Source organism: Cobetia sp. BMC6, assembly GCF_029991385.1.
Taxonomy (GTDB): Bacteria; Pseudomonadota; Gammaproteobacteria; order Pseudomonadales; family Halomonadaceae; genus Cobetia.
The window spans coordinates 57672-111340 of the sequence record NZ_JAKUMF010000010.1 but is presented as its reverse complement, the minus strand read 5'-3'; the positions used below and the strand labels follow the sequence as shown (position 1 = coordinate 111340).

56 protein-coding genes and 4 tRNA genes (1 of these 60 only partly in view) are annotated in these 53669 nt (G+C 60.5%); 53 read left to right on the top strand and 7 right to left on the bottom strand.

Translation table 11 applies throughout. The annotated features are described in order from the left end of the window. The first annotated feature begins 367 nt into the window (after nucleotides 1-367). The 47 genes from MKZ40_RS15135 to rplQ all read left to right on the top strand — a co-directional run bounded on the left by MKZ40_RS15135 (nucleotide 368) and on the right by rplQ (nucleotide 36186). A complete protein-coding gene (locus MKZ40_RS15135; RefSeq protein WP_348994702.1) occupies nucleotides 368-3247 on the top strand; it encodes a DUF2339 domain-containing protein in 2880 nt (959 codons plus the stop codon). Between the two features lie 91 nt (nucleotides 3248-3338). Next, a complete protein-coding gene (locus MKZ40_RS15130; protein WP_043334904.1) occupies nucleotides 3339-4319 on the top strand; it encodes a biotin--[acetyl-CoA-carboxylase] ligase in 981 nt (326 codons plus the stop codon). After that, nucleotides 4316-5155 (top strand): type III pantothenate kinase, encoded by an 840-nt coding sequence (locus MKZ40_RS15125; protein ID WP_175090305.1) that lies wholly within the window; start codon nucleotides 4316-4318, stop codon nucleotides 5153-5155. The genes MKZ40_RS15130 and MKZ40_RS15125 overlap by 4 nt, the downstream gene beginning before the upstream one ends. A gap of 109 nt (nucleotides 5156-5264) precedes the next feature. Next, a tRNA-Tyr gene (locus MKZ40_RS15120) sits at nucleotides 5265-5348 on the top strand. 47 nt (nucleotides 5349-5395) lie between these two features. After that, nucleotides 5396-5469: transfer RNA gene (locus tag MKZ40_RS15115), tRNA-Gly, on the top strand. Nucleotides 5470-5504: 35 nt separating this feature from the next. After that, a tRNA-Thr gene (locus tag MKZ40_RS15110) sits at nucleotides 5505-5579 on the top strand. Nucleotides 5580-5742: 163 nt separating this feature from the next. Continuing rightward, nucleotides 5743-5818, top strand: a tRNA-Trp gene (locus tag MKZ40_RS15105). A gap of 77 nt (nucleotides 5819-5895) precedes the next feature. Continuing rightward, a complete protein-coding gene (secE, locus tag MKZ40_RS15100) occupies nucleotides 5896-6264 on the top strand; it encodes a preprotein translocase subunit SecE (RefSeq protein WP_043334897.1) in 369 nt (122 codons plus the stop codon). A gap of 10 nt (nucleotides 6265-6274) precedes the next feature. Continuing rightward, a complete protein-coding gene (gene nusG, locus MKZ40_RS15095; protein ID WP_175090306.1) occupies nucleotides 6275-6808 on the top strand; it encodes a transcription termination/antitermination protein NusG in 534 nt (177 codons plus the stop codon). Nucleotides 6809-6928: 120 nt separating this feature from the next. After that, a complete protein-coding gene (rplK, locus tag MKZ40_RS15090) occupies nucleotides 6929-7360 on the top strand; it encodes a 50S ribosomal protein L11 (RefSeq protein ID WP_043334893.1) in 432 nt (143 codons plus the stop codon). A 2-nt stretch (nucleotides 7361-7362) separates the two neighbouring features. Beyond that, complete coding sequence (rplA, locus tag MKZ40_RS15085; protein WP_175090307.1) at nucleotides 7363-8055, top strand: 50S ribosomal protein L1; 693 nt, start codon at nucleotides 7363-7365, stop codon at nucleotides 8053-8055. Between the two features lie 261 nt (nucleotides 8056-8316). Then, the gene (rplJ, locus tag MKZ40_RS15080) at nucleotides 8317-8823 is read left to right on the top strand and encodes a 50S ribosomal protein L10 (protein ID WP_043334888.1); all 507 of its coding nucleotides are present in this window, start codon (nucleotides 8317-8319) and stop codon (nucleotides 8821-8823) included. A gap of 92 nt (nucleotides 8824-8915) precedes the next feature. Then, a complete protein-coding gene (gene rplL, locus MKZ40_RS15075) occupies nucleotides 8916-9284 on the top strand; it encodes a 50S ribosomal protein L7/L12 (RefSeq protein WP_043334886.1) in 369 nt (122 codons plus the stop codon). Between the two features lie 206 nt (nucleotides 9285-9490). Next, nucleotides 9491-13567: a DNA-directed RNA polymerase subunit beta gene (rpoB, locus tag MKZ40_RS15070; protein WP_043334884.1), complete on the top strand. Its 4077-nt coding sequence runs from the start codon at nucleotides 9491-9493 to the stop codon at nucleotides 13565-13567. Between the two features lie 88 nt (nucleotides 13568-13655). After that, entirely contained in the window at nucleotides 13656-17897 is a 4242-nt protein-coding gene (gene rpoC / locus MKZ40_RS15065) for a DNA-directed RNA polymerase subunit beta' (protein WP_175090308.1), read from the top strand. Nucleotides 17898-18034: 137 nt separating this feature from the next. Continuing rightward, nucleotides 18035-18409 carry a 30S ribosomal protein S12 gene (gene rpsL / locus MKZ40_RS15060; RefSeq protein ID WP_043334880.1) on the top strand — a complete coding sequence of 125 codons (375 nt, stop codon included), beginning with the start codon at nucleotides 18035-18037 and terminating at the stop codon, nucleotides 18407-18409. Between the two features lie 101 nt (nucleotides 18410-18510). Continuing rightward, nucleotides 18511-18981 (top strand): 30S ribosomal protein S7, encoded by a 471-nt coding sequence (gene rpsG / locus MKZ40_RS15055; RefSeq protein WP_043334878.1) that lies wholly within the window; start codon nucleotides 18511-18513, stop codon nucleotides 18979-18981. An 18-nt stretch (nucleotides 18982-18999) separates the two neighbouring features. Continuing rightward, on the top strand, nucleotides 19000-21117 hold the full coding sequence (gene fusA / locus MKZ40_RS15050) for an elongation factor G (RefSeq protein WP_175090309.1): 2118 nt from the start codon (nucleotides 19000-19002) through the stop codon (nucleotides 21115-21117). Between the two features lie 29 nt (nucleotides 21118-21146). Continuing rightward, nucleotides 21147-22340: an elongation factor Tu gene (tuf, locus tag MKZ40_RS15045; RefSeq protein WP_065392570.1), complete on the top strand. Its 1194-nt coding sequence runs from the start codon at nucleotides 21147-21149 to the stop codon at nucleotides 22338-22340. A 147-nt stretch (nucleotides 22341-22487) separates the two neighbouring features. Then, complete coding sequence (gene rpsJ / locus MKZ40_RS15040; RefSeq protein WP_024950650.1) at nucleotides 22488-22799, top strand: 30S ribosomal protein S10; 312 nt, start codon at nucleotides 22488-22490, stop codon at nucleotides 22797-22799. 146 nt (nucleotides 22800-22945) lie between these two features. Next, nucleotides 22946-23584: a 50S ribosomal protein L3 gene (rplC, locus tag MKZ40_RS15035; protein WP_024950651.1), complete on the top strand. Its 639-nt coding sequence runs from the start codon at nucleotides 22946-22948 to the stop codon at nucleotides 23582-23584. Between the two features lie 13 nt (nucleotides 23585-23597). Beyond that, a complete protein-coding gene (gene rplD / locus MKZ40_RS15030; protein ID WP_054556901.1) occupies nucleotides 23598-24203 on the top strand; it encodes a 50S ribosomal protein L4 in 606 nt (201 codons plus the stop codon). Further along, entirely contained in the window at nucleotides 24200-24496 is a 297-nt protein-coding gene (rplW, locus tag MKZ40_RS15025; RefSeq protein ID WP_043334865.1) for a 50S ribosomal protein L23, read from the top strand. The genes rplD and rplW overlap by 4 nt, the downstream gene beginning before the upstream one ends. A 16-nt stretch (nucleotides 24497-24512) precedes the next feature. Next, on the top strand, nucleotides 24513-25340 hold the full coding sequence (gene rplB, locus MKZ40_RS15020; protein ID WP_043334862.1) for a 50S ribosomal protein L2: 828 nt from the start codon (nucleotides 24513-24515) through the stop codon (nucleotides 25338-25340). A 22-nt stretch (nucleotides 25341-25362) separates the two neighbouring features. Continuing rightward, nucleotides 25363-25638 carry a 30S ribosomal protein S19 gene (rpsS, locus tag MKZ40_RS15015; protein WP_024950655.1) on the top strand — a complete coding sequence of 92 codons (276 nt, stop codon included), beginning with the start codon at nucleotides 25363-25365 and terminating at the stop codon, nucleotides 25636-25638. A 19-nt stretch (nucleotides 25639-25657) separates the two neighbouring features. Beyond that, on the top strand, nucleotides 25658-25990 hold the full coding sequence (gene rplV, locus MKZ40_RS15010) for a 50S ribosomal protein L22 (RefSeq protein WP_043334859.1): 333 nt from the start codon (nucleotides 25658-25660) through the stop codon (nucleotides 25988-25990). Between the two features lie 10 nt (nucleotides 25991-26000). Continuing rightward, nucleotides 26001-26693, top strand: coding sequence for a 30S ribosomal protein S3 (rpsC, locus tag MKZ40_RS15005; protein WP_043334856.1), 693 nt, complete (start codon nucleotides 26001-26003; stop codon nucleotides 26691-26693). Nucleotides 26694-26704: 11 nt separating this feature from the next. After that, nucleotides 26705-27118: a 50S ribosomal protein L16 gene (gene rplP, locus MKZ40_RS15000; protein ID WP_043334854.1), complete on the top strand. Its 414-nt coding sequence runs from the start codon at nucleotides 26705-26707 to the stop codon at nucleotides 27116-27118. Further along, on the top strand, nucleotides 27118-27309 hold the full coding sequence (gene rpmC / locus MKZ40_RS14995) for a 50S ribosomal protein L29 (RefSeq protein ID WP_024950659.1): 192 nt from the start codon (nucleotides 27118-27120) through the stop codon (nucleotides 27307-27309). The genes rplP and rpmC overlap by 1 nt, the downstream gene beginning before the upstream one ends. A 1-nt stretch (nucleotide 27310) precedes the next feature. Continuing rightward, a complete protein-coding gene (gene rpsQ, locus MKZ40_RS14990) occupies nucleotides 27311-27571 on the top strand; it encodes a 30S ribosomal protein S17 (RefSeq protein ID WP_043334852.1) in 261 nt (86 codons plus the stop codon). A 50-nt stretch (nucleotides 27572-27621) separates the two neighbouring features. Continuing rightward, the gene (rplN, locus tag MKZ40_RS14985; RefSeq protein ID WP_043334850.1) at nucleotides 27622-27993 is read left to right on the top strand and encodes a 50S ribosomal protein L14; all 372 of its coding nucleotides are present in this window, start codon (nucleotides 27622-27624) and stop codon (nucleotides 27991-27993) included. Between the two features lie 15 nt (nucleotides 27994-28008). After that, the gene (gene rplX, locus MKZ40_RS14980; protein WP_043334846.1) at nucleotides 28009-28326 is read left to right on the top strand and encodes a 50S ribosomal protein L24; all 318 of its coding nucleotides are present in this window, start codon (nucleotides 28009-28011) and stop codon (nucleotides 28324-28326) included. 17 nt (nucleotides 28327-28343) lie between these two features. After that, nucleotides 28344-28883 carry a 50S ribosomal protein L5 gene (gene rplE / locus MKZ40_RS14975; protein WP_043334844.1) on the top strand — a complete coding sequence of 180 codons (540 nt, stop codon included), beginning with the start codon at nucleotides 28344-28346 and terminating at the stop codon, nucleotides 28881-28883. A 9-nt stretch (nucleotides 28884-28892) separates the two neighbouring features. Beyond that, complete coding sequence (rpsN, locus tag MKZ40_RS14970; RefSeq protein WP_043334842.1) at nucleotides 28893-29198, top strand: 30S ribosomal protein S14; 306 nt, start codon at nucleotides 28893-28895, stop codon at nucleotides 29196-29198. 32 nt (nucleotides 29199-29230) lie between these two features. Continuing rightward, nucleotides 29231-29623: a 30S ribosomal protein S8 gene (gene rpsH, locus MKZ40_RS14965; RefSeq protein WP_043334840.1), complete on the top strand. Its 393-nt coding sequence runs from the start codon at nucleotides 29231-29233 to the stop codon at nucleotides 29621-29623. Nucleotides 29624-29632: 9 nt separating this feature from the next. After that, nucleotides 29633-30163: a 50S ribosomal protein L6 gene (gene rplF / locus MKZ40_RS14960; RefSeq protein ID WP_166020051.1), complete on the top strand. Its 531-nt coding sequence runs from the start codon at nucleotides 29633-29635 to the stop codon at nucleotides 30161-30163. 9 nt (nucleotides 30164-30172) lie between these two features. Beyond that, nucleotides 30173-30523: a 50S ribosomal protein L18 gene (gene rplR, locus MKZ40_RS14955; RefSeq protein WP_024950667.1), complete on the top strand. Its 351-nt coding sequence runs from the start codon at nucleotides 30173-30175 to the stop codon at nucleotides 30521-30523. Between the two features lie 11 nt (nucleotides 30524-30534). After that, entirely contained in the window at nucleotides 30535-31035 is a 501-nt protein-coding gene (rpsE, locus tag MKZ40_RS14950) for a 30S ribosomal protein S5 (protein ID WP_054556902.1), read from the top strand. A 6-nt stretch (nucleotides 31036-31041) separates the two neighbouring features. Then, on the top strand, nucleotides 31042-31224 hold the full coding sequence (gene rpmD / locus MKZ40_RS14945) for a 50S ribosomal protein L30 (protein ID WP_024950669.1): 183 nt from the start codon (nucleotides 31042-31044) through the stop codon (nucleotides 31222-31224). 3 nt (nucleotides 31225-31227) lie between these two features. After that, nucleotides 31228-31662 carry a 50S ribosomal protein L15 gene (gene rplO, locus MKZ40_RS14940; protein WP_043334834.1) on the top strand — a complete coding sequence of 145 codons (435 nt, stop codon included), beginning with the start codon at nucleotides 31228-31230 and terminating at the stop codon, nucleotides 31660-31662. Next, a complete protein-coding gene (secY, locus tag MKZ40_RS14935; RefSeq protein ID WP_043334831.1) occupies nucleotides 31663-32997 on the top strand; it encodes a preprotein translocase subunit SecY in 1335 nt (444 codons plus the stop codon). A 34-nt stretch (nucleotides 32998-33031) separates the two neighbouring features. After that, complete coding sequence (rpmJ, locus tag MKZ40_RS14930) at nucleotides 33032-33145, top strand: 50S ribosomal protein L36 (RefSeq protein ID WP_077373351.1); 114 nt, start codon at nucleotides 33032-33034, stop codon at nucleotides 33143-33145. A gap of 131 nt (nucleotides 33146-33276) precedes the next feature. Then, nucleotides 33277-33633: a 30S ribosomal protein S13 gene (gene rpsM / locus MKZ40_RS14925; protein WP_024950672.1), complete on the top strand. Its 357-nt coding sequence runs from the start codon at nucleotides 33277-33279 to the stop codon at nucleotides 33631-33633. Between the two features lie 30 nt (nucleotides 33634-33663). Then, nucleotides 33664-34047: a 30S ribosomal protein S11 gene (rpsK, locus tag MKZ40_RS14920; RefSeq protein WP_043334827.1), complete on the top strand. Its 384-nt coding sequence runs from the start codon at nucleotides 33664-33666 to the stop codon at nucleotides 34045-34047. A 12-nt stretch (nucleotides 34048-34059) separates the two neighbouring features. Beyond that, nucleotides 34060-34680 carry a 30S ribosomal protein S4 gene (gene rpsD / locus MKZ40_RS14915; protein WP_043334824.1) on the top strand — a complete coding sequence of 207 codons (621 nt, stop codon included), beginning with the start codon at nucleotides 34060-34062 and terminating at the stop codon, nucleotides 34678-34680. A gap of 74 nt (nucleotides 34681-34754) precedes the next feature. After that, the gene (gene rpoA, locus MKZ40_RS14910) at nucleotides 34755-35753 is read left to right on the top strand and encodes a DNA-directed RNA polymerase subunit alpha (RefSeq protein WP_043334822.1); all 999 of its coding nucleotides are present in this window, start codon (nucleotides 34755-34757) and stop codon (nucleotides 35751-35753) included. A gap of 46 nt (nucleotides 35754-35799) precedes the next feature. Beyond that, nucleotides 35800-36186 (top strand): 50S ribosomal protein L17, encoded by a 387-nt coding sequence (gene rplQ / locus MKZ40_RS14905; protein WP_043334820.1) that lies wholly within the window; start codon nucleotides 35800-35802, stop codon nucleotides 36184-36186. Nucleotides 36187-36369: 183 nt separating this feature from the next. Here rplQ and uvrA read toward each other — a convergent pair whose 3' ends face one another. Then, complete coding sequence (uvrA, locus tag MKZ40_RS14900; protein ID WP_175090310.1) at nucleotides 36370-39249, bottom strand: excinuclease ABC subunit UvrA; 2880 nt, start codon at nucleotides 39247-39249, stop codon at nucleotides 36370-36372. A gap of 207 nt (nucleotides 39250-39456) precedes the next feature. On the opposite strand from uvrA, the gene MKZ40_RS14895 reads away from it, so the two are divergent. The 5 genes from MKZ40_RS14895 to MKZ40_RS14875 all read left to right on the top strand — a co-directional run bounded on the left by MKZ40_RS14895 (nucleotide 39457) and on the right by MKZ40_RS14875 (nucleotide 46294). Further along, nucleotides 39457-40872 carry an MFS transporter gene (locus tag MKZ40_RS14895; RefSeq protein ID WP_175090311.1) on the top strand — a complete coding sequence of 472 codons (1416 nt, stop codon included), beginning with the start codon at nucleotides 39457-39459 and terminating at the stop codon, nucleotides 40870-40872. Nucleotides 40873-40959: 87 nt separating this feature from the next. Beyond that, complete coding sequence (ssb, locus tag MKZ40_RS14890; protein WP_131432841.1) at nucleotides 40960-41616, top strand: single-stranded DNA-binding protein; 657 nt, start codon at nucleotides 40960-40962, stop codon at nucleotides 41614-41616. A gap of 443 nt (nucleotides 41617-42059) precedes the next feature. Next, nucleotides 42060-44567 (top strand): bifunctional diguanylate cyclase/phosphodiesterase, encoded by a 2508-nt coding sequence (locus tag MKZ40_RS14885; protein WP_175090312.1) that lies wholly within the window; start codon nucleotides 42060-42062, stop codon nucleotides 44565-44567. 62 nt (nucleotides 44568-44629) lie between these two features. Next, nucleotides 44630-45514, top strand: a complete 885-nt coding sequence (locus MKZ40_RS14880; RefSeq protein WP_175090313.1) for a sugar nucleotide-binding protein — start codon at nucleotides 44630-44632, stop codon at nucleotides 45512-45514. 60 nt (nucleotides 45515-45574) lie between these two features. Further along, complete coding sequence (locus MKZ40_RS14875; RefSeq protein ID WP_175090314.1) at nucleotides 45575-46294, top strand: lysophospholipid acyltransferase family protein; 720 nt, start codon at nucleotides 45575-45577, stop codon at nucleotides 46292-46294. Between the two features lie 152 nt (nucleotides 46295-46446). Here MKZ40_RS14875 and fabB read toward each other — a convergent pair whose 3' ends face one another. Together fabB and fabA are read right to left on the bottom strand one after the other, a co-directional pair. After that, entirely contained in the window at nucleotides 46447-47664 is a 1218-nt protein-coding gene (fabB, locus tag MKZ40_RS14870) for a beta-ketoacyl-ACP synthase I (protein WP_043334810.1), read from the bottom strand. A gap of 13 nt (nucleotides 47665-47677) precedes the next feature. Further along, the gene (gene fabA / locus MKZ40_RS14865) at nucleotides 47678-48193 is read right to left on the bottom strand and encodes a 3-hydroxyacyl-[acyl-carrier-protein] dehydratase FabA (RefSeq protein ID WP_043334808.1); all 516 of its coding nucleotides are present in this window, start codon (nucleotides 48191-48193) and stop codon (nucleotides 47678-47680) included. A 297-nt stretch (nucleotides 48194-48490) separates the two neighbouring features. Between fabA and MKZ40_RS14860 the strand changes: the two genes are divergently transcribed. After that, nucleotides 48491-50329, top strand: coding sequence for a GGDEF domain-containing phosphodiesterase (locus tag MKZ40_RS14860; RefSeq protein ID WP_175090315.1), 1839 nt, complete (start codon nucleotides 48491-48493; stop codon nucleotides 50327-50329). Nucleotides 50330-50334: 5 nt separating this feature from the next. Here MKZ40_RS14860 and MKZ40_RS14855 read toward each other — a convergent pair whose 3' ends face one another. The 4 genes in view from MKZ40_RS14855 to MKZ40_RS14840 are tightly spaced (at most 10 nt apart) and all read right to left on the bottom strand, a layout consistent with a single transcriptional unit that may run on beyond the window. Continuing rightward, nucleotides 50335-50859, bottom strand: a complete 525-nt coding sequence (locus tag MKZ40_RS14855; RefSeq protein WP_175090316.1) for a DUF2878 domain-containing protein — start codon at nucleotides 50857-50859, stop codon at nucleotides 50335-50337. A 2-nt stretch (nucleotides 50860-50861) separates the two neighbouring features. Then, nucleotides 50862-52145 carry a cyclopropane-fatty-acyl-phospholipid synthase family protein gene (locus MKZ40_RS14850; protein ID WP_175090317.1) on the bottom strand — a complete coding sequence of 428 codons (1284 nt, stop codon included), beginning with the start codon at nucleotides 52143-52145 and terminating at the stop codon, nucleotides 50862-50864. A 10-nt stretch (nucleotides 52146-52155) separates the two neighbouring features. Beyond that, nucleotides 52156-52974 (bottom strand): DUF1365 domain-containing protein, encoded by an 819-nt coding sequence (locus MKZ40_RS14845; RefSeq protein ID WP_254627167.1) that lies wholly within the window; start codon nucleotides 52972-52974, stop codon nucleotides 52156-52158. Next, on the bottom strand, nucleotides 52971-53669 hold the 3' portion of the coding sequence (locus MKZ40_RS14840) for an FAD-dependent oxidoreductase (RefSeq protein WP_175090319.1). Its footprint extends 648 nt past the window's final position; only the last 699 of its 1347 coding nucleotides appear in the window; its start codon lies off the right edge, out of view; its stop codon occupies nucleotides 52971-52973. The genes MKZ40_RS14845 and MKZ40_RS14840 overlap by 4 nt, the downstream gene beginning before the upstream one ends.

Sequence of the window (53669 nt, the reverse complement as noted above, 5' to 3'; positions counted from 1 at the left end):
ACCGCTTAGCGCCGATGGTAGTGTGGAGTTTCTCCATGTGAGAGTAGGTCATCGTCAGGCACTTATACTGAACCGCCCCTGTAGCCTTGCTGCAGGGGCGGTTCTCTTTGTGCGCAGGAAAAGTGGTACGCAGGAAGAGTCGTGTGCGAGACAGAAGCTGCGCTGAGCAAAGAATGCTGAGCAGAGTGAGCTTGCGCTGAGAGCAGTGCTCTAAGAGCGCCCAGGATCAATTGAGAAAGCCCGGCTCCCTCAGGAGTCGGGCTTTTTGCGTTCAATGTGCAAATACGGCATTGAGAGATAGACAGCATGAGGTGCCAGGCAAAATGCCGTAGTCTTTGAGCACGACTCTTCGGTGACGGACTGGGCAATGGATGAGCTGATGTTGGTGGGCGTCATGATGGCGTTGCTGGTACTGGGTGGTTCCTTGATGGGGTGGCTCAGCATGCTGCGCATCAAGGCGCTGGAGCAGCGACTGCGCGACATGGAGGTCAGGCTTGCTCGCGAGCTCCCTGTTCATGGAGCTCCGGTTATGCACACCCCCTTGCGAGAAGGGGGTGTGGACAAATCGTCTGGCGAAGTGCCACCCCTGGAGGGGCTGGCAGCATTCGGTGCAACACCTCCGATCAGCGACTCGCGAGTCGCTGGATCATCCAGTGGCGGCCGCTCTCTGTCCTACCGGCTGCTTCAGCGCTTGTTGCATGGCGCTGCCTCCAGTCGTTCAGGCGAGGTGGGGCAGGGCGCAGACCCCGCAAGCAAGACATCAGAAGTGCTGCCGGGGGGGATGTCACGTCTGCTGACGCTGCTCCAGGAACACTGGATGATTCTTGTGGGTGCCTTGTCTCTGGTGATGGCAGGCATCCTGCTCGTTGGGTACTCCCTTGAGCAGGGCTTGCTGGGGCCGGGGGTACGGCTGGCGTTGGGACTCGGGTTCGGCCTGAGCATGACGGTATTGGCTGAGTGGATGAGGTTGCGTACATCCCAGTCATCGAGTTTGACAGGCGCCGTCAGTGGCGCCGGCAGTCTGGTGCTCGCGGCGAGTCTGTTGGCTGGTCACTTTCTGCTTTCGCTGGTGTCCATGCCGGTTACCTTCGCACTGTTGGCAGCCTTGAGTCTATGGATGCTGGAGCGTGCGCGGCATCACGGGCCGTGGCTGGCAGCATTGGGCATGCTGGGCGGATACGCCCTGCCTTTGGCACTGCCCCTTCACCAGCAGTGGCAGGAGGCCTCAACCTTGCTGTTGCTGGGGCATGTGGGTGTGATCGCGGCGGCATGTCGGGTGCTGTATCGGCAGGTTGCGGTGAGCTGGCTGTATTGGGGCGGTCTGGTGGGGGCGCTCACCTGGTGGTTGCTGTTGATGCCCTTCGGCATCTCCTCTGGCACGACATTGCTGGTGGGGCTGTTGTCTTGGGGGAGTGGTGCCTGGCTGGCCTTGCTGGCGCTGGGTTATCTGTGGGAGCGGGATCCATTCACGGGCGCCGCAGAAAAGAATGGGCGACAAGCGAAGGCCTCACTTGCGGTCTGGTTGCCTTGGCGTGCATCTATTGAGCTGCGTCGGCACTGGCTCGCCGGGGGCCTTGTCTCGGCGAGCGTCGTGCTGGGGCTCTGGCTGCCCTGGCTGGGGGGGCTCGAGCATGGTGTGTCCATTGACGCTTTGGTGGAGCCTTCCGGTATGGGCGGCTCCGGTGTGAGCCAGTGGCATCGGGGGTGGCTGGCTAGCCTCATGCCGATGCTGGTGATTGCCTGGTCTAGTCGGCGCCATGCAGTGCTGTGGTCGATGGTCGTTGCCGGCAACGGGCTCTGGCTGCTGGTGTGGGGGCTTGCTTTGACGGCATCGCATTCGAGCAGCGTGATGTTCAGCCCGTTGATATTGAGTGTCGGTCTGTTGTCGCTGGCGCGTTGGCGGCCGCATCATGATGCGGGTGAGGGAGCAGAGAGGCCGCTTGCAGCCTGTTGGTGGGCATTGGCGACCATGGTGCCGCTGCTGGCGTGGGCTCTGGCACTCTGGCAGGACGTCATGCCATGGTCGACCGAGGCGAGCGATGCAGAGAGGCTGATCAACACAGGGTTGCCGCCATTGATCTGGGGGCTGGTGTGCTGGGCAGGTGCCATGCGTTTTCAGGCGCGTGAAGGTGCTCAGCTTGCCGCTGGGCTGTGGCTGCCCGCGCAGGCCGGGATATTCCTTGCCCTGGTGGCAGTGCTGGAGGGGCCATCGCTGACCCTGGCGCTGGCGCTGCAACTATTGGGTTTGACCGTTTGTGAATGGCGCTGGTATCGCGAGGGTCATATCGCAGGGCGTTCCGTGTTTGCTGAGCTGTCACGCTTGCTGGCGTGGGGCGTCGTGGTTCGCTTGATGTGTGGCGTGGCAAATGACAGCTATGCCGATATCGCGCACTGGCCACTGCAGATATTCCTGCCGGTGCTGGCATGTGTCGCTCTCAACAGTTATGGCATGCGCCATCGCATGCATGTCCAGCGCTGGTTGGAAGGGGTCGTGATACAGCTGGCGCTTGCCACGACCGTGCTGGAGGTTCGCTACCTGCTGACGGATGGTCAGCCTTTCACGGGGCACCTTTCATTCCCGGAGCTGTCCGTGCAGGTGCTGGCACTTGGTGGTGTGGCGGCGGGCTATGCCTGGCGTGCCAGCGGCTCGGTCCAGAATGTCGCCTTGTATCGCACATTGGCCTATGTCGTTGGAGGGCTGGCAGCAGTCATCTGGCTTGCGGGTGTCGTATTGGCGTACAACCCGCTATGGCAGGGGGCTGATGTGGGCCGCTGGCCGCTGGTGAACTGGCTGCTGCCTGCCTATGGTATGCCAGCATTGGGGGCTGTTCTGGTCTGGCACCTTGCGGGGGCCGGCACGCGACTGCGTCATCTCTGCGAGGTGGCGGGGCTGCTGGCTCTTGGTTTATGGATCGGGATGAGTCTGCGACATGTCTGGCATGGATACGCGCTGGAGTTCTGGCACGGGGTCGAGCAGGCTGAACTCTATGCCTACAGCATTTCACTGCTGGCCGTTTCAGCCGTTCTCGTGATCAGTGGTGCGCGGATGGGGCAGTCACATTGGCAGCGGGTGGGGCAGGGGGTGCTGGTGATGACGGTTCTCAAGGTCGTAATCTGGGATACCGCGACGCTGGAGGGGCTGTGGCGTGTAGGGTCATGGTTGGGGCTGGGCAGTGTCCTGATGCTGCTTTCCGCCTTGTTCAACCGCCTGGCGGGGGCGGGAGTGCGTGCCGGGGAGCGGGATTGACGAAAAGAGCGTTATCTTTGGTCGTTGTTCTTGGCTCGCAAGCCCATGAATCCGATAGAATGTGCGCTTTTGCACAGGGGCAGGCCTCCGCATGACCATCCGTGATCTCATTCGTCTACTTGGAGATGGTGGCTACCACTCCGGAGAGGCCCTGGGCGAAGAGCTCGGGGTGTCGCGTACGGCGGTCTGGAAGCAGCTCAAGAAACTTGAGGCGCTCGACATTCCGCTGGAAGCCATCAAGGGGCTTGGCTATCGACTGGCCAACCCCATCGAGTTGCTCGATGGTCAACAGATCATCGAGGCGTTGCCGCGCGAGACTCGCAAACACCTGACGCGCCTGTTCGTCGAGGAGTCGGTGGACTCGACCAATACCTTCATTCGCGAGCGCTTTCGTCAGGGGGCTGGCCATGCCGAGGTCTGTCTGGCTGAGGTGCAATCGGCTGGGCGTGGCCGTCGTGGGCGCGAGTGGGAGACTCCCTGGGGGCGCAGCCTGGTCTTCTCGCTTGGCTGGCGTTTTGAATCAGGTGCTGCATCGCTTGAGGGCCTGAGTCTGGCGATCGGTGTGGCAGTCGCGGAAGTGCTCGAGGCCGATGGGCTGCCCGCGCGCCTCAAGTGGCCCAACGATGTCCTGCTGCAGATCCAGAAGGATCAACCCAAGATAGCCGGCATTCTGGTCGAGGTGACGGGAGATGTATCCGGCCCCTGTGATGTCGTCATCGGTATCGGCATGAATATCGAGTTGCCGGCGTCCCGGCGCGAGGCGATCACTCAACCGGTGGCTGCGGTACGTGACATCATTCCCGGTGCTTCGCGCAATCGCTATGCCGCGCGTCTGATGGAGTCGTTGCTGGCGCTGTTGCCTGAGTTCGAGTCGCAGGGCTTTGCCGGATGGCAGGCGCGCTGGAATGAGCGCAATGCCTTCAAGGGGCGTGATGTGGTCATTCTGCGTGGAGACAGACGAGAAGAAGCCGTGGCAGAAGGTGTCGATATCAATGGAAATCTCGAGGTGCGCATGAATGGCGAAACCATCACTCTCGCCGGTGGCGAGATCAGTCTGCGCGCCGTCTCATGATTCTGGATCTTGATATCGGTAATACCTTGTCAAAGTGGCGTCTCAAGGACACCGTTTCCAGCGAGATCCGCTCACGCGGCGCCGTCTGGACGCGAGAGGAGTGGCGGCCGGGCGAGGACATTCCTGACCTGGATGTCGTCACGGCCGTGCGTATCTCCAGCGTGGCGCGCAAGCAGGTGCTGGATGAGACGGTGGAATTGCTGCGCAAGCAGGTCGGCGTCGTGCATGTCGCGCACTCGACGCGGGAGGCGCTGGGCGTCACCTGCGGCTATGAAGAACCGCAACGCCTGGGCGTCGATCGCTGGTTGGGCGCGCTCGCCGGCCATCATCTTACCGGGGGTTGTTGCAGCGTCGATTGCGGTAGTGCGATCACGGTGGATTTCGTGCTGCCGGGAGGCAAGCATCTTGGAGGCTATATTCTCCCGGGTCTGCGCTTGATGAAGGAAAGCCTCAAGCTGGGCACACGCAATGTGGCCATCGACCCGGATACCGAAGTGGATACGCTGCTGGCGCCGGGGCGCAATACCGTGGAGGCCGTGAATCATGGCATCTACATGGCGGCCGTCAGCGCGGTCAATCGTCTCTATGCCGAGGTCTGCGATCGTGAAGGGGTGGCCTTGCCGCTGCTGCTGACCGGCGGTGACGCGCGGGTAGTGGCGCGCGGTCTGCGGGTGCCGCATGCGCTGTGGCCGGACATGGTGTACGCCGGTCTGGAGGCGCTGTATCCATTGACCGCTGCCGAGCGGGCAGGGCGTCTGTCAGGTGCGCCCGACCAGCCGCGAGTGCCTGATCTAGAAAAACTTCGCTCAGGGCTTGCGCTCACCCAGATGCTTTGACATACTACGTCCCGTTCTGAGGCGATACATTCCCTCAAGCGCTTGAAGTAGAATGAAATCAAGCACTTGACAGCGTATCCCAAGCGACGTAAGATTCGTCGTCACAGATGGTGGGGTTCCCGAGTGGCCAAAGGGAGCAGACTGTAAATCTGCCGCGAAAGCTTCGAAGGTTCGAATCCTTCCCCCACCACCAGATTCGCTTATGATGCCGCGCGCATCAGGGGCAGCAAGAGTTGGAAAGCGGGCATAGTTTAATGGTAGAACCTCAGCCTTCCAAGCTGATGACGCGGGTTCGATTCCCGCTGCCCGCTCCAGTTCATCTCGCCAGTCGAGATTGCGCAAAGGTTTTGCTCGTGTAGCTCAGGGGTAGAGCACACCCTTGGTAAGGGTGAGGTCGGCGGTTCAAATCCGCCCACGAGCTCCATACAACGGAAAGGCGAGTCGTGGTTTGGCTCGTCTTTTTCGTTTCCGACGACCTCCCAGGTCGCGGTCAAAGATAAGGCTTGTCAGTTTGGGTTGTCTCAGCTATGATGGCGCCCGCTGTTCATTCAGCCTTGTTTTTAGTCTCTGGAACACGCAAGTGTTACAGGCCAGTAGCTCAATTGGCAGAGCAGCGGTCTCCAAAACCGCAGGTTGGGGGTTCGATTCCCTCCTGGCCTGCCATCCTTCCCCAGGATGGTATTCGACTTCTTACCGATTCTCGATTCTAGCGATCGCTGCACCCTTGAGGAGTCTCTTTGATGAAACAGAACGCCGAGGTGCAGGAAGCGCGCCACGACGGGTTCAAGTGGTCGGTCGTTGTCATTCTTCTTGTGCTGGCTGTTGCTGGCAACGCCTATTTTGCTGACCAAGCGCTGCTTTATCGCGTGCTTGGCGTCGTCGTGCTTGGTGTTGCAGCGGCTGCTCTGGCGATCACGACCAACAAAGGCCGTGATGTTGTCGAGCTGGCAAGTAGTGCGCGCCGCGAGATCCAGCGCGTCGTTTGGCCGACCCGACAGGAAACTGTCCAGACAACTGCCATCGTGCTGGGTGCCGTGCTTATCGTGGGCCTGTTGCTATGGCTCATCGATACCACCCTCGGCTGGCTGATGTCCGGCATCGTCAGTTAACGGAGTTTCCATGTCCAAGCGTTGGTATGTCATACACGCCTATTCCGGTTTCGAAAAGCAGGTCATGCGTTCGCTCAACGAGCGTGTGAAGCTTTACGCCATGGAAGATCACTTCGGTGAGATTCTCGTGCCGGTCGAAGAAATCGTCGAAATGCGTGACGGCAAGCGCCGCAAGAGCGAGCGCAAGTTCTACCCGGGCTACGTGCTGGTCGAGATGGACATGAATGATCAGTCCTGGCACCTGGTGAATGAAACCCCGCGCGTCATGGGTTTCATTGGCGGAACCCCGGAGAAGCCGGCAGCGATTACCCAGAAAGAAGCCGACGCCATGCTGCGTCGCGTTCAGGATGGCACCGACAAGCCGCGTCCGAAGACTCTCTTCGAGCCGGGAGAGACGGTGCGTGTCATTGATGGCCCGTTTGCCGACTTCAATGGCGTAGTCGAAGAAGTGAATTACGAAAAGAGCCGTCTGCAGGTCAGCGTGCTGATCTTCGGGCGTGCCACGCCGGTGGAGCTCGAGTTCTCCCAGGTCGAGAAGGACTGATCCCAGGATCATCATCTCACCTGTTTGAATACGAGCGTCACGGCAACACGACGGGTCGCCTGAGGCGGCCCGGTTTTACGGGGAGCCGCAAGGCGCTACCACCCATACTGGAGTCCTATCATGGCCAAGAAAGTACAGGCTTACATCAAGCTGCAGGTTGCAGCCGGTAAAGCTAACCCGAGCCCGCCCGTGGGCCCTGCCCTCGGTCAGCACGGTGTCAACATCATGGAGTTCTGTAAAGCGTTCAACGCCGCTACCCAGAACGTCGAGCCGGGTCTCCCGACTCCTGTGGTCATCACTGTCTATTCCGACCGTAGCTTCACTTTCGTCACCAAGACGCCGCCTGCGGCCGTCCTGCTGCTGAAAGCCGCTGGTCTGAAGTCCGGTTCTGGCGAGCCGAACAAGAAGAAGGTCGGTACCGTGACTCGCGCTCAGCTCGAAGAGATCGCGACCACCAAGGAGCCGGATCTGACAGCTTCCAATCTGGACGCTGCTGTTCGCACCATCGCCGGTACTGCCCGTAGCATGGGCCTGAACGTGGAGGGTCTTTGATCATGGCCAAGATTTCAAAGCGCGCCCAGGCGATCAACGCGAAAGTTGAATCCGGCAAGGTCTACAGCGTCGAAGAAGCTGTCGCACTGCTGTCCGAGCTGTCCACCGTCAAGTTCAAGGAGACCATCGAAGTCTCTCTGAACCTGGGTGTTGACCCGCGTAAATCCGATCAGGTCGTTCGCGGCGCTACCGTAATGCCGAATGGCACCGGTAACGAAGTGCGCGTCGCTGTCTTCACCCAGGGTGCCAACGCTGAAGCAGCGAAGGAAGCCGGTGCAGACGTGGTCGGCATGGACGACCTGGCAGAACAGGTCAAGAAAGGCGTGATGGACTTCGACGTCGTCATCGCTTCTCCGGATGCCATGCGCGTTGTCGGTCAGCTGGGCCAGATCCTCGGTCCGCGCGGCCTGATGCCGAACCCGAAGGTCGGCACCGTGACGCCTGACGTCGCGACTGCCGTGAAGAATGCCAAGGCTGGTCAGGTACGTTTCCGTACTGACAAGAACGGCATCATTCACGCCGGTATCGGCAAGATCGACTTCAGTGCAGACTCCATTCAGGGTAACATTGACGCCCTGGTGGCCGAAGTCAAGAAGCTGAAGCCGAGCACTTCCAAGGGTGTCTACCTGAAGAAGATCACCCTGTCCAGCACCATGGGTCCGGGCCTGACTGTCGATCACGCCAAGTACGCGTAAGGCAGTCTCAGAATGTTTCACTTTGCGGTCCCCGTGCTCAGCCGCGGGGCGCCGTCAAAGACCGCAGGCGCTGGCCTTGTCATCTCGGTGACGGGGCCGGCTTAATCGCGCCGCGATGCTTGCATTGCGCGTAGCCTGCGCAGATGGTGTCCCAGCCTTGCTGGTGGCAGCCATCCTCCAAGACTCTCCCGCGCAGTTCTGGTGAGAGAGATGGTAAACCACTGGGGAATTCGTTCCCCGGCACGAAATGGAGTCAACACCGTGGCTTTAGGTCTCGAAGACAAGAAGGCAATTGTTGCTGAGGTCAGCGAAACCGCCAAGGGTGCTCTCTCCGTAGTCGCTGCCGACTCTCGTGGTGTGACTGTTGGTGCAATGACCGAATTGCGCAAACAGTGCCGCGAAGCGGGCGTCCAGCTGCGTGTTGTTCGCAACACTCTGGCTCGTCGCGCGCTGTCCGGTACCTCTTACGAGGTGCTGAACGAGTCCTTCGTCGGCCCGACTCTGCTTGCATTCTCCATGGAACACCCGGGCGCTGGCGCTCGTCTGTTCAAGGAATTTGCCAAGAAGGTCGAGGCGTTCGAAGTCAAGGCATTGGCCTACGAAGGCGAGTTCATCCCGGCGGCGAATATCGACCGTCTGGCATCTCTGCCGACCCGCGATGAAGCACTGTCCAAGCTGCTGTCTGTCATGAAGGAAGCTTCTGCAGGCAAGCTGGTCCGTACTATCGCAGCACTGCGCGATCAGAAGGAAGCCGAAGCTGCCGCGTAAGCAGCGCTTTGACCTCCTGGCTGTCTCGTGCAGCCTGATTCGATTTCCGTTTGACCGAGCATCTTTGCTCCGCAAAGTTTAGGATTGCTAAAATGGCACTGACCAAAGAAGACATCATCAACGCCGTCGCTGACATGACCGTCATGGAAGTGGCTGAGCTGATCGAAGCAATGGAAGAGAAGTTCGGCGTTTCCGCCGCTGCCGCCGTCGTCGCTGGCCCGGCCGCTGCTGGTGAAGCCGCTGAAGAACAGACCGAGTTCGACATCGTTCTGACTGCTGCTGGTGACAAGAAAGTCAACGTCATCAAGGCTGTGCGTGAACTGACTGGCCTGGGTCTGAAAGAAGCCAAGGCAGCTGTCGACGGCGCTCCGGCCACCCTGAAAGAAGGTGTGAGCAAGGAAGACGCTGAAGAAGCGAAGAAGAAGCTGGAAGAAGCTGGCGCGTCCGTGGAACTCAAGTAACTCGTGTTCCAGGCTGCGCACGCTGCGTAAGCTTCCTGGCTGGTGGCGGACTCCGCCACCAGCCTTTTTCTGTTGCAAGACGAATTATGACGGCGAGCCAGCCCGCAAGGGAGGCTTGCCGTCCGCGCCTGATGGACATCGCCGCGCCATCAGGTATGAGCCGACCACGCATCGGTCACCCAAGGTGAACAAGCTGGGGAATACAGATGGCTTACTCATACACTGAGAAAAAACGCATCCGCAAGGATTTTGGCAAACTGCCCCAAGTGATGGATGTGCCTTACCTGCTGGCCATCCAGCTTGATTCCTACCACGACTTTCTCCAGCAGGACAGGGCGCCAGAACAGCGCCTGGAAGTCGGCCTTCACGCTGCCTTCAAGTCCGTGTTCCCGATTGCCAGCTTCTCTGGCAACGCAGCGCTCGAGTATGTCAGCTACCGCTTCGGTACGCCGGCGTTCGACGTCAAGGAATGTCAGCTGCGCGGAGTCACTTACTCTGCACCGCTGCGCGTGAAAGTGCGCCTGATGATCTATGACAAGGAATCGTCGAACAAGGCGATCAAGGACATCAAGGAGCAGGAAGTCTACATGGGGGAAATCCCCCTGATGACAGAGAACGGTACCTTCGTCATCAATGGTACCGAGCGTGTCATCGTGTCACAGCTGCACCGCTCGCCGGGTGTGTTCTTCGACCACGACAAGGGCAAGAGCCACTCGTCCGGCAAGCTGCTGTACTCCGCACGTGTGATTCCTTACCGCGGTTCCTGGCTGGACTTCGAGTTTGATCCGAAGGACAACGTCTACGTCCGTATCGACCGTCGTCGCAAGCTGCCGGCTTCCGTTCTGCTGCGTGCCATGGGCATGACCAGCGAAGAGATTCTCGGTACGTTCTTCGACACCACGATGTACCACATCGAGCGCAGCGGCTTCTCCGTTGAGCTGGTGCCGGCACGTCTGCGTGGCGAGACCGCCGCCTTCGACATCAAGGATGCCGACGGTAGCGTGATCGTGGAGGAAGGTCGTCGTATTACACAGAAGCACGTCCGTCAGATGGAAGCCTCCGGCCTCGAGCGTCTCGAAGTGCCGATGGACTACCTGTATGGCAAGGTGCTGGCCAAGGATCAGATCGATCCGGCCACTGGTGAGCTGGTCTGTGAAAGCAACAGCGAGATCACTCCGGAACTGCTGGAGAAGATGGCTCAGGCCAAGATCACCCAGTTCGAAGTCATCTACACCAACGACCTGGATTGCGGTCCCTTCGTGTCCGATACCCTGAAACTGGATACCACGCGTAACCAGCTCGAGGCATTGGTCGAGATCTACCGCATGATGCGTCCGGGCGAGCCGCCGACCAAGGACGCAGCCGAGTCACTGTTCCAGAACCTGTTCTTCAGCGAAGACCGCTACGACCTGTCGGGCGTGGGCCGCATGAAGTTCAACCGTCGCCTGCGTCGCGAAAGCGATACCGGCAGCGGTGTGCTCGATCAGGACGATATCCTGACCGTCATGAAGGAGCTGATCAGCATCCGTAACGGCAATGGCGATGTCGATGACATCGACCACCTGGGGAACCGTCGTATTCGCTCTGTGGGCGAAATGGCGGAAAACCAGTTCCGTGTCGGTCTGGTCCGCGTCGAGCGTGCGGTCAAGGAGCGTCTGTCCATGGCCGAGAGCGAAGGCCTGATGCCGCAGGATCTCATCAACGCCAAGCCGGTCGCGGCGGCGGTGAAGGAATTCTTCGGTTCCAGCCAGCTCTCCCAGTTCATGGATCAGAACAACCCGCTGTCCGAAGTGACGCACAAGCGCCGTGTCTCCGCGCTTGGCCCGGGTGGTCTGACCCGTGAGCGCGCCGGTTTCGAAGTTCGTGACGTTCACGCCACGCACTACGGTCGTCTGTGCCCGATCGAAACGCCGGAAGGCCCGAACATCGGTCTGATCAACTCGCTGGCGACCTACTCCAAGACCAACAGCTATGGCTTCCTCGAGACGCCGTACCGCAAGGTCGTGGATTGTCAGGTCACCGACGATGTCGTCGATCTGTCCGCGATCGAGGAAGGCGATTTCATCATCGCCCAGGCCTCCGCGACCGTCGACGAGAACGGCCGTCTGGTCGACGACCTCGTCCAGGTTCGTCACCGTGGCGAGACCACCTTCATGGCGCCGGAAAAGGTCACCATGATGGACGTGTCTCCGCGTCAGGTCGTCTCTGTCGCTGCGGCACTGATCCCGTTCCTCGAGCACGATGATGCCAACCGCGCCTTGATGGGTGCGAACATGCAGCGTCAGGCCGTTCCGACTCTGAAGGCTGACAAGCCGCTGGTCGGTACCGGTATGGAGCGCTTCGTGGCGCGTGACTCCGGCGTCTGCGCCGTGGCACGTCGTGGCGGCGTCATCGATTCCGTCGATGCCAAGCGCATCGTCGTACGTGTGCGGGAAGAAGAGATCATCGGCGGTGAGGCCGGCGTTGATATCTACAACCTGACCAAGTACGTGCGCTCGAACCAGAATACCTGTCAGAACCAGCGCCCGATCGTGCGTCCTGGCGACGAAGTCGCCATCGGCGACATCCTGGCCGACGGCCCGTCCGTCGACATGGGGGATCTGGCCCTGGGTCAGAACATGCGCCTGGCGTTCATGCCCTGGAATGGCTTCAACTTCGAGGATTCCATCCTGTTCTCGGAGCGTGTGGTGCAGGAAGATCGCTTCACCACCATCCACATCCAGGAACTGACCTGTGTCGCGCGTGACACCAAGCTCGGGCCGGAAGAAATCACTTCCGATATCCCGAATGTCGGCGAATCCGCACTCTCCAAGCTGGATGAGTCCGGTGTCGTCTACATCGGTGCCGAGCTGAACCCGGGCGACATCCTGGTCGGCAAGGTCACGCCGAAGGGCGAGACCCAGCTGACGCCGGAAGAGAAGCTGTTGCGTGCCATCTTCGGCGAGAAGGCGTCCGACGTTAAGGACACCTCTCTGCGTGCCCCGACCGGCATGAAGGCCACCGTCATCGACGTTCAGGTCTTCACCCGTGACGGCGTCGAGAAGGATCAGCGTGCGCTCTCCATCGAGCAGATGCAGCTGGCCGAGGTCCGCAAGGACCTGCAGGAAACCTACCGCATCGCGGAAGAGGCGACCTTCGAGCGTATGCAGCGCAACCTGGTCGGTCAGGCCGTCAACGGTGGTCCGAAGCTCAAGAAGGGCGACGTGCTGACCGATGACTACCTGGAAGCACTGCCGCGCCAGGAGTGGTTCAAGCTGCGTCTGCAGGACGAGTCTCTCAACGAACTGCTGGCTCAGGCCGATGAGCAGCTCGAGATCCGTCGTCGCGAGATGGACGAGCGCTTCGAAGACAAGAAGCGCAAGCTCACCCAGGGGGATGATCTGGCACCGGGCGTGCTCAAGATCGTCAAGGTGTACGTCGCCGTGAAGCGTCGTATCCAGCCGGGTGACAAGATGGCCGGTCGTCACGGTAACAAGGGTGTCATCTCCGCGATCATGCCGGTCGAAGACATGCCGTTCGATGGCAATGGCGAGTCGGTTGACGTCGTGCTGAACCCGCTGGGTGTACCGTCGCGCATGAACGTCGGTCAGATCCTCGAGACCCACCTCGGCATGGCCGCGCGTGGTCTGGGTGTGAAGATCGAGCACATGCTGCGTGAAGAGCGTGCCGAGCAGGTCAAGCAGATCCGCGAATTCCTCGACAAGGTGTACAACACCGTCGGTGGTCGCCAGGAAGACCTCTCCGTGCTCAGCGATGATGAAATCATCACCATGGCGCACAACCTGAAGAAGGGCGTGCCGATGGCTACGCCGGTCTTCGATGGCGCCAAGGAACACGAGATCAAGCAGTTGCTCACGCTGGCCGGTATCCCTGATTCCGGACAGATGGACCTCTACGATGGCCGCACCGGCGAGAAGTTCGATCGCAAGGTGACCGTCGGTTACATGTACATGCTCAAGCTCAACCACCTGGTGGATGACAAGATGCATGCGCGTTCGACCGGCTCCTACTCCCTCGTCACGCAGCAGCCGCTGGGTGGTAAGGCGCAGTTCGGTGGTCAGCGCTTCGGTGAGATGGAGGTCTGGGCCCTCGAGGCGTACGGCGCTGCCTACACCCTCCAGGAGATGCTCACGGTCAAGTCCGATGACGTGGAAGGCCGTACCAAGATGTACAAGAGCATCGTAGATGGCGATCACACCATGCAGGCGGGCATGCCCGAATCCTTCAACGTGCTGGTGAAGGAAATCCGCTCGCTGGGTATCGACATGGAGCTGGAAGGCTGACGCCGAAAAGCCACAAGTATTGACGGTCCGCAAAGCCTGGTGTCAGCAGCCAGGCTTTGCCCATGACAACTCCGCAACGGAGCGACCCATGAAAGATTTGGTGAAAGTTCTCAAATCGCAGGCGCAGTCCGAAGAATTCGACGCCATCAAGATTACCCTGGCGTCTCCGGACATGATTCGCTCGTGGTCTTTTGGTGAAGTGAAGAAGCCTGAAACCATCAACTACCGGACATTCAAGCCGGAACGTGATGGTCTTTTCTGTGCCAAGATCTTTGGCCCGGTGAAGGACTACGAGTGCCTGTGTGGCAAGTACAAGCGGATGAAGCATCGCGGCATCATCTGTGAGAAGTGTGGCGTTGAAGTGACCAAGGCGGCAGTGCGTCGTGAGCGTATGGCTCACATCGAACTGGCGAGCCCGGTCGCGCATATCTGGTTCCTGAAGTCTCTGCCGTCCCGTATCGGCATGCTGCTCGACATGACTCTGCGTGATATCGAGCGCGTGCTGTACTTCGAAAGCTTCGTGGTCATCGACCCGGGCATGACGACCCTCGAGAAGGGGCATCTGCTCAACGATGAGCAGTACTTCGAAGCGCTGGAAGAATTCGGTGATGATTTCGACGCCCGCATGGGTGCCGAGGCCATCAAGGCGCTGCTCGAGGACATCGAGCTGGAAGAAGAGGTCGAGCGCCTGCGTGAAGAGATTCCGCAGACCAACTCCGAGACCAAGATCAAGAAGCTGTCCAAGCGCCTCAAGCTGCTGGAAGCCTTCTATTATTCCGGCAACAAGCCGGGCTGGATGATCATGGAAGTGCTGCCAGTGCTGCCGCCGGACCTGCGTCCGCTGGTACCGCTGGACGGCGGCCGCTTCGCGACCTCGGATCTGAACGATCTGTATCGTCGTGTGATCAACCGCAACAATCGCCTCAAGCGTCTGCTCGACCTCAATGCGCCGGACATCATCGTGCGCAACGAGAAGCGCATGCTGCAGGAATCCGTGGATGCACTGCTCGACAACGGTCGTCGCGGTCGCGCCATCACCGGTTCCAACAAGCGTCCGCTGAAGTCGCTGGCCGACATGATCAAGGGCAAGCAGGGTCGTTTCCGTCAGAACCTGCTGGGCAAGCGTGTCGACTACTCCGGTCGTTCCGTCATCACCGTCGGCCCGACCCTGCGTCTGCACCAGTGTGGTCTGCCGAAGAAGATGGCGCTTGAGCTGTTCAAGCCGTTCATCTACGCCAAGCTGCAGGCCTCCGGTCACGCCAGCACCATCAAGGCCGCCAAGAAGATGGTCGAGCGCGAAGCCCCGGAAGTCTGGGATTTCCTCGCCGACGTCATCCGCGAGCATCCGGTGCTGTTGAACCGTGCCCCGACTCTGCACCGTCTGGGTATCCAGGCGTTCGAGCCGCTGCTGATCGAAGGCAAGGCCATCCAGCTGCACCCGCTGGTCTGCGCTGCGTACAACGCCGACTTTGACGGTGATCAGATGGCTGTCCATGTACCGCTGACGCTGGAAGCCCAGCTGGAAGCGCGTGCGTTGATGATGTCGACCAACAACGTGCTGTCGCCGGCCAACGGCGAGCCGATCATCGTGCCGTCCCAGGACGTCGTGCTGGGTCTGTACTACATGACCCGCGAGAAGATCGGTGCCAAGGGTGAGGGCATGGCCTTCGCGAATCTGGGTGAAGTCGAGCGTGCCTTCGGCACGCACAGCGCTCACCTGCACGCGATGGTCAAGGTCCGTCTGACCGAGACACTCAAGGATGAAGAGTCCGGCGAGCTGTACGAGAAGACGTCCCTGCACGACACTACCATCGGTCGCGCACTGCTGTTCCGCATTCTGCCGAAGGGCATGCCGTTCGAGCTGATCAACCAGGTGATGAAGAAGAAAGCCATCTCCGGTCTGATCAACGAGGCGTACCGTCGTGTCGGTCTGAAGGACACCGTCATCTTCGCTGACCAACTGATGTATACCGGCTTCCGTCTCGCGACCTGGTCCGGCGCCTCCATCGGCGTCAACGACTTCGTCATTCCGGACGCGAAGAAGGTCATCATCGACGCGGCTGAAGACGAAGTGAAAGAGATCGAAGACCAGTTCTCCTCCGGTCTCGTGACCGCGGGTGAGAAGTACAACAAGGTCATCGATATCTGGGCGCGTGCCAACGACCGTGTCGCCAAGGAGATGATGGCAGGTATCTCGAAAGAGACCGTCGTCAACTGGAAAGGCGAAGTGGTCAATGACGAAGACGGCAAGCCGATGGAGCAGGACTCCTTCAACAGCGTCTTCATCATGGCCGACTCCGGTGCGCGTGGTTCCGCCGCACAGATTCGTCAGCTGGCTGGTATGCGTGGCCTGATGGCCAAGCCGGATGGCTCGATCATCGAGACGCCGATCACCGCCAACTTCCGTGAAGGTCTGAACGTACTCCAGTACTTCATCTCTACCCACGGTGCCCGTAAGGGTCTGGCGGATACGGCACTGAAAACCGCCAACTCCGGTTACCTGACCCGTCGTCTGGTCGATGTTGCCCAGGATCTGGTCATCACCGAAGCGGATTGCGGTACTCAGGAAGGGCTGATCCTGCACCCGGTCATCGAGGGTGGCGACATCATCGTCCCGCTATCCCAGCGTGTGCTGGGTCGTGTCGTGGCGCAGGACGTGGTGGATCCGGTCTCTGATGAGGTCCTGATCGCACGCGGCACGCTGCTCGACGAAGCCTGGTGTGCACAGCTTGATACCATGGGTGTCGATGAGATCGTCGTGCGTACCACCATCGCCTGTGAAACCGTGCACGGTGTCTGCTCGGCCTGTTATGGCCGTGATCTGGCACGTGGTCATCAGGTGAACGTCGGTGAGGCCATCGGTGTCATCGCGGCACAGTCCATCGGTGAGCCGGGTACCCAGCTGACCATGCGTACCTTCCACATCGGTGGTGCCGCCTCGCGTGCCTCTGCCGTGGACAGTGTTCAGGTCAAGCATGGCGGCAGTGTGCGTCTGCACAACATCAAGTCGGTCGAGCGTGCCGATGGCAAGCTGATCGTCGTCTCGCGTTCCAGTGCGCTGGCTGTCGCGGATGATCATGGCCGTGAGCGCGAGTTCTACAAGCTGCCTTACGGTGCCGAGCTGTCCGTGCGTGATGGTGACAAGGTCGAGTCCGGTCAGGCCGTCGCCAAGTGGGACCCGCACACTCACCCGATCGTTGCCGAAGTGGCGGGTCAGGTGCAGTTCACTGACATGGAAGATGGTCAGACCATCAACCGTACCACCGACGAGATGACAGGCCTGTCCTCCATCGAAGTCATCGAGAGCGCCTCGCGTCCGTCCGCGGCACGTGACAAGCGTCCGATGATCATGCTGGTGGATTCCAGTGGCAAGCATGTGACACTGCCGGGCTCCAACACGCCGGTCCAGTACCTGCTGCCGGGCAATGCCGTGGTATCCGCCGAGAATGGCGCGGCCGTCGGCGTGGGTGACGTCATCGCACGTATCCCGATGGAGGCGTCCGGTAACAAGGACATCACCGGTGGTCTGCCGCGTGTTGCTGACCTGTTCGAGGCGCGTCGCCCGAAAGAGCCGGCCATCCTGGCCGAGATCTCCGGTACCGTGACCTTCGGCAAGGAAACCAAAGGCAAGCGTCGTCTGACCATCACACCGGTGGAAGGTGATCCGTTCGAGCTGTTGATCCCGAAGTGGCGCCAGATCAGCGTCTTCGAAGGTGAAACGGTCGAGAAGGGTGAAGTCATCTCCGATGGCCCGAGCAACCCGCACGATATCCTGCGTCTGCTCGGTGTTGCGGAAATGACCAAGTACATCACCACCGAAGTCCAGGAGGTCTATCGCCTCCAGGGTGTCGGCATCAACGACAAGCACATCGAAGTCATCGTGCGTCAGATGCTGCGCAAGGTCGAAATCACCGATTCCGGCGATTCCACCTTCATCACAGGCGACCAGGTGGAATACGCCCGCGTCGTCGAAGAAAACATGCGTCTCGAGGCCGACGGCAAGTTCCCGGCCAAGTTCGATCGCATCCTGCTCGGTATCACCAAGGCGAGCCTGGCAACTGAATCGTTCATCTCCGCGGCGTCCTTCCAGGAAACCACGCGAGTTCTGACCGAGGCATCTGTCACCGGCAAGCGCGATTATCTCCGTGGTCTGAAGGAGAATGTCGTTGTCGGTCGCCTGATTCCGGCGGGTACTGGCCTGGCCTATCATGACGAGCGTCGTCGCCGTCGCGATGGCCTGCCGCTCGCACCGGCCCCGTCGGCACAGGACGTCGAGCAGGAATTGGGCGCACAGCTCACTGCCCTCGACGCGGACGACGACGACCTCTGAGGTCTTGCGCCCCGCCGTCTCTGACGGCGGGGTTGACGCCCTTGTGGCCCAAGCCCTAGAATATGCAGCCTTTAACAGTAGGGCAGGTGCATCCTGCCCTGTTGTTGGAAGGCAGTACAACCCATTGGAGCAAGCAAATGGCAACCGTTAACCAGCTCGTGCGCAAGCCGCGCAAGCGTCAGGCGTCCAAGAGCGACGTCCCTGCGCTGCAGGCATGTCCGCAGAAGCGTGGCGTGTGTACCCGTGTATACACTACTACCCCGAAGAAGCCGAACTCCGCACTCCGTAAGGTTTGCCGTGTTCGCCTGACCAACGGCTTCGAAGTCACTTCATACATCGGCGGTGAAGGTCACAACCTTCAGGAGCACTCTGTTGTTCTGATCCGTGGCGGTCGTGTGAAGGATTTGCCGGGTGTCCGTTACCACACCGTTCGTGGTGCACTGGATACCTCTGGCGTGCAGAACCGTAAGCAGGGCCGTTCCAAGTACGGCGCCAAGCGTCCGAAGGCGTAATTCAAAGTTTAACATCGGTCTGATAAGAGTAAGGTCGGGCGTCGCGTCCAACGCGAGGCGTCCCGGGTTTACCTGAAGGACCCTTCTACTGAGGGCTTATCATGCCTAGAAGACGTGTAGCAGCTAAGCGCGAAATCCTGCCGGATCCGAAGTTCGGAAGCGAGCGCCTGGCCAAGTTCATGAACCATCTGATGATCAGCGGCAAGAAGTCTGCAGCTGAGCGCATCGTTTACGGTGCTCTCGATCGTGTTGCCGAACGCTCCAATGACGAGCCGCTGGACCTCTTCGACAAGGCGCTGGAAGCCATCCAGCCGATGGTCGAAGTGAAGTCCCGTCGTGTTGGTGGTGCAACCTACCAGGTGCCGGTTGAAGTTCGTCCTTCCCGTCGTCAGGCACTGGCCATGCGTTGGCTGGTGGACGCTGCGCGCAAGCGTGGCGAAAAGACCATGGTGCAGCGCCTCTCTGGCGAGATCCTGGATGCCGCTGAAGGCAAGGGTTCTGCTGTGAAGAAGCGTGAAGACGTGCACCGCATGGCAGAAGCCAACAAGGCCTTCTCCCACTACCGCTTCTAAACAACGGGGATACTCACCGTGGCACGCAAGACTCCACTTAAGCGTTACCGCAACATCGGTATCTGTGCCCACGTCGACGCCGGTAAGACTACCACTACCGAGCGCGTCCTGTTCTATACCGGCCTGTCTCACAAGGTCGGCGAAGTCCACGATGGTGCTGCCACCATGGACTGGATGGAGCAGGAACAGGAACGTGGCATCACGATCACCTCTGCGGCGACCACCTGCTTCTGGCAGGGCATGAACAAGCAGTTCGACGAGCACCGTATCAACATCATCGATACTCCGGGGCACGTTGACTTCACTGTTGAAGTCGAGCGTTCACTGCGTGTTCTCGATGGCGCGGTCGTGGTGCTGTGTGGTTCTTCCGGTGTCCAGCCGCAGACAGAGACTGTCTGGCGTCAGGCCAACCGTTACGAAGTTCCGCGCATGATCTTCGTCAACAAGATGGACCGCGCTGGCGCGGACTTCTTCATGGTCGTCGATCAGGTGCGCAAGCGCCTGGGCGCGAACGCCGTCCCGATCCAGATCAACTGGGGTGCGGAAGACGAGTTCAAGGGCGTCATCGATCTGATCAAGATGAAGGCCATTGTCTGGGACGAAGACAACCACGGCATGAACTACGAGCTGATCGACATTCCGGCCGAGCTGCAAGAGACAGCTGCCGAGTGGCGTGAACACATGCTCGAGTCTGCTGCTGAATCGTCCGAAGAACTGATGGACAAGTACCTTGAAGAAGGCGAGCTGTCCGAGGAAGAAGTCAAGGCTGCGCTGCGTCAGCGTACCCTGGCCAACGAAATCTGCCTCGTGACCTGTGGTTCTGCCTTCAAGAACAAGGGTGTCCAGGCGGTTCTGGATGCGGTCATCGAATACATGCCGTCTCCGCTTGAAGTCAAGGCCATCGAGGGTGAGCTTGACGACAAGGACGGTACCATCGAGACCCGCGAAGCTGACGACAAGGCTCCGTTCGCGGCGCTGGCGTTCAAGATCGCGACCGATCCGTTCGTTGGTACCCTGACCTTCATTCGCGTCTACTCAGGCGTGCTGAAGTCGGGTGATGGCGTCTTCAACTCCGTCAAGAGCAAGAAGGAGCGTGTCGGTCGTATCGTCCAGATGCACTCCAACTCTCGTGAGGAGATCAAGGAAGTCTATGCTGGCGATATCGCCGCATGTATCGGTCTGAAAGACGTGACCACCGGTGACACCCTGTGTGACCCGGACCACAAGATCGTGCTTGAGCGCATGGAATTCCCTGAGCCGGTCATCTCCGTTGCCGTCGAGCCGAAGTCCAAGGCCGACCAGGAAAAGATGGGTGTTGCACTGGGCAAGCTGGCCCAGGAAGATCCGTCCTTCCGCGTCGAGACCGACGAAGAGTCCGGTCAGACCATCATCTCCGGTATGGGTGAGCTTCACCTGGACATCCTCGTCGACCGCATGCGTCGCGAGTTCAATGTCGAGGCGAACATCGGCAAGCCGCAGGTGGCTTACCGTGAGACCATCCGTACCAAGGTCGAGCAGGAAGGCAAGTTCGTTCGTCAGTCCGGCGGTCGTGGTCAGTTCGGTCACGTCTGGCTTCGCATTGAGCCTCTCACTGCAGAGGACAAGGGCGACGACGAAGAAATGACCTTCAAGTTCGAGTCCGAGATCGTCGGTGGTGCGGTTCCGAAGGAATACGTGCCGGCCGTCGAGAAGGGCGCCGCTGAGCAGCTCAAGAATGGTGTCATCGCCGGTTATCCGATGATCGACGTCAAGGTCACGCTGTTCGATGGTTCCTACCACGACGTCGACTCCAACGAGACTGCGTTCAAGGTCGCCTCTTCCATGGCGATCAAGGCCGGTGCCCCGAAAGCGGGTGCAGTGCTGCTTGAGCCGCTCATGAAAGTCGAAGTCGTCACGCCTGAAGATTTCATGGGTGACGTCATGGGCGACCTGAACCGTCGTCGTGGCCTCGTTCAGGGCATGGATGATTCTTCCACTGGCAAGATCATCAATGCACTGGTGCCGCTGGGTGAGATGTTCGGTTATGCGACCGACCTGCGCTCACAGACCCAGGGCCGCGCAAGCTACTCCATGGAGTTTGCGAAATACGACGAAGCACCGAACAGCATCGTCGAAGCCGTCATCAATCAGAAGTAACCGATTAGCTAACGAAAGAGGTTATAGCAGTGGCTAAGGAAAAATTTGAGCGTTCGAAGCCGCACGTCAACGTCGGCACCATTGGTCACGTCGATCACGGCAAGACCACTCTGACTGCGGCTCTGACTCGCGTCTCTGCAGAAGTCTTCGGTGGTGACGCGCGTGCGTTTGACTCCATCGATAATGCCCCGGAAGAGCGCGAGCGTGGTATCACCATCTCCACCGCTCACGTGGAATACCAGTCCGAAGTGCGTCACTACGCGCACGTCGACTGCCCGGGTCACGCCGACTACGTCAAGAACATGATCACCGGTGCTGCCCAGATGGACGGCGCTATCCTGGTCTGCTCCGCTGCTGACGGCCCCATGCCGCAGACTCGCGAGCACATCCTGCTGTCCCGTCAGGTCGGCGTTCCGTTCATCGTTGTCTTCCTGAACAAGGCTGACATGGTCGATGACGAAGAACTGCTCGAGCTGGTCGAGATGGAAGTTCGTGAACTCCTGAGCGAGTACGACTTCCCGGGCGACGACACTCCGATCGTCATCGGTTCCGCCCTGATGGCTCTGGAAGGCAAGGACGACAACGGCATGGGTACTACCGCCGTTGCCAACCTGATCAAGGCCCTGGATGCGTACATCCCGGAGCCGGAGCGTGCTATCGACCAGCCGTTCCTGATGCCGATCGAAGACGTCTTCTCCATCTCTGGCCGCGGTACCGTCGTCACTGGCCGTATCGAGCGTGGTCTGGTCAAGACTGGCGAAGAGATCGAGATCATCGGCGTGCGTGACACCACCAAGACTACCGTTACCGGTGTCGAGATGTTCCGCAAGCTGCTGGACGAAGGTCGTGCTGGCGAAAACGTCGGCGCCCTGCTGCGCGGCACCAAGCGTGATGATGTCGAGCGTGGCCAGGTTCTGGCCAAGCCGGGCTCCATCAAGCCGCACACCAAGTTCGAAGCCGAAGTCTACGTCCTGTCCAAGGAAGAAGGCGGTCGTCACACTCCGTTCTTCAAAGGCTATCGTCCGCAGTTCTACTTCCGTACCACTGACATCACTGGTACCTGTGAGCTGCCGGAAGGCGTCGAGATGGTCATGCCGGGCGACAACGTCCAGATGGTCGTGTCTCTGATCGCTCCGATCGCCATGGAAGATGGTCTGCGTTTCGCTATCCGTGAAGGCGGTCGTACCGTCGGCGCTGGCGTCGTGGCCAAAATCGTCGAGTAAGGTTCTCCTTACCTGACACAGAAGGGGGCCCTGATGGGCCCCCTTTTCTCGCATGTTTGACACCTGATGTCAGTCTGCCTATAATGCGCATCCTTTGAATGCGTGGGTGACGGCCTACGCCGTCGACATCCATTGGAGTTTTGGGCAATGCAAAACCAGAAGATTCGCATCCGGTTGAAAGCATTCGACCACCGTCTGATCGACCAGTCCTCTGCAGAGATCGTTGAAACTGCAAAGCGTACCGGTGCTCAGGTTCGTGGCCCGATCCCGCTGCCGACCCGTCGCGAGCGTTACACCATCCTGGTCTCTCCGCACGTCAACAAGGACGCGCGTGACCAGTATGAGATTCGTACCCACAAGCGCGTTCTCGATATCGTCGAGCCGACAGAGAAGACTGTCGACGCGCTGATGAAGCTTGACCTGGCTGCCGGTGTGGACGTCCAGATCAAGGTTGACTGATACCTCACTAGTCACTGCGGCCCAGCGCTCTCACTGATAGAGCAGCAGCCGCCACGCCGGGATGGCGTCATACAATGTGCTAGTGGAATGCTCTGGAAAGGGCAGCCATAGCGGGTGACAGCCCCGTACACTAAAGGAGACTGAACATGTCTATCGGTTTAGTCGGTAAGAAGGCCGGGATGACCCGTGTCTTCACCGAAGCTGGCGCCTCTGTGCCGGTTACCGTGATTGAAGTTGAGCCGAACCGCATCGTGACCATCAAGTCTCTCGAGACTGACGGCTACAATGCTATTCAGGTGACAACTGGCTCTCGTAAAGCCAAGCACCTCACCAAGGCAACTGCTGGTCAGTATGCCAAGGCGGGTGTAGAGGCTGGCCGTACCCTGATGGAATTCCGCCTGAACGAAGGCGACGAAGCTCCTGCAGTGGGCGGCGAACTCACCGTATCCCTCTTTGAAGCTGGTCAAAAGATTGATGTGACCGGCACCTCCAAGGGTAAAGGTTTCCAGGGCGCAGTTAAGCGCTGGAACTTCCGCACCCAAGACGCTACCCACGGTAACTCACTGTCGCACCGCGCGCCGGGTTCCATCGGTAACTGTCAGACCCCGGGCCGCGTCTTCAAAGGTAAGAAGATGGCTGGCCAGATGGGCAACGTCCGTTCCACCGTCCAGAGCCTGGAAGTGGTCCGCGTCGACGCTGAACGCAATCTTCTGCTGGTCAAGGGTGCCGTTCCAGGTGCTCCGGGCGGCGAAGTGATCGTGCGTTCCGCTGTGAAAGCTCGCTGAGGGGAATTAACCGATGAATCTTAATCTTGCAGGTGCAGGCGGCGCAGTAGACGTCTCCGATGCCACCTTTGGTAAGGACTTCAACGAGGCTCTGGTTCACCAGGTCGTCACCGCCTATCTGGCTGGTGCACGTCAAGGTACCGTGGCTCAGAAGACCCGTTCTGACGTGTCCGGCGGTGGCAAGAAGCCGTGGCGTCAGAAAGGTACTGGTCGTGCACGTGCCGGTACCATCCGTTCCCCGCTGTGGCGTTCTGGCGGTGTGACCTTTGCAGCGCGTCCTCAGGACCATTCGCACAAGGTCAACCGCAAGATGTATCGCGCTGCCATGCGTTCCATCCTGTCCGAGCTGGTCCGTCAGGATCGCCTGGTCGCGGTCGACGCTATCAGCGTCGAAGCTCCGAAGACCAAGCTGCTGATCGCCAAGCTCCAGGAACTGGGCCTTGAGAAAGCGCTGATCGTCACTGAAGAGCAGGACGTCAACCTGTACCTGGCCGCGCGCAACATCCCGTATGTTGACGTCGTCAATGTCGCTGGCGCTGACCCGGTCAGCCTCGTCGGTTACGACAAGGTGCTGATGACTGTCGCTGCCCTGCGCAAGTTCGAGGAGAACCTGGGATGAATCAGGAACGCGTATTCAAGGTCCTGCTTGGTCCTCACATGACCGAGAAGGCCGCGGTCGCTGCCGAGAACAACCAGTACGTGTTCAAGGTTGCCAGCGACGCGACAAAGCCCGAAATCAAGAAAGCCGTCGAAGCGCTGTTTGGCAAGAAAGTCGATCGTGTCCAGGTTCTGAACATGAAAGGCAAGACCAAGCGCACCGCTCGCGGTGTTGGTCGTCGCGCTGGTTATCGCAAGGCCTATGTAACTCTGGCCGCCGGCGAGACCATCGAAGACTTCTCTGGCGCCGAGTAAGGCAGGAGTACGGAACATGGCAATTGTTAAGACAAAACCTACCTCCGCCGGTCGCCGCCACCTGGTAAAGGTCGTCAATGACGAACTTTTCAAAGGTCGCGCGTACGCTCCGCTGCTTGAAAAGCAGTCAAAGTCCGGTGGTCGTAACAATAATGGTCGCATCACTACTCGCCACATCGGCGGTGGTCATCGTCACCATTACCGTCTGGTTGATTTCAAGCGCAACAAGGATGGCATTCCGGCCATCGTTGAGCGTCTGGAGTACGATCCGAACCGTAGCGCGAACATCGCGCTGGTGAAGTACCTTGACGGCGAACGTCGCTACATCATTGCACCGAAAGGTGTCTCTGCTGGCGATCGTCTCGAGTCTGGTGTTAACGCACCGATCAAGAAAGGCAACGCTCTGCCGCTGCGCAATGTCCCGGTGGGTTCCACCGTTCACTGTGTAGAGCTGAAGCCAGGCAAGGGCGCCCAGATCGCTCGTAGTGCAGGTACCAGTGCCCAGGTCGTGGCACGTGACGGTAACTACACCACGCTGCGTCTGCGCTCTGGCGAGATGCGTAAGGTGCTGTCCGAATGCCGTGCAACTCTCGGCGAAGTGGGCAACTCCGAGCACAGCCTCCGTCAACTGGGCAAGGCCGGTGCTAAGCGTTGGAGAGGCGTGCGCCCGACTGTTCGCGGTGTCGCGATGAACCCGGTCGATCACCCGCATGGTGGTGGTGAAGGTCGTACCTCTGGTGGCCGTCACCCGGTCAGCCCGTGGGGCGTCCCGACCAAGGGTCACAAGACTCGCAAGAACAAGCGCACCGATAAGCTTATCGTCCGTCGCCGCAAGGCCAAGTAACAGATATTGAGGGGTAACGGCTGTGCCACGTTCACTGAAGAAAGGTCCTTTTATTGACCTTCATCTGCTGAAGAAGGTTGAGACAGCAGTGGAAAAGAACGACCGCAAACCGATCAAGACCTGGTCGCGTCGTTCCATGATCCTGCCGAACATGGTCGGGCTCACCATTGCCGTCCATAACGGTCGCCAGCATGTCCCGGTTCTCGTTTCTGAGGAAATGGTCGGTCACAAGCTCGGCGAGTTTGCTGCCACCCGCACATACCGCGGGCACGCTGCAGATAAAAAAGCCAAACGGTAAGCCAGAGAGGATTTAAGAGATGGAAGTAGCTGCTAAGCTGCGCGGCGCTCGTTTATCCGCCCAGAAGGCCCGTTTGGTGGCTGACCAGGTGCGCGGTAAGCCGGTCGCCGAGGCGCTGAATCTGCTCGCTTTCTCACCGAAGAAGGCCGCGAAGATTGTTCGCAAGGTTCTGCAGTCCGCGATCGCGAATGCGGAAGAAAACAACGGCATGGACATTGACGAGCTTCGCGTCTCGACTATCTGTGTCGACGAGGGCATGACGCTCAAGCGCATCCAGCCACGTGCCAAAGGCCGTGCGGATCGTATCTTGAAGCGCACTTGTCATATCACCGTCAAGGTAGCCGAGAAGTAGGAGACGACCAATGGGTCAGAAAGTTAATCCGACAGGTTTCCGACTGGGTATTGTCAAGGATCATACCTCTGTCTGGTACGCCGAAGGCGCTACCTATGCCGACAAACTGAACAACGATCTGCAGGTGCGTGGATTCCTGGAAGAGCGTCTGAAAAGCGCTTCCGTGAGCCGCATCAGCATCGAGCGTCCGGCAAACAACGCCCGTATTACCATTCACACCGCCCGTCCGGGTATCGTGATCGGTAAGAAGGGTGAAGATGTCGATCGCCTTCGTCGTGAAGTTTCCGAGATGATGGGCGTTCCCGTCCACATCAACATCGAGGAGATTCGCAAGCCGGAACTCGATGCCAAGCTGGTTGCTGCCAATGTGGCAGGTCAGCTCGAGCGTCGTGTCATGTTCCGTCGTGCGATGAAGCGTGCTGTGCAGAACGCAATGCGTCTGGGCGCCAAGGGCATCAAGATTCAGCTCTCTGGTCGTCTCGGCGGTGCCGAAATCGCCCGTACCGAATGGTACCGCGAAGGCCGCGTTCCGCTTCACACCCTGCGTGCTGACATTGATTACTCCACCTTCGAAGCTCACACCACCTACGGCATCATTGGTGTCAAGGTCTGGATCTTCAAAGGCGAGATCCTCGGTGGCATCGAAGAGGTGCGAGCCAAGGCGAAGCAGCCCGCGTCCGCACCCAAGAAGAAAGGCAAGTAAGGGGGTAATCGATGTTACAGCCCAAGCGTATGAAATTCCGCAAGATGCAGAAAGGTCGCAACCGTGGCCTGGCGCATCGCGGAAGCAAGGTAAGCTTTGGTGAGTTTGGCCTGAAAGCCACCGGCCGTGGTCGTATCACCGCTCGTCAGATCGAAGCTGGCCGTCGTGCCATTACCCGTCACGTCAAGCGTGGCGGCAAGATCTGGATCCGTGTCTTCCCAGACAAGCCGATCTCCAACAAGCCGTTGGAAGTTCGTATGGGTAAAGGTAAGGGTTCTGTCGAGTACTGGGTCGCTCAGATCCAGCCCGGCAAGGTCCTCTACGAGATCGAAGGTGTATCCGAAGAGCTGGCCCGTGAAGCATTTAGCCTGGCCGCTATGAAGATGCCGATCTCCACCACCTTTGTTAAGCGGACGGTGATGTGATGAAAGCCCAAGAACTCCGTGAAAAGTCAGTCGAGGCGCTCCAGGAGCAGTTGTTCGAACTGCTGCGTGAGCAATTCAATCTGCGCATGCAGAAGGCAACAGGCCAGCTGAGCCAGGTTCACCTGCTCAAGCAGACTCGTCGCCAAATTGCTCAGGTTAAGACTGTGCTCAACCAGAAGTCAGGTGAGTAAAATGGCCGAAGAAACTAAAGCACGCACACTCACTGGCAAGGTGGTGAGTGACAAGATGGAAAAATCCATCGTTGTCATGGTCGAGCGCCGTGAGCGTCACCCGATCTATGGCAAGTACCTGAGACGCTCCACCAAGCTGCACGCCCATGATGAGGCGAATCAGGCTCGGATCGGTGACACCGTCTCTATCGCCGAGACTCGTCCGCTGTCCAAGAAGAAAGCCTGGACCCTGGTCGAGGTGGTTGAACAGGCCAAGGGTTAATCCCTAGGCCAGTTCCCACCAGGCAGTCAGATTAGGTTTGGAGAAAACCGATGATTCAGACTCAGACAATGCTGGATGTCGCCGACAACAGTGGCGCGCGCCGGGTGCAATGCATCAAGGTGCTGGGTGGTTCACACCGCCGTTACGCTCGTGTTGGAGACATCATCAAGGTCACCGTCAAAGAAGCTATCCCGCGTGGCAAGGTCAAGAAAGGCCAGGTCATGAAGGCAGTGGTCGTTCGTACCAAAGCCGGTGTCCGTCGTAATGACGGTTCCGTGATCCGCTTCGACGGTAATGCGGCCGTTCTGTTGAACAACACCAACGAACAGCCGATCGGTACCCGTATCTTCGGCCCGGTTACCCGTGAACTTCGCAGTGAGAAGTTCATGAAGATCATTTCCCTGGCGCCCGAAGTGCTGTAAGGAGCGGAAGCGGATATGCAAAAGATCAAACGTGACGATGAAGTCATCGTCATCGCCGGGAAGGACAAGGGCAAGCGCGGTACCATCAGCAAGGTGCTGAAAGGTGAGCGTCTGCTCGTGTCCGGTGTGAATATGATCAAGCGTCACACCAAGCCCAACCCGATGCTGGGCACCCAGGGGGGTATCGTCGAGCGCGAGGCTCCGATTCACGCGTCCAACGTGGCCATCTTCAACCAGGAGACCGGCAAGGCGGATCGTGTCGGAATCCAGGTACAGGAAGACGGTACTAAGGTACGCATCTTTAAGTCGACTCAGAAGCTGATCGACGCCTAACGCGAGTCGGGTACAACATGGCGAACTTGAAAGAACGTTATCAGAACGAAGTGGCCGCCCAGCTCAAAGAGCAGTTCGGCTACGCCAATGTGATGCAGGTTCCCCGCATCACCAAGGTGACCCTGAACATGGGTATCGGTGAAGCCACCGCTGACAAGAAGCTGATCGACAACGCGTTTGCCGATCTCCAGATGCTTTCTGGTCAGAAGCCCATCGTCACCAAGGCACGCAAGTCCATCGCTGGCTTCAAGGTCCGCGAAGGATGGCCGATCGGTGTTAAGGTGACCCTGCGCAGCGATCGTATGTGGGACTTCCTGGACCGTCTCGTGAACGTGGCTATCCCGCGCGTTCGTGACTTCCGTGGTCTGAACCCGAAGTCCTTCGATGGCCGTGGAAACTACTCCATGGGTGTGCGTGAGCAGATCATCTTCCCGGAGATCGAGTATGATAAGATCGACCGGATTCGTGGCCTGGACATCACCATCACCACTAGCGCCAACACCGATGATGAAGGTCGTGCGTTGCTGGGCGCGCTGAACTTCCCGTTCAAGAAATAAGGGTGGATCATGGCAAAGAAAAGCATGGTTGAGCGCGAGCTCAAGCGCACCAAGCTGGTCGCTAAGTACGCCGCCAAACGCGACGCACTGAAGACCATCATCAACGACGTCAACGCTTCTGAAGAAGAGCGCTTCGACGCACAGCTGAAGCTGCAGCAGCTGCCGCGTGATGCCAGCCCGGTCCGTCAGCGTAACCGCTGTCGTATCACTGGCCGTCCGCACGGCTACTACAACAAGTTCGGCCTGAGCCGCAACAAGCTGCGTGAAGCCGCTATGCGTGGTGACGTGCCTGGTCTGACCAAGTCCAGCTGGTAACACCACTGCAAGAATTCAGGAGCGCAACGTAAATGAGCATGCAAGACACTCTGGCGGATATGTTCACCCGTATCCGCAATGCGCAGATGGCCACCAAGGAGACGGTTACCATGCCGTCTTCCAAGCTCAAGGTTGAAGTGGCCCGCGTATTGAAGGAAGAGGGTTATATTTCCGAGTTTGCCGTCGCAGAAGGCGCCAAGCCGGAACTGACCGTGACCCTCAAGTACTTCGAAGGCAAGTCGGTTATCGAGAGCATCAAGCGTATTTCCAAGCCGTCCCTGCGCCAGTACAAAGGCAAGGGTGAGCTTCCGAAAGTCGCAGATGGCCTGGGTATTGCGATCGTTTCCACCTCCCGGGGCGTGATGACCGATCGTGCGGCCCGTCAAGCTGGTGTCGGCGGCGAAGTCCTCTGCACCGTATTCTAGGAGTTTGGAATGTCCCGCGTAGCCAAGTATCCGGTTAAATTGCCGAACGGCGTCGAGGCAAAGCTCGACGGCGACAAGCTGACCGTGAAGGGCAGCAAAGGCCAGCTGGAACTGACCGTCCACCAGGACGTGGTCATCTCTATGGAAGAAGGTCAGATGACCTTCGCTCCGTCCGAGACCGCCAAGAACTGGGCAATGGTTGGTACCACTCGTGCTCTGGTCAACAACATGGTGTCTGGTGTTTCCGAAGGCTTCACCAAGTCTCTGGAAATCAATGGTGTGGGTTATCGTGCCCAGGCCAAAGGCCAGACAATCAACCTGACACTGGGCTTCTCACACCCGGTCGACTATGAACTGCCGGCAAGTGTTACGGCTGAAACGCCGAAGAACACTCAGATCGTCCTCACGTCTGCTGACAAGCAGGCTTTGGGTCAGGTCGCCGCAGAGATTCGCGCATTCCGTCCGCCGGAGCCCTACAAGGGCAAAGGTATTCGGTACAGCGACGAAGTCGTCCGTCGTAAAGAAGCCAAGAAGAAGTAAGGCAGGGTTATGAACGCGAAGAAAGAATCTCGTCTCCGTCGTGCCCGCCGCGCTCGTGCGAAAATCCGCGAGCTGGGCGTGTTTCGCCTGTGCGTGAACCGCACCCCGCGTCACATCTACGCGCAGATCATCTCGCCGGATGGCGGCCAGGTCCTGGCCACCGCATCCACGCTCGACAAGAGCCTGCGCGAAGGTTCTACCGGTAACTCGGACTCCGCCGCCAAGGTGGGTGCTCTGATTGCCGAGCGCGCGAAGGAAGCGGGTATCAAGCAAGTGGCTTTCGATCGCTCCGGGTACAAGTACCACGGTCGCGTGAAGGCCCTGGCCGATGCCGCACGTGAAGGCGGCCTGGAATTCTAAAGGGTTTTACGATGGCGAATATCGAACAGAAGGGCGGTGACCTGCAAGAGAAGCTCGTGCAGATCAACCGCGTCGCCAAGGTAGTCAAGGGCGGCCGTATCTTCGGTTTCACCGCTCTGACTGTCGTTGGTGACGGCAATGGTCGTGTTGGCTTCGGCCGTGGCAAGGCGCGTGAAGTGCCGGTCGCGATCCAGAAGGCAATGGACCAAGCTCGTCGCAACATGATCAAGGTCGACCTGAAGGGCCACACCCTGCAGTATCCGGTGAAGGCTCGTCACGGCGCATCCAAGATCTACATGCAGCCAGCGTCCGAAGGTACCGGCATCATTGCCGGCGGTGCGATGCGTTCCGTGCTCGAACTGGCTGGCGTCCATGACGTCCTGGCCAAGTGCTACGGTTCCACCAATCCGGTCAACGTGGTGCGCGCGACCATCAACGGTCTCGCTGCCATGAAATCTCCGGAAGACATCGCCGCCAAGCGTGGCCTGTCTGTCGACAAGATTGCGGGGTAAGGCACCATGGCAGCTAAGATCACGGTAACCCAGATCCGCAGCACCATCGGCGTCCTCGAAAAGCACAAGGCCACTATGAAAGGTCTTGGCCTGCGCCGCATCGGTCACACTGTCGAGCTGGAAGACACCCCCGCGGTACGCGGCATGATCAACAAGGTTCACTACCTTGTCCGTGTTGAGGGAGAGTAATCCATGAAATTGAATACCCTGAGTCCGGCCCCGGGCTCCAAGCACGCTGCAAAGCGTGTCGGTCGTGGTATCGGCTCCGGTCTTGGTAAGACCGGCGGTCGTGGCCACAAGGGCCAGAAGTCCCGTTCCGGTGGCAGCGTCAAGCCGGGCTTCGAAGGCGGTCAGATGCCTATGCAGCGTCGCCTGCCGAAGTTTGGTTTCACTTCCGCGAAGTCTCTGATTTCCGAAGAAGTGCGCCTGAGCGAACTGGCACTGGTAGACGGCGAGATCGTCGACCTCGAAACGCTGAAGAAGGCCAACGTGCTTCGTGATTCCACGAAGTTCGCGAAGGTCATGCTCTCCGGCGAACTGGACAAGGCAGTCACGGTTCGCGGCATTAAGGTCACCAAGGGTGCCCGTGCTGCGATCGAAGCTGCCGGTGGCAAGGTAGAGGACTAAATGGCTAAGTCAGGAAACGTACCGGCGATGCAGGGAAGTGGGTTGAGCGAACTCTGGGCGCGTTTGCGCTTCGTGTTCATCGCCATCGTGGTGTACCGAATCGGTGCACACATCCCCGTTCCCGGTATCAATCCTGACCAGCTTGCTGCCTTGTTCAGGGAAAACCAGGGCACCATCCTGAGCATGTTCAACATGTTCTCCGGTGGTGCACTGGAGCGAATGAGTATCTTCGCGCTGGGCATTATGCCCTACATATCCGCGTCGATCATCATGCAGCTCCTGACGGTGGTCTCGCCTCAGCTTGAGCAGTTGAAAAAGGAAGGCGAGGCCGGCCGTCGCAAGATCAGCCAGTACACGCGCTACGGCACGGTAGTACTGGCCCTGGTCCAATCGATCGGCATGGCAGTCGGACTGGTCGGAAACGGTGTCGCCTATTCCGCTGACTTCAGCTTCTACTTCACCGCCGTGAGTACGTTCGTGGCTGGTGCAGTGTTCCTGATGTGGCTGGGAGAGCAGATCACCGAGAAGGGTATCGGCAACGGGATCTCACTGATCATCTTTGCTGGTATTGTCGCCGGGCTGCCGAGTGCCATCGGCCAGTCTTTCGAACTGGCGCGCAATGATGGTGCCTGGAATGTGCTTCCGCTGCTGGCGCTGACGCTGCTCGCAGTCATTACCGTTGCCTTCGTGGTGTTCATCGAACGCGGCCAACGCCGCATCACGGTGAACTATCCGCGCCGTCAGGTTGGCAACAAGATGTATGCAGGTCAGAGCAGCTACTTGCCGATGAAGGTCAACATGGCCGGGGTCATCCCGCCGATCTTCGCGTCAAGCATCCTGCTGTTCCCTGCGTCGATGGGTCAATGGTTTGGCCAGAGTGAAAGCATGCAATGGTTGCAGACGGCATCTCAGGCTCTCGGGCCGGGTCAGCCACTGTATATCTTGCTTTTCGCTGCCGCTGTAGTATTCTTCTGCTTCTTCTACACGGCGCTGGTCTTCAATCCGAAGGATGTTGCTGACAACCTCAAGAAGTCAGGAGCGTTTCTGCCGGGTATTCGCCCAGGCGAACAGACCGCCCGTTACATCGATAAGGTGATGACTCGCCTGACGCTGTTCGGCGCCCTCTACATCACCCTAGTCTCCCTGATGCCTCAATTCCTCGTTGTTGCATGGCAGGTTCCGTTCTATTTCGGCGGCACCTCTCTGCTCATCGTGGTCGTGGTGGTCATGGACTTCATGGCCCAGGTGCAGTCGCATCTGATGTCAAATCAGTATGCGTCGGTGATGAAGAAGGCCAACCTCAAAGGCTATGGCAGCGGTGGCATGATGCGCTGATTGCGCAGCCCCTGTTAGCAAACTGGAGAGAACGATGAAAGTTCGAGCTTCCGTCAAGAAAATTTGCCGTAACTGCAAGATCATTCGGCGTCGTGGCGCAGTGCGGGTCATCTGCACTGAGCCCCGCCACAAGCAGCGTCAGGGTTAATTCCCTCGACCCGCTTAGCTGAATACAAGCTCGGGTGCTGGCATACCCCCTTGTTCCCAATGGGATCAAGGGGTATGCTATTGCGCCCTTTGTGGATGTAAAATCCGCCGCTAACCTTTCGGAGAAAACTGATGGCCCGTATTGCTGGCGTCAATATCCCGGACAACAAGCACGCGGCGATCTCGCTGACTTATATCTTCGGGATTGGCCGTACGCGTGCACAGCAGATCTGCGCCGCTCTCGGTTTAGAACCGAGCGTCAAGATCGCTGATCTGTCTGTTGAACAACTGGACCTGGTTCGTGCCGAGGTGGGTAAGTACACCGTCGAAGGCGACCTGCGTCGTGAGATCACGCTGAACATCAAGCGTCTCATGGACCTCGGTTGCTATCGTGGCCTGCGCCATCGTCGTGGTCTTCCGTTGCGCGGTCAGCGCACCAAGACCAACGCACGTACACGCAAAGGTCCGCGTAAACCGATTCGCAAGTAAACGAACTGGCGTTTAGACAGGAAACATCTAATGGCTAACCCGAGTAAGCGCAAGAAGGTTAAAAAGCAGGTAGTGGATGCCATCGCGCATATCCACGCCTCTTTTAACAACACTATCGTGACGATCACAGACCGCCAGGGCAATGCTCTTTCCTGGGCAACTGCCGGTGGTTCGGGTTTTCGTGGTTCTCGCAAGAGCACCCCGTTCGCTGCGCAAGTCGCAAGTGAACGTGCAGCGACCGCTGCAGCCGAATATGGTGTGAAGAACGTCGACGTGCTGGTCAAGGGCCCGGGTCCGGGTCGTGAGTCCGCCGTGCGTGCTCTCAATGCCGCAGGCTTCCGCGTGCAAAGCATCACCGACGTGACCCCCATCCCGCATAATGGGTGCCGTCCGCCGAAGAAACGCCGCGTTTAAGGAGACAGACTCATGGCTCGTTATATTGGACCGAAGTGCAAACTGTCTCGTCGTGAAGGCACCGACCTCTTCCTGAAGAGTGGCGTGACTCCGTTCGAGAAGAAGTGCAAATCCGAACAACCCCCGGGTGTTCATGGCCAGCGCCGTCAGCGTCTTTCAGACTACGGCCTGCAGCTGCGTGAAAAGCAGAAAGTACGTCGCATGTACGGCGTGCTGGAAAAGCAATTCCGCAACTACTACAAAGAAGCCGCTCGCCTCAAGGGTGCGACCGGTGAGGTTCTGCTCCAGCTCCTCGAGACTCGTCTCGACAACGTCGTCTACCGCATGGGCTTCGGCTCCACGCGTTCCGAGGCACGTCAGCTGGTCAGCCACAAGGCGATCGCCGTGAACGGCCGTACCGTCAACGTTGCTTCCTTCAAAGTGAAGGCTGGCGATGTGGTCACCGTTCGTGAGAAGGCCAAGAACCAGGCTCGCATCCAGCAGTCTCTGGCACTCGCTGCCAACCGCGGTGATGTCTCCTGGGTCGACGTCGACTCCAAGAAGATGGAAGGCACTTTCAAGGCTGTCCCCGAGCGTGGCGACCTGTCTGCCGATATCAACGAAAACCTGATCGTCGAGCTGTACTCCAAGTAATGTAACGCCGGGCCGATTCGTCGGCCCGGCTGGAGTACCCAGATTATCCGTTTGGCAGCCTTAAAGGTGTTCTTATGCAGCGCTCAGTGACAGAGTTTCTCCGTCCTCGCGATATCAAGGTCGAGGAAGTCAGCGCCCATCACGCGCGTATCGTCCTCGAACCCTTCGAGCGTGGTTTCGGCCACACCCTGGGGAATGCTCTGCGTCGCATCCTGCTTTCTTCCATGCCCGGCTGTGCCGTCGTGGAAGCTGAGATCGAAGGCGTTCTGCACGAGTACAGCGCCATTGAAGGGGTGCAGGAGGATGTGATCGAAATCCTGCTGAACCTCAAGGACGTGGCCATCAAGATGCATGGTCGCGACGAAGCTGTGCTGGCGCTGAACAAGAAGGGCCCGGGTATCGTGACTGCTGGCGACATCGCTGGCGACCACGATCTCGAAATCGTGAATCCGGATCACGTCATCGCTCACCTCAATGATGGTGGCGAGCTGAAGATGCAGCTCAAGATCGCTCGTGGCCGCGGCTACGAAGCGGCAGATGCACGCATCTCTGCTGATGACGAATCACGTGCCATTGGCCGCCTCCAGCTGGATGCGACCTTTACCCCGGTTCGTCGGGTCTCCTATGCCGTCGAGGCTGCGCGTGTTGAACAGCGCACCAACCTCGACAAGCTGGTGATCGACCTGGAAACCGACGGCACACTGGATCCGGAAGAAGCGATCCGCCGCTCCGCAACTATCCTGCAGGAGCAGCTGGCCGCCTTCGTTGATCTGGAAGCAGACAAGGAACAGGAAGTCGAAGAAGAGGAAGATCAAATCGATCCGATCCTTCTCCGTCCCGTAGACGATCTTGAGCTGACTGTTCGCAGTGCGAACTGTCTCAAGGCCGAGAATATCTATTACATCGGTGATCTCATTCAGCGCACCGAAGTTGAGCTGCTGAAGACCCCGAATCTCGGCAAGAAGTCCTTGAATGAAATCAAGGACGTGCTGTCCGCGCGTGGTCTGTCCCTCGGCATGCGGTTGGAAAACTGGCCGCCCGCAAGCCTGAAGGACGACAAGGCTTCCGCTTAAGGAAGCCCGGTCGGCTCAAGCCCCAGACTGGTAAGGAATCACAACCATGCGTCATCGTAAGAGTGGTCGTCACCTGAACCGTACCAGCTCTCACCGTGAAGCCATGTTCAAGAACATGTGCATCTCTCTGGTAGAGCACGAAGTCATCAAGACTACCCTGCCGAAAGCCAAGGAACTGCGTCGTCATATCGAGCCGCTGATCACCCTGGCCAAGCAGGACACCGTTGCGAACCGCCGTTTGGCGTTCTCTCGCACGCGCTCCAAGGAAGCGGTCGGCAAGCTCTTCAATGAGCTCGGCCCGCGCTACACCTCCCGTCCGGGCGGTTACCTGCGCATCCTGAAGTGCGGCTATCGCGCCGGTGACAATGCCCCGATGGCATTCGTCGAGCTGGTCGATCGCCCGGTTGCCTCCGAGGCAGCGGGCGAAGAGTAAGCTTCGGCTTGCTTCGTCCACAAGAAAAGGCCAACCCTCACGGGTTGGCCTTTTTTTATGCCTGACAGTTGGCCGTGTGACACTGGCGTGTCATTTTCCGGAAGGTCCACCTCGCCCCGGGGTGTGTTGAGGATGGGCTGGGGTGAGGTGGGCCAGAGGAGCGGAAGGGGCGTAAGCCGACGCCTAATTGCTGGTCTCGGCCTTCTTCTTGCTGCTCGAGGTGGCACTGGTGGCTTTCTGGCGCTCCAGTAGCGGCGCCAGGAAGCGACCTGTGTGCGAGATCTCCTGCGTGGCCAGTTGCTCAGGGGTGCCTTCAGCGATGATCTGACCGCCGCCTGAGCCACCCTCCGGGCCGAGGTCGATCAGCCAATCGGCCGTCTTGATCACATCCAGGTTGTGCTCGATCACGACTACGGTGTTGCCGTGATCACGCAGACGGTGCAATACGACCAGCAGCTGGCGAATATCCTCGAAGTGCAGGCCGGTGGTCGGCTCATCGAGAATATAGAGCGTCTTGCCGGTATCGCGCTTGGCTAGTTCGCGCGCCAGCTTGACGCGTTGGGCTTCACCGCCGGACAGTGTGGTCGCACTCTGGCCGAGGCGGACGTAGGAAAGGCCGACATCCATCAGTGTCTGCAGGCGGCGGGCAATGGCCGGAACCGGCGAGAAGAACTCCAGCGCCTCCTCGATGGTCATCTCCAGCACTTCGTGGATATTCTTGCCCTTGTACTCCACTTCAAGCGTCTCGCGGTTGTAGCGCTTGCCCTTGCAGACATCGCAGGGCACGTACATGTCGGGCAGGAAGTGCATCTCGACCTTGATCAGGCCGTCGCCCTGACAGGCCTCGCAGCGGCCGCCCTTGACGTTGAAGCTGAAGCGGCCCGGCTTGTAGCCGCGGGCGCGTGCTTCCTGAGTGCCGGAGAACAGCTCACGTATCGGCGTGAAGATGCCGGTATAGGTTGCCGGATTGGAGCGCGGCGTCCGTCCGATGGGGCTCTGGTCGATATCCACCATCTTGTCGAACAGGTCCAGCCCTTCGATGGTGCCGTAGGGCGCGGGCGTCAGGGTGGTGGCCCGATTGAGCTCACGCGCGGCCAGCGGCATCAGGGTGGCGTTGATCAGCGTCGACTTGCCTGAGCCCGAGACCCCGGTGATGCACGTCAGCAGGCCTGTCGGCAGTGTCAGCGTCACATCCTGCAGATTGTTGCCGGTGGCACCGGTCAGGCGCAGCACCTTGTCAGGGTTGGCCGGAAGGCGGTAGGGCGGCACGGCAATCTCGCGCTCGCCGCTCAGGTATTGTCCGGTCAATGAGCCAGGCGTCGCCTCGATCTGCTCTGGGGTGCCCTGGGCGACGATCTCGCCACCATGCACGCCGGCGCCCGGGCCGATATCCAGCACATGGTCGGCGGCGCGAATCGCGTCCTCATCATGCTCGACCACGATCACGGTGTTGCCCAGATCGCGCAGGTGGATCAGCGTCTTGAGCAGGCGATCATTGTCGCGCTGATGCAGGCCGATGGACGGCTCATCGAGGATGTACATCACCCCGACCAGGCCGGCACCGATCTGGCTGGCGAGACGGATACGCTGTGCCTCACCGCCGGACAGTGTGTCGGCGCTACGCTCCAGGGTCAGATAGTCGAGGCCGACATTGACGAGAAATTCGAGGCGCGCCTGGATCTCATGCACGATCTTGGCGGCGATCTCGCCCTTGCGTCCCGGCAGACTCAGCTTGCCGAACTCTTCCCACGCCTCACCGATCGGCTGACGCACGACCTCGGAAAGAGTGCGGCCATCGACATAGACGTTGCGCGCCTCACGACGCAGGCGCGAGCCGTCGCAACTCGGGCACGGCTGGACCGCCAGATAGCGGGCGAGGTCCTCGCGCACCATGTTGGATTCTGTCTCGCGGTAACGGCGCTCCATGTTGGGCAGCACGCCCTCGAAGGGGTGCTCGCGGGTCACCTTGCGGCCACGGTCATTCACGTAGCTGAAGGCAATGTCCTCGCGGCCGCTGCCGTTGAGCACGGCGTCGCGCGCTTCATCGCTGAGCGACTCCCAGGCCGCTTCCAGCGCGAAACCGTAATGCTCGGCAACGGCCTGCAGCTGGCTGAAGTAGTAGACGCTGCGGCGGTCCCAGCCCTTGATGACGCCTTCGGCCAGTGACAGCTCAGGGTGGCTGATCAGCTTATCGGGATCGAAATACTGCTTCACGCCGAGGCCGTCACAGGTCGGGCAGGCGCCCGCCGGGTTGTTGAAGGAGAACAGGCGCGGTTCCAGCTCGGCCAGTGCATAGCCACACACCGGGCAGGCGAAGCGCGAGGAGAAGACGAGGTCTTCCTGTTCGCCATCCATGAAGTGCAGGCGCGCGCTGCCGTCGGCCAGGTTCAGTGCGGTCTCGAAGGATTCGGCCAGACGCTGCTTGAGGTCTTCGCGCACCTTGAAGCGATCGACGACGACGTCGATGTCATGCTTCTTGTTCTTCTCCAGCGGCTTGAGGTCATCCAGCTCGACGATCACGCCGTCGATGCGTGCACGCACGAAGCCCTGAGCGCGCAGCTCTGACAGCAATTGGAGATGCTCACCCTTGCGGCCACTGACTACGGGAGCCAGCAGCATCAGCTTGCTGCCTTCCGGGAGGGCGAGCGCCTGATCGACCATCTGCGAGATGGTCTGGGCTTCCAGGTCAATCGCGTGGTCCGGGCAGCGCGGTGTACCGGCGCGTGCATACAGCAGGCGCAGGTAATCGTAGATCTCGGTAATGGTGCCGACGGTGGAGCGCGGATTGTGCGAGGTCGACTTCTGTTCGATGGAAATCGCCGGTGACAGACCCTCGATATGGTCGATGTCCGGCTTTTCCATCATTGAGAGGAACTGACGTGCGTAGGTGGACAGTGATTCGACGTAGCGCCGCTGTCCCTCGGCGTAGAGAGTGTCAAAGGCAAGTGATGACTTGCCGGAACCGGAAAGTCCGGTCACCACGATCAGCTTGTCACGCGGCAGTTCGACATCGATGTTCTTGAGGTTGTGGGTGCGCGCACCCCTCACCTGAATCCTGTCCATTGCCACCTCGGGCTGCGTCGATAAAAGCAACGATTATAAGGCGCGGGTGAAACACCCGGCAAAGGCTGCATGCTTTCAAAGCCGTCAAGCGGGCCTTAGAATATGCAGTCCATTGGTGGGCGACCACCGTTGGACGTCATATCTCGGCGACCCACGTGGTCGGCCTCCCTCTTCTTGACTGTCATGCTCCGGAGCCCGCCGCCGCCCATGAAAACCTCTCGACTGCTCGCGCCGGAACGCCGTGCCATCGTCGGCCTTGCCAGCCTCTATGCGACTCGCATGCTGGGGCTGTTCATGGTGTTGCCGGTGCTGGCGCTCTATACCCGTGACCTCGCCGGTGCGACGCCGACACTGGTCGGCGTGGCGCTGGGTGGCTACGGGCTGACCCAGGCATTGCTGCAGATTCCGTTCGGCTGGCTGTCAGACCGACTGGGGCGCAAGGCCGTGATCGGCTTCGGGCTCGGGTTGTTCATCCTGGGCTCGCTGGTCGCGGCGACGGCCGACAGCATCGAGATGATCATCCTCGGGCGCTGTCTACAGGGCAGCGGCGCCGTGGCGGGAGCGATCATGGCACTGCTGGCCGATCAGACCCGAGAGGAGGTTCGCACCATGGCGATGGCCTCCATCGGCATGTCGATCGGGGTCGCCTTTGCACTGGCGATGGTCGCAGGGCCATTGGCCGCAGATGCCTTCGGCTTGTCAGGGGTCTTCTGGTTGACCGCCGTGATGGCCCTCGCAAGCCTGTTCGTGCTCTGGAAGCTGGTGCCAGCTGCGCCCAGGCGTCAGCATCAGGATGTGGGGCTTGATAGGCGCCAGCTCAAGGGTATCCTCACGAATTCCGCATTGTTGCGCATGGATGTGTCGATCTTTGCGCTGCACATGATCCTGACCGCCTGCTTCGTGGCCATTCCCCAGCAGCTGGTCAACTTCGGCATCGCTCCGGCGCATCATGGCTGGATCTACCTGCCATTGATGGGGCTGGCCTTTGTCGCCATGCTGCCGCTGGTCATCGTGGCCGAGAAGTATCGGCGCATGAAGCCCGTCTTTCTGGGGGCCGTCGCGACCATCGCGACAAGCTTGCTGCTGCTGGGTGTCGATGGCATCGAGCATGCAGGGCTGGCGATGTTCCTCGGCCTGCTGTGGCTGTTCTTCGTTGCCTTCAATCTGCTTGAAGCGACCTTGCCGTCGATGATCTCCAAACTGGCTCCTGCCGGTGCCAAGGGCACGGCGATGGGGGTCTATTCCACCAGTCAGTTCCTGGGCGCCTTCGTGGGCGGTGTCGGGGGCGGCTGGTTGACCGGGCATTTCGGTCTGAGCGGCGTGTTCTTCGCCATGGGGCTGGTCGCCATTCTGTGGCTGGCCGTGGTGTGGGGCATGCAACCGCCGCGACATCTGGGCAGTGAAGTGATCGGCCTGTCTCCCGAGGCCTCGCAATTGTCAGCCGTCGAGCTGCAGACACGCCTGCTGGCGATTCCCGGCGTGGAAGAGGCGCTCGTGGTGCGTGAGGAACGGGTCGCTTATCTCAAGGTCACACGCGATACACTGGATGACAAGGCGCTGGCCCGCTTCACTCGCCAGCGTGATGACGAAACTCCGGCAGGCGCGGAAGTGCCTGCCAGCTGAACTCTGACATCGGCGATACATTGCCGGTGCACTTGATACCTTCTCCGGTGCCCATGGCGCGCCGGTCTATTTGCAGGAGTAATCTTCATGGCTCGTGGCGTAAACAAGGTCATTCTGATCGGTAATCTCGGTCAAGACCCGGAAGTTCGCTTCACCCCGTCCGGCAGTGCGGTGTGCAACCTGAACCTCGCGACGACGGACACCTGGAATGATCGCCAGAGCGGTCAACGTCAGGAACGTACCGAATGGCACCGTGTGGTGATGTTCAACAAGCTGGCTGAAGTGGCCCAGCAATACGTCAAGAAAGGCTCACGCCTGTATATCGAAGGCCGCCTGCAGACGCGCAAGTGGCAGGATCAGAACGGCAATGACCGTTACAGCACGGAAATCGTGGCCAACGACATGCAGATGCTGGATACGCGTGGTGAAGGTGGCGGTGGCAACTTCGCTGGTGGTCGCCCGCAGCAGGCGCCTCAGCAGGGCGGCCAGCAACCGGCCGCAGCGCCTCAGCAGGGTGGCCAGTTCGGTGGCCAGCAGCCGGCCCCTCAGCAAGGTGGCCAGTTCGGTGGTCAGCAGCCGGCCCCTCAGCAAGGCGGTCAGTTCGGTGGTCAGCAGCCGGCCCCTCAGCAGGGCAACAACTTCGGTGGCCAGCAGCCCGCCCAGCAGAACAATTCCCAGAACAACAACTTCGGTGCGCCGCCCGCGGGCAGCTTCGATGATTTCGATGATGAAATCCCGTTCTGAATAAAGTCTTTCGCCTGTGCGCCGATAGAATGCGCAAGCGATAACGATGAAAGGCCCTCGCTCAGCGAGGGCTTTTTTTTGAATCAACCATGAGACGGTTTCCGTTTTATTTCTTCAAGCGTCTGTTTTTTCATGAAATTTCGCTGATCATGAAGAATGAACCAGAGCGTGACATCCAGTGGGTTTTGTCGCGCGTAAGGGGGGGGAGCGCCAGTCCATTGCGGCTCATACATGCGTTGCAAACGAGCGTTGTGCAAAAAACGCTTCATGGCCGTATTCTCTCAGTATCAAGCCGCTGGGCTGTCAATGTTGTCGGGTGGCAATCCAAGGTCTGAGAATCCTGTCGTGGTACTCCAGAGGGAGTGCTGGCGATATGACGCCGCTGTCGGATTTCCGCCCCTGTCTTGCCGACTATGGCATGCCCCTGATGATCGAGGTTATTCATGCATGGCAGTTATTCCTACCCACTGGTCGCCCTGTCAATCGTGGTCGCCGTGCTGGCTTCACATGCAGCGCTGCAGCTGATTCGTCAGGTCGCGCTGGCCCCTTCGCGCGCCACCAGCCTCGGCTGGCTGGTGGGCGGAGCCGTGGCGATGGGGTTGGGTGTCTGGGCCATGCACTTCATCGGCATGCTGGCGTATGAATGTCAGGTTCCGGTCACCTATGCGCCCGGCCTGACGGCATTGTCGGTGCTGATCGCGATGCTGGCCTCGGGGCTGGCACTCTGGGTGAATACGCTGCCACGCCTGACGCCGATGCTGTTGATGACGAGCGGGACCATCATGGGCGGCGGCATCGCCACGATGCACTACACCGGCATGGCGGCGATGCAGATGAACATGCCTTACCGCTATGACCCGCTGCTGTTCGCGGTGTCCATCGTGGTGGCGGTGGTGGCCGCGACGGCGGCCCTGTGGCTGGGAGGCTTCTTCTTGCGCCAGCGCCGCCCCAATCGCACCTATCAGGCTCTGGCGGCCGGCGTGATGGGACTTGCCATTGCCGGCATGCATTACATCGGCATGGAGGCGATGGTGATGATGCCGCTGACCACGCCCATCATCTCTCCTGCCGGGGCTGGCATGAACTCCGGGCAGAACATGTGGCTGGCTCTGGCCATCGCGATCGCGACCCTGGCCGTGCTGGGGCTGGCGCTACTGGCCATCAGTGCCGAGCAGCGCATGCGGCGCAGCCGTCATTACCGCTCGCGCCTGGATGGCCTGCTGGAGTATCGGACCCGGGAGCTGCGTCATGAGCGTGATCAGGTCGCGGTCATGCTGGATTCCATCGATGAGGGAGTGATCAGCCTCGATCGCGAGGGCCATATCCAGCACATCAATCCCATCGCTGCCGAACTGTGTGGCTGGGACCCGTCGTTGGCCCGCGGGCGCCCCTGGGCGCGCATCTTGCAGCTGCGCCATGAAGGTACGTTGCAGTCGGTTTCCAGCCAGCTGGAAGGGGTCTTGCAGCGCGGCGAAGTGGTGCACATGTCCAGCCAGACGCTGCTGGTGGCACGCGATGGCAGTGAATGTGCCGTGGAGCTCAAGGCTTCGCCCGTGCGCCGTCGCAGCGGGGATGTCGAGGGTGCCGTACTGGTCTTCCGCGACATCAGCTATCGCCAGGCCATGATTCGGCGCCTCAACTTCCAGGCGCATCACGACAGTCTGACCGGTCTGCACAATCGCACCGCCTTCGATGACTCTCTCACCGCGGCGCTGGCTGATGGCGGCTTTCACCAGCTGCTGTATCTGGATCTCGATTTCTTCAAGGTGGTCAACGACACCTGCGGGCACGCGGCCGGAGACACCGTATTGCGTGAGCTCTCCGCACTGATGCGAGCGCATGTGCGGGAAACGGATGTACTGGCACGCCTGGGGGGTGATGAGTTTGCCGTGCTGCTCTATCGCTGTTCTCGCGAGCAGGCCATCGAGCGTGCCGAAGCGCTGTGTGCGGCCGTCAGTGCCTATCGCTACTACGATGAGGGGCGTCCATTCCAGTTGGGCGTCAGCATCGGGGTTGCACCGGTCGAGAGCGGTGTCCAGGCCTCCGAGGTTCTGCGGCAGGCGGATGGGGCCTGCTACATGGCCAAGCAGAGCGGGCGCAACCAGGTGCATGCCTACCATGACGGAGATGCGGGATTCGAGCGCGCCCAGCGTGAGGTGCAATGGCTGCCGCTGCTGCACGAGGCGCTGGAGAATGATCGCTTCACGCTGTACATCCAGCCGATCCGCTCGCTGAGTGATGCCACCAGCAAGCCCTACTACGAGGTGCTGCTGCGTTACGTCAACGACTCGGGCGAGCACCTGGCTCCGGCGCACTTCATGGCGACGGCAGAGCGATTCGGCCTGATGCCCGAGATTGATATCTGGGTCGTCACCCAGGCGCTGCAGGTGCTGGAGTCCGATGATGGTCGCATCGAATCGGATGCCGTGCTGGCGATCAATCTCTCCGGTCAGAGCATGGGTGACCTGCGCATGCGCGATCAGCTGGCGGCGCTGGTCACGCAAAGCTCCGTCAAGCCTCAGCGGCTGTGCTTCGAGATCACCGAGACGGCGGCCATCAGCAATCTGGCCCAGGCGCGCGAGTTCATCTACAGCATGCGCCGGCTCGGCTGCAGCTTCGCCCTGGACGACTTCGGCAGCGGCATGTCGTCCTTTGCCTACCTCAAGGAACTGCCGGTCAATCAGCTCAAGATCGACGGCGCCTTCGTGCGCAACCTGACTCGCGATAGCCTCGATGCCGCCATCGTCTCCGCCATCTGTGGCATCTGTGCCCAGATGGGCATCATCACGGTGGCGGAATATGTCGAGCGTCTTGAGCTGATCCCCGCCCTCGAGCTGATCGGTGTCGACTTCGTGCAAGGCTATGGCATCGGCCGTCCTCAACCGATCGGCGCCCCGCTGATCCCCATCACTCCACGCAACAACGGGCCTGCAGCCAGTCTGCAAGGTTGATAGAATGACACCTTTGCATCGTCGCCTCTTGCGGCGATGCGCCTGTTTGCTGGAGCCTGCCTGTGAAACTCTTGCTGCTAGATGCCGGGCATTGTCTTGGCTTGGGGCTGATTCGTGCGGCCAGTACGCGCGCTGATCTTGAGCTCAACGCCGTCGAGTCTGACCGTATTGATGCCGGCGACATCCGCGCCAGTCAGGCGGATGTCGTCATCGTGCCACCGTTCGCACGCCCGGCCGATTCCGCACCTGCCGAGGTGATGGCGCATGCCGAGGCGGTGGAGCAAGTGCTGGCCGCCTGCATCGAGACTGGCACACCGCTGGTATGGTGCGTGGCAGATCAGATGTTCGAGCAGGGCGGCGAAGGCTTGCTCGACGAGGATGAGGTGCCCTCGCCGATCGATACGGCGCTGCGCCGCGTCATCGCGACCGGTGATCGCATCCGTGCCGAGCTGCCCAATCACCTGATCGTACGTCTTGGCCCGCTGTTCGGTCCCGAAGGACGTGATGCCTGGCTGCCGACGCTGATCGAGCGCCTGCTGGCGGGAGAAGAGGTGCGTGCCGCCGAGGATGTCATCCTCTGTCCGACCAGTGTCGATGCCGTGGCGATGGCGTTGATCGGCATGCTCCAACAACAGCGCTGCGGTGCGGGTGCCTGGGGGGCCTACCATCTGGCCGGCACCGAGCCCACCAGTACCTACGCCTTCGTCAGTGTCGTGCGTACCCAGCTGATCACCCGCCTCGAGGGGCTGGGCGAGACGGTGGCCGCAGGCCCGCTCAAGGCGCTGACCCTCAACGCCGGTACGCCGCTGCGGCGTGTGCTCAACTGCCGCCGCGTGCTGGACACCTTCGGTGTGCATCAGAAACCGTGGCGCCTCGAACTATCCCGCCTGATGGATGACTGGATCGCGCAGCGCGCTTCCGGTTCATCTCGCTCTGATTCGATCTGACCTGTGGAGACTGTGCCTGTGAATGCGCTGCGTAGCGTGCTGTTTTATGTAGGTTATTTCATGGCGTTGCTGCTAAGTGCCGTGGTGCTGGTGCCGCTGGCGGCCTGCCTTCCGCTACAGGCGCGCTACCGTGTCCTGCATAGTTACAACCATATCGTGCTGTGGTGGTTCCGTCTGACCTGTGGCGTGAAGGTGCGGGTGAGCGGGCGTGACACCTTGCCTGAGGGGGCCTGCGTGTTGCTGGCCAACCACCAGAGCGAATGGGAAACTATCTATCTGCAGGTGGCCAAGCGCCCGCTATGCACCGTGCTCAAGCAGGAGCTGCTGAAGATTCCGGTCTTCGGCTGGGGGCTGAAGCTGCTGGAGCCGATCCCACTGGATCGCACCCAGCCGGCCAAGGCGCTCAAGCAGGTGCTATCAGTGGGCACCCAGCGCCTCAAGGACGGTTTTACCGTGTTGATCTTCCCGGAAGGCACGCGCATCGCGCCGGGGACTCGCAAGAAGTTCAACAAGTCCGGTGCCGCGATTGCCTGCCGTGCCGGTGTACCGGTGGTGCCGGTGGCGCACAATGCCGGTGAGATCTGGCCCAATGACAGCTGGATCAAGCGCCCGGGCACCATCCATGTCGCCTATGGCCCGGCCATCGAGACGGCGGGTCGCAAGCCGGACGCGGTGATCGCCGATGTCGAGGCCTGGGTCGAGGCCAAGCTGCAGGAAATCTCCAGCGTCCAGCGTCCGCCGTTGGAAGAGGAAGCGGCGGCCGATAGCGTCGGCGCCTGACTGTCTGGCGCCTTCCCTTTGCTCACCTGATTCATCCGGTGCTGCCAGCGAGTACCGGACAGCCACCAAAAAGGCCGCCCCGAAGGGCGGCCTTTTCGTGTCTCACACCAGCGCGAATCTGCAGACTGCATGTCTGCTGAACGCGCGCTGAATCAGTCCTGGAAACGTTCCAGAATCAGGCAGGCGTTGGTGCCACCGAAGCCGAAGCTGTTGGACAGCACACGGTCGATCTTGACGCCATCACGACGGGTCGTGACGATGTCGAGGCCTTCGGCGCGGTCATCCAGCTCGCTGACATTGGCAGACGCGGCAATGAAGTCGTTCTCCATCATCAGCATGGAGTAGATGGCTTCCTGTACGCCAGTGGCGCCCAGAGAGTGACCCGTCAGCGACTTGGTCGAGCTCATTGCCGGGCTGGCGGCGCCGAAGACTTCCTGGATGGCCTTGAGCTCGGCCACATCGCCCACCGGCGTCGAGGTACCGTGGGTGTTGATGTAGTCGATATCGCCATTCACGGTCGCCATCGCCTGACGCATGCAGCGTGCTGCACCTTCGCCGGACGGTGCCACCATGTCGTGGCCATCGGAGGTCGCGCCATAGCCGGTCACTTCGGCGTAGATCTTCGCGCCGCGTGCCTTGGCGTGTTCCAGCTCCTCGAGCACCAGCATGCCGCCGCCACCCGCGATGACGAAGCCATCACGGGTCTTGTCGTACGGGCGCGACGCGGTTTCCGGCGTGTCGTTGTAGCTGGTGGACAGGGCGCCCATGGCGTCGAACAGGCAGGACAGGGTCCAGTGCTCTTCTTCACCGCCACCGGCGAACACGATGTCCTGCTTGTTCAGCTGGATCTGTTCCACGGCGCTACCGATGCAGTGGGCAGACGTGGCACAGGCCGAGGAGATCGAGTAGTTGATACCCTTGATCTTGAACGGCGTGGCCAGGCAGGCAGAGACGGTCGAGCCCATGGTGCGAGTGACGCGATAGGGACCGACACGACGCAGGCCCTTGGCGCGCATCACGTCAGCGGCCTCGACCTGGTTCGCGGAGGAAGCGCCACCGGAACCGGCGATCAGGCCGGTACGCTCATGGGAGACCTGCTCTTCGGTGAGACCGGAATCGGCAATCGCCTGCGCCATGGAGATGTAGGCATAGGCCGCAGCATCCCCCATGAAGCGCAATTGCTTGCGATCGATGTGGTCTTCGAGATTGATGTCGACAACGCCGGCCACGTGGCTACGGAAGCCCAGCTCGGCGTATTCCTCTTTGCGGCGGATACCAGAACGTCCTTCGCGGAGCGATTCCAGGACCTGCTGGCGATCATTGCCCAGGCAGGAAACAATGCCCAGCCCGGTGACTACCACTCTACGCATGGGAGCCTCCCGTTCAGAAGTTCGCAGTGGAGGTGAACAGACCGACGCGCAGGTCGTTGGCCTGATAGATGTCGCGACCGTCAACTGTCACTGTACCATCGGCGATGCCGAGGATCAGCTTGCGAGTGATGACTCGCTTGATGTTGATGGTGTAGGTCACTTTCTTGGCAGTCGGCAGCACCTGGCCAGAGAACTTGACCTCACCGCAGCCCAGCGCGCGGCCACGGCCCGGATTGCCCAGCCAGCCGAGGTGGAAGCCTACCAGCTGCCACATGGCATCGAGGCCCAGGCAGCCCGGCATCACCGGATCACCCGGGAAGTGGCAGTCGAAGAACCACAGGTCCGGAGAGATATCCAGCTCAGCAATCAGCTGACCCTTGCCGTGGCTACCGCCTTCCTCACTGATGTGAGTGATGCGATCCAGCATCAGCATGTTGGGAGCAGGCAGCTGCGCATTGCCCGGGCCGAAGAGTTCGCCCTGGCCACAGGCCAGCAGCTCGTCGCGAGTAAAGGAGTGTTGCTTGGTCACTGAGTCATTCCGAGTAGCGGGATGGTAATGCCGTACGAGGCACCTGAGCGCCTGAATGGGGCTAGTCTAATGGCTGGCACCCCTGAATGCACGTGGGGGCCAGACTAAAGGGCAGCAAGAGCGGGTGCAAATAAGTCCTACAGCTGGGGGGAAAGTGGTCGATAGGAGCTAGTGTGTGATTCGCACGGGGTCCTCTTTGCCGGCATGGGTCGCAACCCGCTGGAGCCATGCCGAGAGTGGCCCGCGCCCTGCAAATGCAGGATCCTCCCCGATGCCCCCTTTCACCGAGAGCTGCTTATGTGGCCGCAAGCCCACTTCAATCGGCCCCTGATCATCGGGGCGCTCGTTGCCTTGACAGCGCTGCCCTGGTTGCCGGGGCTCGAGCTGCGTCTTGCCGCGTTGCTGCCTGCCGTTCTGGCGGGTCTGGACATCGTGCGCCAGCGTCGTCGCCAGCTGCTGCATCGTCAGCTTCTGGAGGCCGCCGTGCACCTGAGCAGTGATGGTCTGGTGATCAGTGATCGCCACAATCGGGTGCTGGCCGTGAACGCTGCCTTCAGTCATATCACCGGTTACGCACCGGAAGAGATCATTGGTCGCAACCCTTCCCTGCTGTCTTCGGGGCGCCACGACGAGGAGTTTCATGCCCGTTATCGCCAGGCGCTCGAGGTCAATGGTCACTGGGAAGGCGAGGTCTGGAATCAGCGCAAGCAGGGGGATGAATACCCCGAGTGGCTGCGGGCGCGCCGTATCGAGCAGGGCGGCGACGTCTTTCATGTCGCTCTCTTTACCGACATCACCCGCCACAAGGCACGCGAGCAGGACCTGCAGCGCCTGGGGCTGGAAGATGCCCTGACGGGCCTGCCCAATCGTCGCCGACTGGGCGACCTGCTGGTCAGTCGCCTCAATGGCCTGCGCGCAGGGGAGGCGATGGACCTGGCACTGATCGATATCGATGCGCTCAAGAGCATCAATGATGCCCTGGGCGCGGAAGGGGGGGATCGCCTGCTGCAGCAGTTCTCCCAGCGTCTGACGGCGCTGGCGCGTGGCGGCGTGGTCGGGCGCATCGGTGGCGACGAGTTTGTCATTCTCCGTTCCACGGCAGGTGGCGAGCATGCCGCCTGGGTGGAAGAGTTGCGCCAGGTGCTGACCAAGCCCTTCGAGATCGGCGATCAGGCGCTGCACCTGGCACTGTCGATCGGCAGCTGCCGCGCCCCGGAGGATGGCGCTGACGCCGATGTGCTGATGCAGCGCCTGGAAAGTGCCCTGTATGCCGCCAAGCGACATGGCCGCAATACCGACATGCGCTTCCAGCCCGCACTGGATGCGGGTGGTGACCTGCAGCTGGGGCTGGCGAATGACCTGCGGGTCGCCATCGAGAGCCAGGGGCAATTGCAGCTGCACTATCAATGTCAGCACGATGCCAGCACCGGTAAGGTCGCCAGTGTCGAGGCGCTGTTGCGCTGGAAGCACCCGCTGCGGGGCGCTATCTCGCCGGCCGAATTCGTGCCGCTGGCCGAGCGCCACGGCCTGATGCTGCGCCTGGGCAACTGGGTACTGCGCGAGGCAGTACAGCAGCAGGCCAGCTGGCGGCGTGCCGGTCACCGCCTGTGCATCTGGGTCAATGTCTCTGCCTTGCAGCTGATCCAGGGTGGCTTTGAAGCCTCACTGGCGGGCCTGTTGCTGGAGTATGACGTGCCCGCCAGCTCCATCGGGCTGGAGCTGACGGAGTCGGTACTGCTGGATGAGCGTGCCGGCGACATCTCACGGCGTCTGGCCGCCCTGCGCGCCCGCGGCCACCAGATCGCGGTGGACGACTTCGGTACCGGCTATTCGTCACTCGCCTATCTGAAGGATCTTCCGGTGGACAAGCTCAAGCTGGACCGTGCCTTCATCCGCAGCCTGCCCGGCGAGCGAGCGGATGCCGCCATCACCATGGCGGTGCTGGCGATGGCCAAGGGCCTGGGCATGGAGATGATCGCGGAAGGCGTCGAGACCGCTGAGCAGCGTGAATACCTGGTATCGAATGGCTGCGGCTGGATCCAGGGGTTCTACTTCTCGCGGCCGGCGCCCGCGGGGGAGGTCATCGAGCGACTCAATGGCTACGAGGCCGGCAATCTGGCCATCAAGGCCGCCTGACGGCCTCAGGCACGCTCGGCATGCCCACGAAGGCCTGCGATGCCCAGACACAGGCCGCCCCAGATCAGCGCCTGGGCCGGTAGCAGCCAGTCGGCGAGGGCCACATTGGCGAGCTGCGCCCCACCGTAATAGGACAGCGGCGCACTGATGGCGCCGCCAGCCGCCGCCAGCCAGGGCCGCTGCCACAACCAGCGCAGCGCATGATGGATCGTGCAGGCGAACAGCGGCCACAGACACCACAACCAGACAGGCAGTGGCAGCCAGTGCGCCCAACCAGGCGTGTCCGAGGTGATGGTGTATCCGCCGGCCAGTGACAGGCTGCCATCCACTACCATCCCCAGCGCCACGAAGGCGGCCAGCCAGCGCAGCTCGCGCAGGCGCTCACTCGTCGGCACGATCAGCCATAGATGCACGGCCAGTATCAGCGGCGTAGCCAACAGGGCGACCGTCGAGCCACCCAGCACACAGCAGAACCAACCGAGCTGAAAGAGACCGGCATTGAGCAGTGCTCCAAGGCGCTCGGACAGCATGTTCAGGCGTCCCAATCCTGGAGCCCCGCCTGTACCGGGCGCGCTCCCGGCCCCCCCAGCAACAGCTGGCAGGTGCCGATGGTGCGCTCGCGGAAGCCCCCCTCGCAGTACGCCAGGTAGTAACGCCACATGCGCACGAAGCGCTCGTCGTAGCCCAGCGCATAGACCTCCCCGAGATGCGCCTCGAAGCGCTGCCCCCAGGCCTTGAGCGTGGCGGCGTAGTGCAGGCCGATATCCTCGAGCTGCAGCAGGTTCAGCTGGGTGTCCTGCTGCATGGCGGTGAGGATCGCCGCATGGGACGGCAGGAAGCCGCCGGGGAAGATGTAACGCTTGATGAAGTCCATCTCGCGGCTTGCGGCCACGAAGCGCTGATCGCGAATCGTGATGGCCTGCAGCGCGATCAGGCCTTCCGGCTCGAGCAGGCGCTCGAGGGTCTTCAGGTAGGTCGACAGATACTGATGGCCGACCGCCTCGATCATCTCCACCGAGACGATACGATCGAAGCGACCTTCCAGTTCCCGGTAGTCTTCCTTGAGCAGCGTGATGCGATCCTCCAGCCCTTCCGCAGCGATACGCGCCTTGGTATAGGCGTGTTGCTCATCGGAGATGGTCGTGGTGGTCACGCGGCATCCGCGTGTTCTTGCGGCATGGATCGCCAGCCCGCCCCAGCCGGTGCCGATCTCCAGCAGGTGATGCTGTGGCCCCAGTTCCAGCAGGTTGAACAGCTTCTCCAGCTTGTGGGTAGAGGCCGCTTCCAGACTGGCCTCGGGATAGGGGAACACCGCCGCGGAATACATGCGGTGCTCGCGGTCGAGGAACAGCTCGAAGAGGTCATTGCCGAGATCGTAATGCGCCGAGATGTTGCGCTTCGAACCCGCCAGCGTATTGCGCGCCAGCGCGTAGGCGACGCTCAGCGCCCACTTGGACAGGCGCGACGTTCCGCTGTCCACCGAGTCATTGACCTGCTCGAGGTTGTAGGCGAACAGGCGCACGAGTCCGACCAGATCATCCGTCTCCCACTGGCCATCCATGTAGGCCTCCGCCGCCGCGACAGTGCCACCCAGCGCCATGCGCCGCCACGCGCGTGAGTCATGGATACGCAGCGTGACGTTGCGCGCGCCGCCCTTGCCCAGCACGTGGCGCTCTCGACCTTCCAGCACCGTCAGGCTGCCACCCTCGAGCTTGTCGAGCATGCGCAGCAGGCGTGGCCGCAGCAGCCGCGTCAGGCGGTCCGCCGGTGCCTGGGTCGTGGCCAGAGTGGGGGGAGCGGGTTCGAATTGGCTCATGATGAGTTCCTCATGATGAAGACGGCGAGCGCGGATGGTCGAAGATCGGCACGCGCTTGAGCGCCAGACGCAGCGCCTCGAAATGAATGCCCGCGACCGTCTTGAGCGTCATCCACGGGAAGCGCAGCAGCAGGCGATGAAAGGCGCGCGGGGTAGCCGGTTCCAGGTGCAGGCTCAGGCTGGCATCGAACAGCGAATGCTGCGCTATCCGTGCCGTATCCCCGGTGAGGGGATGGTTTTCCATGTGCAGCAACAGCTCGTCCGCGCTGGGATCGTTGAAGCGCCAGTGATAGCGCATGCCCATCGGCATGAAGGGCGAGACATGCATGCGTTTGTCGAACTGCGCTGCCTGCATGCGTCGCTGTGGATCAGTACGGGCGGCATACAGCACGCGCTCTCCCCAGGGAATATTGGTGACCTCACCGAGCACTGCGCCCAGCTGGCCTGAGGCGTGATAGAGGTAATAGAGGCGAATCGGGTTGAAGCCGATCCCGAAGTGGCGCAGCTGGGTCAGCAGAAAGATGCGCCCCTGCGGCAATGGCGCGTGATCGCCATTGCGGGCAAGCTCGCGCTGACAGGCGGCGCGCACCCGGTCCTCTAGTGGGCCATCGACAATGTCGTGGACCGCGGCCGGCAGATGGTCACTGTCACGAAAGGCCAGTGGCGCGGCGTGACTGGCGCTCACCAGACGCTTGCCGGCCATCAGTGCCGGCAACTCATCCAGTGCCAGCCATGCCATGGCGACGCGATAGCGAAAGGCATGCTGGCGCGGCGCATGGCGGCGATGGCGCAGCGTGCCATAGCCGATGCGACTGGCGGGCGCCTTCAATCGTCTGCCTCGCGAGCACCCAGTGCCTCGGCGACCCGCAGCGCGCTCCATACGCCATCCTCGTGGAATCCATTGCGCCACCAGGCACCGCAGAAATGGGTGCGCCCCACTGGGCCGTCCGCCTTGGCTTGCGCGCCGGAAATCTGCGCGAAGCGCGCCTTGGCGTCCTCGGCGGCCAGCGTGAAGCGCGGGTGGTCATAGGCGTAACGGCCCAGTACCCGAGCGGGATCGATCGCGTCGCTGTCATTGAGCGTGATGCAGAAGGTCTCGCGGGGCGGGTGCTCGCGCTCATCAAGGCGTTGCAGGATGTTCATGTCGTAGGTGACGCTGGCCCGCTGGGCGTCGTCGCGCCCATCGAGGCGGTAGTTCCAGCTCGCCCAGGCCGCCTTGCGCCTGGGCAGCAGCGAGGTATCGGTATGCATCACCACCTCATTGCGCTGAGTCGTGATCGCCCCCAGCACCGCTCGCTCCTGCTCGCTGGCATCACCGAGCAGAGCCAGTGCCTGTGGCGCATGACACGCCATCACCACCTGGTCGAAGCGTTCACGGCGGCCATCGGCATGCTCAAGTGTCACCCCGTTGGCGTCTCGCAGGACACGACTGATCTTGCTGTTGAGGCGAATGCGCTCTGCGTAACCCTCGGTCAGCGGCGCGATGTAGGTGCGTGAGCCACCGACCAGCGTGAACCATTGTGG

What these genes read in the sequence shown, in the direction of transcription:
- rplR (WP_024950667.1), top strand. Translation starts at nt 30,173, where the DNA reads ATGAACGCGAAGAAAGAATCTCGTCTCCGTCGTGCCCGCCGCGCTCGT.
- rplC (WP_024950651.1), top strand. Translation starts at nt 22,946, where the DNA reads ATGTCTATCGGTTTAGTCGGTAAGAAGGCCGGGATGACCCGTGTCTTC.
- rpmD (WP_024950669.1), top strand. Translation starts at nt 31,042, where the DNA reads ATGGCAGCTAAGATCACGGTAACCCAGATCCGCAGCACCATCGGCGTC.
- rplK (WP_043334893.1), top strand. Translation starts at nt 6,929, where the DNA reads ATGGCCAAGAAAGTACAGGCTTACATCAAGCTGCAGGTTGCAGCCGGT.
- nusG (WP_175090306.1), top strand. Translation starts at nt 6,275, where the DNA reads ATGTCCAAGCGTTGGTATGTCATACACGCCTATTCCGGTTTCGAAAAG.
- rpmJ (WP_077373351.1), top strand. Translation starts at nt 33,032, where the DNA reads ATGAAAGTTCGAGCTTCCGTCAAGAAAATTTGCCGTAACTGCAAGATC.
- ssb (WP_131432841.1), top strand. Translation starts at nt 40,960, where the DNA reads ATGGCTCGTGGCGTAAACAAGGTCATTCTGATCGGTAATCTCGGTCAA.
- uvrA (WP_175090310.1), bottom strand. Translation starts at nt 39,249, where the DNA reads ATGGACAGGATTCAGGTGAGGGGTGCGCGCACCCACAACCTCAAGAAC.
- MKZ40_RS14885 (WP_175090312.1), top strand. Translation starts at nt 42,060, where the DNA reads ATGCATGGCAGTTATTCCTACCCACTGGTCGCCCTGTCAATCGTGGTC.
- rpsQ (WP_043334852.1), top strand. Translation starts at nt 27,311, where the DNA reads ATGGCCGAAGAAACTAAAGCACGCACACTCACTGGCAAGGTGGTGAGT.
- MKZ40_RS14855 (WP_175090316.1), bottom strand. Translation starts at nt 50,859, where the DNA reads ATGCTGTCCGAGCGCCTTGGAGCACTGCTCAATGCCGGTCTCTTTCAG.
- rplV (WP_043334859.1), top strand. Translation starts at nt 25,658, where the DNA reads ATGGAAGTAGCTGCTAAGCTGCGCGGCGCTCGTTTATCCGCCCAGAAG.
- rpsD (WP_043334824.1), top strand. Translation starts at nt 34,060, where the DNA reads ATGGCTCGTTATATTGGACCGAAGTGCAAACTGTCTCGTCGTGAAGGC.
- rplL (WP_043334886.1), top strand. Translation starts at nt 8,916, where the DNA reads ATGGCACTGACCAAAGAAGACATCATCAACGCCGTCGCTGACATGACC.
- rplA (WP_175090307.1), top strand. Translation starts at nt 7,363, where the DNA reads ATGGCCAAGATTTCAAAGCGCGCCCAGGCGATCAACGCGAAAGTTGAA.
- secE (WP_043334897.1), top strand. Translation starts at nt 5,896, where the DNA reads ATGAAACAGAACGCCGAGGTGCAGGAAGCGCGCCACGACGGGTTCAAG.
- rplD (WP_054556901.1), top strand. Translation starts at nt 23,598, where the DNA reads ATGAATCTTAATCTTGCAGGTGCAGGCGGCGCAGTAGACGTCTCCGAT.
- rpmC (WP_024950659.1), top strand. Translation starts at nt 27,118, where the DNA reads ATGAAAGCCCAAGAACTCCGTGAAAAGTCAGTCGAGGCGCTCCAGGAG.
- rpoB (WP_043334884.1), top strand. Translation starts at nt 9,491, where the DNA reads ATGGCTTACTCATACACTGAGAAAAAACGCATCCGCAAGGATTTTGGC.
- MKZ40_RS15125 (WP_175090305.1), top strand. Translation starts at nt 4,316, where the DNA reads ATGATTCTGGATCTTGATATCGGTAATACCTTGTCAAAGTGGCGTCTC.
- rplF (WP_166020051.1), top strand. Translation starts at nt 29,633, where the DNA reads ATGTCCCGCGTAGCCAAGTATCCGGTTAAATTGCCGAACGGCGTCGAG.
- MKZ40_RS14875 (WP_175090314.1), top strand. Translation starts at nt 45,575, where the DNA reads ATGGCGTTGCTGCTAAGTGCCGTGGTGCTGGTGCCGCTGGCGGCCTGC.
- rpsG (WP_043334878.1), top strand. Translation starts at nt 18,511, where the DNA reads ATGCCTAGAAGACGTGTAGCAGCTAAGCGCGAAATCCTGCCGGATCCG.
- MKZ40_RS15135 (WP_348994702.1), top strand. Translation starts at nt 368, where the DNA reads ATGGATGAGCTGATGTTGGTGGGCGTCATGATGGCGTTGCTGGTACTG.
- rpsK (WP_043334827.1), top strand. Translation starts at nt 33,664, where the DNA reads ATGGCTAACCCGAGTAAGCGCAAGAAGGTTAAAAAGCAGGTAGTGGAT.
- rplQ (WP_043334820.1), top strand. Translation starts at nt 35,800, where the DNA reads ATGCGTCATCGTAAGAGTGGTCGTCACCTGAACCGTACCAGCTCTCAC.
- rpoC (WP_175090308.1), top strand. Translation starts at nt 13,656, where the DNA reads ATGAAAGATTTGGTGAAAGTTCTCAAATCGCAGGCGCAGTCCGAAGAA.
- rpsM (WP_024950672.1), top strand. Translation starts at nt 33,277, where the DNA reads ATGGCCCGTATTGCTGGCGTCAATATCCCGGACAACAAGCACGCGGCG.
- rplP (WP_043334854.1), top strand. Translation starts at nt 26,705, where the DNA reads ATGTTACAGCCCAAGCGTATGAAATTCCGCAAGATGCAGAAAGGTCGC.
- fabB (WP_043334810.1), bottom strand. Translation starts at nt 47,664, where the DNA reads ATGCGTAGAGTGGTAGTCACCGGGCTGGGCATTGTTTCCTGCCTGGGC.
- MKZ40_RS14895 (WP_175090311.1), top strand. Translation starts at nt 39,457, where the DNA reads ATGAAAACCTCTCGACTGCTCGCGCCGGAACGCCGTGCCATCGTCGGC.
- rplE (WP_043334844.1), top strand. Translation starts at nt 28,344, where the DNA reads ATGGCGAACTTGAAAGAACGTTATCAGAACGAAGTGGCCGCCCAGCTC.
- rplN (WP_043334850.1), top strand. Translation starts at nt 27,622, where the DNA reads ATGATTCAGACTCAGACAATGCTGGATGTCGCCGACAACAGTGGCGCG.
- MKZ40_RS14860 (WP_175090315.1), top strand. Translation starts at nt 48,491, where the DNA reads ATGTGGCCGCAAGCCCACTTCAATCGGCCCCTGATCATCGGGGCGCTC.
- secY (WP_043334831.1), top strand. Translation starts at nt 31,663, where the DNA reads ATGGCTAAGTCAGGAAACGTACCGGCGATGCAGGGAAGTGGGTTGAGC.
- rpsN (WP_043334842.1), top strand. Translation starts at nt 28,893, where the DNA reads ATGGCAAAGAAAAGCATGGTTGAGCGCGAGCTCAAGCGCACCAAGCTG.
- rplW (WP_043334865.1), top strand. Translation starts at nt 24,200, where the DNA reads ATGAATCAGGAACGCGTATTCAAGGTCCTGCTTGGTCCTCACATGACC.
- rpsC (WP_043334856.1), top strand. Translation starts at nt 26,001, where the DNA reads ATGGGTCAGAAAGTTAATCCGACAGGTTTCCGACTGGGTATTGTCAAG.
- rpsE (WP_054556902.1), top strand. Translation starts at nt 30,535, where the DNA reads ATGGCGAATATCGAACAGAAGGGCGGTGACCTGCAAGAGAAGCTCGTG.
- rpsJ (WP_024950650.1), top strand. Translation starts at nt 22,488, where the DNA reads ATGCAAAACCAGAAGATTCGCATCCGGTTGAAAGCATTCGACCACCGT.
- rpsH (WP_043334840.1), top strand. Translation starts at nt 29,231, where the DNA reads ATGAGCATGCAAGACACTCTGGCGGATATGTTCACCCGTATCCGCAAT.
- rplO (WP_043334834.1), top strand. Translation starts at nt 31,228, where the DNA reads ATGAAATTGAATACCCTGAGTCCGGCCCCGGGCTCCAAGCACGCTGCA.
- rpoA (WP_043334822.1), top strand. Translation starts at nt 34,755, where the DNA reads ATGCAGCGCTCAGTGACAGAGTTTCTCCGTCCTCGCGATATCAAGGTC.
- rplX (WP_043334846.1), top strand. Translation starts at nt 28,009, where the DNA reads ATGCAAAAGATCAAACGTGACGATGAAGTCATCGTCATCGCCGGGAAG.
- rplB (WP_043334862.1), top strand. Translation starts at nt 24,513, where the DNA reads ATGGCAATTGTTAAGACAAAACCTACCTCCGCCGGTCGCCGCCACCTG.
- MKZ40_RS14850 (WP_175090317.1), bottom strand. Translation starts at nt 52,145, where the DNA reads ATGAGCCAATTCGAACCCGCTCCCCCCACTCTGGCCACGACCCAGGCA.
- rpsL (WP_043334880.1), top strand. Translation starts at nt 18,035, where the DNA reads ATGGCAACCGTTAACCAGCTCGTGCGCAAGCCGCGCAAGCGTCAGGCG.
- MKZ40_RS15130 (WP_043334904.1), top strand. Translation starts at nt 3,339, where the DNA reads ATGACCATCCGTGATCTCATTCGTCTACTTGGAGATGGTGGCTACCAC.